Source organism: Streptomyces sp. NPDC005402 (assembly GCF_040606575.1).
GTDB lineage: Bacteria > Actinomycetota > Actinomycetes > Streptomycetales > Streptomycetaceae > Streptomyces.
This window is the reverse complement of the sequence record NZ_JBEXFB010000014.1, coordinates 1-55,552: the sequence shown is the minus strand read 5'-3', so window position 1 is coordinate 55,552 and position 55,552 is coordinate 1. Positions and strand designations below refer to the sequence as shown.

General features: G+C 71.4%; 52 protein-coding genes and 4 tRNA genes (1 of these 56 cut by a window edge). 26 read left to right on the top strand and 30 right to left on the bottom strand.

The genetic code is table 11. The features are described from left to right. Nucleotides 1-532, top strand: the 3' portion of a protein-coding gene (locus tag ABZT02_RS26210; protein WP_356021352.1) for a triphosphoribosyl-dephospho-CoA synthase. It extends 302 nt beyond the left edge of the window; the window shows 532 of its 834 coding nt (coding positions 303-834); its start codon lies off the left edge, out of view; the stop codon is at nt 530-532. A gap of 41 nt (nt 533-573) precedes the next feature. On the opposite strand, the gene ABZT02_RS26205 is transcribed toward ABZT02_RS26210, so the two are convergent. From ABZT02_RS26205 to ABZT02_RS26190, 4 genes are all read right to left on the bottom strand, one after another. Continuing rightward, the gene (locus ABZT02_RS26205) at nt 574-1,851 is read right to left on the bottom strand and encodes an MFS transporter (RefSeq protein ID WP_356021350.1); all 1,278 of its coding nucleotides are present in this window, start codon (nt 1,849-1,851) and stop codon (nt 574-576) included. Between the two features lie 10 nt (nt 1,852-1,861). Next, a complete protein-coding gene (locus tag ABZT02_RS26200; protein WP_356021348.1) occupies nt 1,862-3,244 on the bottom strand; it encodes a PLP-dependent aminotransferase family protein in 1,383 nt (460 codons plus the stop codon). Between the two features lie 20 nt (nt 3,245-3,264). Beyond that, nucleotides 3,265-4,731, bottom strand: a complete 1,467-nt coding sequence (locus ABZT02_RS26195) for an aminopeptidase P family protein (RefSeq protein ID WP_356021345.1) — start codon at nt 4,729-4,731, stop codon at nt 3,265-3,267. A gap of 83 nt (nt 4,732-4,814) precedes the next feature. Next, a complete protein-coding gene (locus tag ABZT02_RS26190; protein ID WP_356021343.1) occupies nt 4,815-6,326 on the bottom strand; it encodes a PP2C family protein-serine/threonine phosphatase in 1,512 nt (503 codons plus the stop codon). A 453-nt stretch (nt 6,327-6,779) separates the two neighbouring features. Here ABZT02_RS26190 and ABZT02_RS26185 point away from each other — a divergent pair, with 453 nt between their 5' ends. Together ABZT02_RS26185 and ABZT02_RS26180 are read left to right on the top strand one after the other, a co-directional pair. Next, nucleotides 6,780-7,445 carry a bifunctional DNA primase/polymerase gene (locus tag ABZT02_RS26185; RefSeq protein WP_356021340.1) on the top strand — a complete coding sequence of 222 codons (666 nt, stop codon included), beginning with the start codon at nt 6,780-6,782 and terminating at the stop codon, nt 7,443-7,445. Nucleotides 7,446-7,500: 55 nt separating this feature from the next. After that, nucleotides 7,501-8,124, top strand: coding sequence for a hypothetical protein (locus tag ABZT02_RS26180; RefSeq protein WP_356021338.1), 624 nt, complete (start codon nt 7,501-7,503; stop codon nt 8,122-8,124). A gap of 245 nt (nt 8,125-8,369) precedes the next feature. Here ABZT02_RS26180 and ABZT02_RS26175 read toward each other — a convergent pair whose 3' ends face one another. The 3 genes from ABZT02_RS26175 to ABZT02_RS26165 all read right to left on the bottom strand — a co-directional run bounded on the left by ABZT02_RS26175 (nt 8,370) and on the right by ABZT02_RS26165 (nt 11,004). Then, a complete protein-coding gene (locus ABZT02_RS26175; protein WP_356021336.1) occupies nt 8,370-9,359 on the bottom strand; it encodes a DUF5926 family protein in 990 nt (329 codons plus the stop codon). A gap of 123 nt (nt 9,360-9,482) precedes the next feature. Beyond that, nucleotides 9,483-10,118: an ATP-binding protein gene (locus ABZT02_RS26170; protein ID WP_356021334.1), complete on the bottom strand. Its 636-nt coding sequence runs from the start codon at nt 10,116-10,118 to the stop codon at nt 9,483-9,485. Nucleotides 10,119-10,176: 58 nt separating this feature from the next. Beyond that, on the bottom strand, nt 10,177-11,004 hold the full coding sequence (locus ABZT02_RS26165; RefSeq protein WP_356021331.1) for a glycerophosphodiester phosphodiesterase: 828 nt from the start codon (nt 11,002-11,004) through the stop codon (nt 10,177-10,179). Nucleotides 11,005-11,262: 258 nt separating this feature from the next. On the opposite strand from ABZT02_RS26165, the gene ABZT02_RS26160 reads away from it, so the two are divergent. Then, a complete protein-coding gene (locus ABZT02_RS26160) occupies nt 11,263-12,741 on the top strand; it encodes a trypsin-like peptidase domain-containing protein (RefSeq protein WP_356021328.1) in 1,479 nt (492 codons plus the stop codon). 62 nt (nt 12,742-12,803) lie between these two features. Next, nucleotides 12,804-12,888 (top strand) — tRNA-Ser (locus tag ABZT02_RS26155). Between the two features lie 342 nt (nt 12,889-13,230). On the opposite strand, the gene ABZT02_RS26150 is transcribed toward ABZT02_RS26155, so the two are convergent. The 4 genes from ABZT02_RS26150 to ABZT02_RS26135 all read right to left on the bottom strand — a co-directional run bounded on the left by ABZT02_RS26150 (nt 13,231) and on the right by ABZT02_RS26135 (nt 15,814). Beyond that, the gene (locus ABZT02_RS26150) at nt 13,231-13,461 is read right to left on the bottom strand and encodes a chaplin family protein (protein WP_356021325.1); all 231 of its coding nucleotides are present in this window, start codon (nt 13,459-13,461) and stop codon (nt 13,231-13,233) included. A 374-nt stretch (nt 13,462-13,835) separates the two neighbouring features. Next, on the bottom strand, nt 13,836-14,177 hold the full coding sequence (locus ABZT02_RS26145) for a hypothetical protein (RefSeq protein ID WP_356021323.1): 342 nt from the start codon (nt 14,175-14,177) through the stop codon (nt 13,836-13,838). Nucleotides 14,178-14,447: 270 nt separating this feature from the next. Further along, nucleotides 14,448-14,879: a hypothetical protein gene (locus tag ABZT02_RS26140; protein WP_356021320.1), complete on the bottom strand. Its 432-nt coding sequence runs from the start codon at nt 14,877-14,879 to the stop codon at nt 14,448-14,450. Nucleotides 14,880-14,941: 62 nt separating this feature from the next. Beyond that, nucleotides 14,942-15,814 carry a bifunctional DNA primase/polymerase gene (locus tag ABZT02_RS26135; protein WP_356021318.1) on the bottom strand — a complete coding sequence of 291 codons (873 nt, stop codon included), beginning with the start codon at nt 15,812-15,814 and terminating at the stop codon, nt 14,942-14,944. A 353-nt stretch (nt 15,815-16,167) separates the two neighbouring features. Here ABZT02_RS26135 and ABZT02_RS26130 point away from each other — a divergent pair, with 353 nt between their 5' ends. The 6 genes from ABZT02_RS26130 to ABZT02_RS26105 all read left to right on the top strand — a co-directional run bounded on the left by ABZT02_RS26130 (nt 16,168) and on the right by ABZT02_RS26105 (nt 22,582). Then, nucleotides 16,168-16,482, top strand: coding sequence for a hypothetical protein (locus ABZT02_RS26130; RefSeq protein WP_356021316.1), 315 nt, complete (start codon nt 16,168-16,170; stop codon nt 16,480-16,482). Nucleotides 16,483-17,537: 1,055 nt separating this feature from the next. After that, a complete protein-coding gene (locus ABZT02_RS26125; RefSeq protein WP_356021662.1) occupies nt 17,538-18,428 on the top strand; it encodes a bifunctional MaoC family dehydratase N-terminal/OB-fold nucleic acid binding domain-containing protein in 891 nt (296 codons plus the stop codon). Further along, on the top strand, nt 18,425-18,814 hold the full coding sequence (locus tag ABZT02_RS26120; RefSeq protein ID WP_356021314.1) for a MaoC family dehydratase: 390 nt from the start codon (nt 18,425-18,427) through the stop codon (nt 18,812-18,814). The genes ABZT02_RS26125 and ABZT02_RS26120 overlap by 4 nt, the downstream gene beginning before the upstream one ends. Then, nucleotides 18,811-19,977 (top strand): lipid-transfer protein, encoded by a 1,167-nt coding sequence (locus ABZT02_RS26115; RefSeq protein ID WP_356021312.1) that lies wholly within the window; start codon nt 18,811-18,813, stop codon nt 19,975-19,977. Before ABZT02_RS26120 ends, ABZT02_RS26115 begins: the two co-directional genes overlap by 4 nt. 147 nt (nt 19,978-20,124) lie before the next feature. After that, complete coding sequence (locus ABZT02_RS26110; protein WP_356021310.1) at nt 20,125-20,682, top strand: SigE family RNA polymerase sigma factor; 558 nt, start codon at nt 20,125-20,127, stop codon at nt 20,680-20,682. Nucleotides 20,683-20,902: 220 nt separating this feature from the next. Then, a complete protein-coding gene (locus ABZT02_RS26105; protein WP_356021308.1) occupies nt 20,903-22,582 on the top strand; it encodes a long-chain fatty acid--CoA ligase in 1,680 nt (559 codons plus the stop codon). Between the two features lie 162 nt (nt 22,583-22,744). Here the strand turns inward: ABZT02_RS26105 and ABZT02_RS26100 are convergent, their stop codons facing one another. Then, on the bottom strand, nt 22,745-23,938 hold the full coding sequence (locus ABZT02_RS26100; RefSeq protein WP_356021306.1) for an MFS transporter: 1,194 nt from the start codon (nt 23,936-23,938) through the stop codon (nt 22,745-22,747). Nucleotides 23,939-24,072: 134 nt separating this feature from the next. On the opposite strand from ABZT02_RS26100, the gene ABZT02_RS26095 reads away from it, so the two are divergent. Then, entirely contained in the window at nt 24,073-24,660 is a 588-nt protein-coding gene (locus ABZT02_RS26095) for a TetR family transcriptional regulator (RefSeq protein ID WP_356021304.1), read from the top strand. 93 nt (nt 24,661-24,753) lie between these two features. On the opposite strand, the gene ABZT02_RS26090 is transcribed toward ABZT02_RS26095, so the two are convergent. Both ABZT02_RS26090 and ABZT02_RS26085 read right to left on the bottom strand, forming a co-directional pair. Then, nucleotides 24,754-29,442, bottom strand: a complete 4,689-nt coding sequence (locus ABZT02_RS26090; RefSeq protein WP_356021301.1) for a PAS domain-containing protein — start codon at nt 29,440-29,442, stop codon at nt 24,754-24,756. 170 nt (nt 29,443-29,612) lie between these two features. Continuing rightward, a complete protein-coding gene (locus ABZT02_RS26085) occupies nt 29,613-30,041 on the bottom strand; it encodes an SSI family serine proteinase inhibitor (protein WP_356021299.1) in 429 nt (142 codons plus the stop codon). 153 nt (nt 30,042-30,194) lie between these two features. Between ABZT02_RS26085 and ABZT02_RS26080 the strand changes: the two genes are divergently transcribed. Together ABZT02_RS26080 and ABZT02_RS26075 are read left to right on the top strand one after the other, a co-directional pair. Continuing rightward, nucleotides 30,195-30,285 (top strand) — tRNA-Ser (locus ABZT02_RS26080). A 189-nt stretch (nt 30,286-30,474) separates the two neighbouring features. Further along, nucleotides 30,475-30,547, top strand: a tRNA-Arg gene (locus ABZT02_RS26075). Nucleotides 30,548-30,644: 97 nt separating this feature from the next. Here the strand turns inward: ABZT02_RS26075 and ABZT02_RS26070 are convergent. Continuing rightward, nucleotides 30,645-30,830: a hypothetical protein gene (locus ABZT02_RS26070; protein WP_356021297.1), complete on the bottom strand. Its 186-nt coding sequence runs from the start codon at nt 30,828-30,830 to the stop codon at nt 30,645-30,647. A gap of 197 nt (nt 30,831-31,027) precedes the next feature. On the opposite strand from ABZT02_RS26070, the gene ABZT02_RS26065 reads away from it, so the two are divergent. After that, nucleotides 31,028-31,513, top strand: coding sequence for an NUDIX domain-containing protein (locus tag ABZT02_RS26065; protein ID WP_356021293.1), 486 nt, complete (start codon nt 31,028-31,030; stop codon nt 31,511-31,513). Nucleotides 31,514-31,830: 317 nt separating this feature from the next. Here the strand turns inward: ABZT02_RS26065 and ABZT02_RS26060 are convergent, their stop codons facing one another. Beyond that, entirely contained in the window at nt 31,831-32,373 is a 543-nt protein-coding gene (locus ABZT02_RS26060; protein WP_356021291.1) for a GtrA family protein, read from the bottom strand. A 174-nt stretch (nt 32,374-32,547) separates the two neighbouring features. Then, a complete protein-coding gene (locus tag ABZT02_RS26055; RefSeq protein WP_356021289.1) occupies nt 32,548-33,036 on the bottom strand; it encodes a MarR family transcriptional regulator in 489 nt (162 codons plus the stop codon). A gap of 80 nt (nt 33,037-33,116) precedes the next feature. On the opposite strand from ABZT02_RS26055, the gene ABZT02_RS26050 reads away from it, so the two are divergent. The 9 genes from ABZT02_RS26050 (at nt 33,117) to ABZT02_RS26010 (ending at nt 44,032) form a co-directional block, all read left to right on the top strand. Then, nucleotides 33,117-33,524, top strand: coding sequence for an HGxxPAAW family protein (locus tag ABZT02_RS26050; protein WP_356021287.1), 408 nt, complete (start codon nt 33,117-33,119; stop codon nt 33,522-33,524). 243 nt (nt 33,525-33,767) lie between these two features. Then, nucleotides 33,768-34,643: a DUF2797 domain-containing protein gene (locus ABZT02_RS26045; protein WP_356021285.1), complete on the top strand. Its 876-nt coding sequence runs from the start codon at nt 33,768-33,770 to the stop codon at nt 34,641-34,643. Nucleotides 34,644-34,690: 47 nt separating this feature from the next. After that, complete coding sequence (locus ABZT02_RS26040; RefSeq protein ID WP_356021660.1) at nt 34,691-35,182, top strand: hypothetical protein; 492 nt, start codon at nt 34,691-34,693, stop codon at nt 35,180-35,182. A 157-nt stretch (nt 35,183-35,339) separates the two neighbouring features. Further along, nucleotides 35,340-36,077 (top strand): response regulator transcription factor, encoded by a 738-nt coding sequence (locus ABZT02_RS26035; RefSeq protein WP_356021283.1) that lies wholly within the window; start codon nt 35,340-35,342, stop codon nt 36,075-36,077. Next, the gene (locus tag ABZT02_RS26030) at nt 36,077-37,735 is read left to right on the top strand and encodes a HAMP domain-containing sensor histidine kinase (protein WP_356021280.1); all 1,659 of its coding nucleotides are present in this window, start codon (nt 36,077-36,079) and stop codon (nt 37,733-37,735) included. Before ABZT02_RS26035 ends, ABZT02_RS26030 begins: the two co-directional genes overlap by 1 nt. Nucleotides 37,736-37,749: 14 nt before the next feature. Next, nucleotides 37,750-39,300, top strand: coding sequence for a bifunctional glycosyltransferase family 2/GtrA family protein (locus tag ABZT02_RS26025; RefSeq protein ID WP_356021278.1), 1,551 nt, complete (start codon nt 37,750-37,752; stop codon nt 39,298-39,300). Continuing rightward, the gene (locus ABZT02_RS26020) at nt 39,300-41,534 is read left to right on the top strand and encodes a glycosyltransferase family 39 protein (protein ID WP_356021276.1); all 2,235 of its coding nucleotides are present in this window, start codon (nt 39,300-39,302) and stop codon (nt 41,532-41,534) included. The genes ABZT02_RS26025 and ABZT02_RS26020 overlap by 1 nt, the downstream gene beginning before the upstream one ends. Before the next feature lie 104 nt (nt 41,535-41,638). Next, complete coding sequence (locus tag ABZT02_RS26015; protein WP_356021274.1) at nt 41,639-43,162, top strand: MFS transporter; 1,524 nt, start codon at nt 41,639-41,641, stop codon at nt 43,160-43,162. Nucleotides 43,163-43,276: 114 nt separating this feature from the next. Continuing rightward, nucleotides 43,277-44,032 carry a TetR/AcrR family transcriptional regulator gene (locus ABZT02_RS26010; protein WP_356021271.1) on the top strand — a complete coding sequence of 252 codons (756 nt, stop codon included), beginning with the start codon at nt 43,277-43,279 and terminating at the stop codon, nt 44,030-44,032. Nucleotides 44,033-44,169: 137 nt separating this feature from the next. Here the strand turns inward: ABZT02_RS26010 and ABZT02_RS26005 are convergent, their stop codons facing one another. The 5 genes from ABZT02_RS26005 to ABZT02_RS25985 form a co-directional block, all read right to left on the bottom strand. Further along, nucleotides 44,170-44,646, bottom strand: coding sequence for a PPOX class F420-dependent oxidoreductase (locus ABZT02_RS26005; protein ID WP_356021269.1), 477 nt, complete (start codon nt 44,644-44,646; stop codon nt 44,170-44,172). A gap of 4 nt (nt 44,647-44,650) precedes the next feature. Next, a complete protein-coding gene (locus tag ABZT02_RS26000) occupies nt 44,651-45,250 on the bottom strand; it encodes a class I SAM-dependent methyltransferase (RefSeq protein ID WP_356021267.1) in 600 nt (199 codons plus the stop codon). 35 nt (nt 45,251-45,285) lie between these two features. Then, nucleotides 45,286-46,107 (bottom strand): YceI family protein, encoded by an 822-nt coding sequence (locus ABZT02_RS25995; protein ID WP_356021265.1) that lies wholly within the window; start codon nt 46,105-46,107, stop codon nt 45,286-45,288. A gap of 90 nt (nt 46,108-46,197) precedes the next feature. Further along, the gene (locus ABZT02_RS25990) at nt 46,198-48,744 is read right to left on the bottom strand and encodes an MFS transporter (protein WP_356021263.1); all 2,547 of its coding nucleotides are present in this window, start codon (nt 48,742-48,744) and stop codon (nt 46,198-46,200) included. 13 nt (nt 48,745-48,757) lie between these two features. Next, entirely contained in the window at nt 48,758-49,264 is a 507-nt protein-coding gene (locus ABZT02_RS25985) for a MarR family transcriptional regulator (protein WP_356021261.1), read from the bottom strand. 195 nt (nt 49,265-49,459) lie between these two features. Between ABZT02_RS25985 and ABZT02_RS25980 the strand changes: the two genes are divergently transcribed. Next, nucleotides 49,460-49,663 (top strand): hypothetical protein, encoded by a 204-nt coding sequence (locus tag ABZT02_RS25980; protein WP_356021258.1) that lies wholly within the window; start codon nt 49,460-49,462, stop codon nt 49,661-49,663. Between the two features lie 475 nt (nt 49,664-50,138). Here ABZT02_RS25980 and ABZT02_RS25975 read toward each other — a convergent pair whose 3' ends face one another. From ABZT02_RS25975 to ABZT02_RS25940, 8 genes are all read right to left on the bottom strand, one after another. Continuing rightward, complete coding sequence (locus ABZT02_RS25975; RefSeq protein WP_356021256.1) at nt 50,139-51,032, bottom strand: RNA polymerase sigma factor SigF; 894 nt, start codon at nt 51,030-51,032, stop codon at nt 50,139-50,141. Nucleotides 51,033-51,359: 327 nt separating this feature from the next. Further along, complete coding sequence (locus tag ABZT02_RS25970) at nt 51,360-52,226, bottom strand: RNA polymerase sigma factor SigF (protein WP_356021253.1); 867 nt, start codon at nt 52,224-52,226, stop codon at nt 51,360-51,362. Nucleotides 52,227-52,360: 134 nt separating this feature from the next. Beyond that, nucleotides 52,361-52,654 (bottom strand): Dabb family protein, encoded by a 294-nt coding sequence (locus tag ABZT02_RS25965; RefSeq protein ID WP_356021251.1) that lies wholly within the window; start codon nt 52,652-52,654, stop codon nt 52,361-52,363. Between the two features lie 19 nt (nt 52,655-52,673). Next, nucleotides 52,674-52,850, bottom strand: a complete 177-nt coding sequence (locus ABZT02_RS25960) for a hypothetical protein (protein WP_356021249.1) — start codon at nt 52,848-52,850, stop codon at nt 52,674-52,676. A gap of 107 nt (nt 52,851-52,957) precedes the next feature. Beyond that, nucleotides 52,958-53,042 (bottom strand) — tRNA-Ser (locus ABZT02_RS25955). Nucleotides 53,043-53,087: 45 nt separating this feature from the next. Then, entirely contained in the window at nt 53,088-53,513 is a 426-nt protein-coding gene (gene tadA, locus ABZT02_RS25950; RefSeq protein WP_356021247.1) for a tRNA adenosine(34) deaminase TadA, read from the bottom strand. Nucleotides 53,514-53,572: 59 nt separating this feature from the next. Further along, complete coding sequence (locus tag ABZT02_RS25945; protein ID WP_356021658.1) at nt 53,573-54,112, bottom strand: hypothetical protein; 540 nt, start codon at nt 54,110-54,112, stop codon at nt 53,573-53,575. Nucleotides 54,113-54,421: 309 nt separating this feature from the next. Beyond that, entirely contained in the window at nt 54,422-54,604 is a 183-nt protein-coding gene (locus ABZT02_RS25940) for a hypothetical protein (RefSeq protein ID WP_007383124.1), read from the bottom strand. Nucleotides 54,605-54,699: 95 nt separating this feature from the next. Between ABZT02_RS25940 and upp the strand changes: the two genes are divergently transcribed. Further along, nucleotides 54,700-55,335, top strand: a complete 636-nt coding sequence (upp, locus tag ABZT02_RS25935) for a uracil phosphoribosyltransferase (RefSeq protein ID WP_356021244.1) — start codon at nt 54,700-54,702, stop codon at nt 55,333-55,335. Nucleotides 55,336-55,552 lie beyond the last annotated feature (217 nt).

Sequence of the window (55,552 nt, the reverse complement as noted above, 5' to 3'; positions counted from 1 at the left end):
GTGGACCTTGGGTCTGCTGGTCGCGGCGGCCGCGCTGCAACCGGGCGCGCGGTCGAAGGACGTGACGGCGGGCGCCAAGAAGATCGCCGCGCACAGCGACAGACGGGCCCCGCGCCGGGCCTCCCGGGGCTCCTCGGTGTCCGCGAAGTACGGCGCCGCGGGGGCCCGGGGCGAGGCGCGGGCCGGATTCCCGCACGTACGGCGGGCGTTGGACGCGCTGGCGACCTCCCGCAAGGCGGGTGCCGACGAGTCCGAGGCCCGCCTGGACGCCCTTCTCACCGTGATGTCCACCCTCCAGGACACCGAACTCCTCTACACGGCGGGCCCGTTGGGCCTCCGCCACGTCCAGGCGGGCGCCCGCGGCGTCCTGGAGGCGGGCGGCACGACGACCGACGCGGGCCGTGAGGCCCTGTTAGCCCTCGACGCGGACCTCCACGCGCGTGCGTGGAGCCCTCGCGGCAGCGCGGGACTGCTCGCGGGGGCACTGTTCGTGGACGTGCTTCCGGTCAAGACCGACCCAAGGACGCCCTGACATCGGTCGGTTGGAGCACCGGTCAGTAGGGCGAGCACCGGTCAGTCGGCGAGCGCGGGCGCCTCGACGTCCCTCCCCGGAGCGCGCCTCCCCGGGGCGTCCCTCCCCGCGGCGCCCGTCTCCGAGACACGGCCCGCGGCCCGCCGGGTCGCCGGTCCCATCGCGTACGACGCCACGAGCGTCGCTCCGCCGAGCAGCAGCCACCCCGGCGTGCCCCACTCGATCAGCAGCGTCGTCAGCACCAGCGGGCCCAGTGTCCGGGCCACCGTCACCCCGGTTCCGAAGAACCCCTGGTACTCGCCGACCCGATCGGCCGGAGCCAGGTCGAAGGAGAGCTGCCAGGACCCGGCCGACTGCCCCATCTCGGCGACCACCTGAAGCACTGCCCCGACGACCAGGGCCCCCACGGCCACCCAGGGCGAGGCCCCCGCGGACAGCGCGAACACCGCGCAGGCCGCCAGCATGACCCACCCCGACCGCCGCACCACGCGTGTGGCCGACGCGAGCCCGCTCACCCCGCGGGCCATCCGCACCTGGAACACCATCACCGCCCCGGTGTTGAGCACGAACAGCGCGGAGACCAGCCAGGTCGGAGCCGCGGTCCGCTCGGCGATCCACAGCGGAATCCCCAGGCTCAGCAGGGGCATCCGCAGCAGCAGGACGGTGTTCAGCAGGGTGATCACGGCGTACGGCCGGTCGCGCAGCACTCCGGAGCCGTGACGCTTCTCCACCGCCATGCCAGGCGCCACCGACGGCAGCCGCAGCAACAGCCCCGCACACACCAGGAAGCTCACCGCGTCCACCGCGAACACCCCGAGATACGCCGCCCGCGTCCCGGCGTGCAGCGCCAGTCCGCCGAGCCCCGCGCCGACGGCCAGCCCGGCGTTGAGCGTCGCCTGGAGGTGGGCCAGCAGCCCGGTCCGCTCCCCGGCGGACACCAGCCCCGCGAGCAGCGCCTGCCGGGCCGCGGCGAGCCCCGACTGCGCGGAGGCGTAGGCGCAGGCCGCCAGGACGAACGGCACGAAGTCCCGCACCACCAGGAAGGACGCCACGGCCAGCCCCGTGGCCAGCGCCAGCAGCACCGCCGTACCGCGCGCCCCGCGCCGGTCCGCGAGCCGCCCGAGCGGCACTCCCACCACTGACCCGACCGCCCAACCGACGGTCAGACCGAGCCCCACGCGCGCGGGGTCGAGCCCGACGACGTGCGTGAAGTACAGCGCCGACGTCACGTAATAGGCGCCGTCCCCGACGGAGTTGCTCAACTGGGCGAGCGCCAGGACGCGTTGCGGCCCCGCGGGCGGGACGAGTGAGTTCGTCATGCGAACGACACTAGAAGCGCGGTGGACCGCTGGGCAGGCCCAATAGAGGCCCCTGTGAGTGGCCCAATTCCAGAACCCGGACCAGAGCCTCCAGCGCCCCGGGATACGCCCCCTCCCGAGGAGTCCCGTATCCCACGACGAGCCCCTCGCGGGAGCCCGCCGCATGCCAGTGCACCCGGAGCGACCCCACCGCGAGCCCCTCGTCCGCGGCCCGTTCCAGCACTGCCGTCTCGTCCCCGACCTCGACCAGCGCGTGCAGCCCGGCCGCGATCCCCCGGACCCGCCACCGCGCCCCCAGCCGCTCCACGAGCCGGTCCCTGCGCCGCCGGTACCTGAGCCGGCACGCGCGCACGTGACGGTCGTAGGCGTGAGTGCGGATCAGCTCGGCGAGGGCGAGCTGTCCGATGGCCTCGGTGCTGTGGTCGCTGTGCAGCTTGGCGTCGGCGACGGGTCCGACGAGCTGCGGCGGCAGCACCATCCAGCCGAGCCGGAGCGCGGGCCCGAGCGTCTTGGACGCCGTGCCCAGGTAGACGACCTGCCCCGGAGCCATCCCCTGGAGCGCCCCGACGGGCTGCCGGTCGTAGCGGAACTCCCCGTCGTAGTCGTCCTCGACGACCAGCGCCCCACGCGCGCGTGCCCAGTCGGTCAGCGCACGCCGTCGCGAGGGATGCAGCGTCACGCCCGTCGGATACTGGTGGGCCGGAGTGACGACGACGGCCGCGGGATCCCCGAGACCGTCGACCTCGACGCCCCGCTCGTCGACCGGCACCGGCACCACCCGCCCACCGGCCCGCCGGACGACCTCCCGGTGGAAGGGCAGCCCGGGGTCCTCCATGGCGACGGTTGCGCCCTCCAGAACCCGCGTGAGCAGCGCGAGCCCCTGCACCGCCCCGGACGTGACGACGATCCGCTCGGGGGAGGCGACGACCCCACGGGCCCGCCCGAGATACTCCGCCAGCGCGACCCGCAGTTCGATACGCCCCAGGGGATCGCCGTAGTCGTACGCGGAGACCGGCGCGGTGGCGACGGCCCGCCGCACGGCCTTGAGCCAGGCGGCGGCGGGAAAGGCGCCGACGTCCGGACTCCCGGGCCGCAGATCGAAAAGCGGTGCACGCGCGCGTGCACCGCTCCGCGACGGTTCGGCTTCGGCGGCGGGCAGAGGAGCGACGACCGTCCCCGATCCCTGCCGAGCGGTCAGATACCCCTCGGCGACCAACTGGTCGTAGGCCGCCTTCACGGTCCCCCGGGACACCCCCAGCTCCTCGGCGAGGCGCCGGGTGGCGGGGAGCCGGGCGCCGGGAGCGAGCCGCCCCTCCCGCACGGCGTCGCGCAGGGCCCGCTCAAGCCCGGCACGACGCCCGTCGACGGGGTCGGCCTCCAGATGCAGGTCCACCGAACCCCCCGACCGGTGACTCAGCCCTTGAGGCCGGCCATCCACGCCTCGACCTCGTCGGACCGCCGGGGAAGCCCGTCCGACAGATTCCGGTTCCCGTCAGCCGTCACCAGGATGTCGTCCTCGATCCGCACCCCGATACCCCGGTACTCCTCGGGCACGGTCAGATCGTCGGCCTGGAAGTACAGCCCGGGCTCGACGGTCAGCACCATCCCCGCCTCCAGGACCCCGTCCACATACGACTCCACCCGCGCGGCGGCACAGTCGTGGACGTCCATGCCCAGCATGTGCCCGGTCCCGTGCAGTGTCCACCGCCGCTGGAGCCCCAGCTCCAGCACCCGCTCCACCGGCCCCTCGACCAGCCCCCACTCCACGATCCGCTCGGCCAGCACCCGCTGGGCCGCGTCATGGAAGTCCCGGTACTTGGCACCCGGCTGCACGGCCGCGATCCCGGCCTCCTGGGCGTCGTACACGGCGTCGTAGATCTTCTTCTGGATCTCGCTGAAGCGGCCGTTGATCGGCAGCGTCCGCGTGACGTCGGCGGTGTAGTACGTGTGCGTCTCGACACCGGCGTCGAGGAGCAGCAGATCACCCGACCGCACGGCCCCGTCGTTGCGTACCCAGTGCAGCGTGCACGCGTGCGGTCCCGCCGCGGCGATCGTGCCGTAGCCGACGTCGTTGCCCTCGACGCGCGCGCGGAGGAAGAAGGTGCCCTCGATGTACCGCTCGGAGGTGGCCTCGGCCTTGTCGAGGACCTTCACCACGTCCTCGAAGCCCCGCACCGTCGAGTCGACGGCCTTCTGGAGCTCCCCGATCTCGAACTCGTCCTTGACGAGCCGTGCCTCGGACAGGAAGACCCGCAGCTCCTCGTCCCGCTCGAAGGTGACCTTGTCGTTCAGCGCGGCCTCGATGCCGGCGTCGTAGCCCCGTACGACCCGCACCGGACCGGTGGCCTCGCGCAGCGCGTCCGCCAGCTCACGCACGTCGGAGACGGGGACGCCGTACAGCTTCTCGGACTCGGACAGCGAGTGCCGCCGCCCGACCCACAGCTCACCCTGCCCCGACAGCCAGAACTCACCGTTCTCGCGGTCGGAACGCGGCAGCAGGTACAGCGTGGCGGTGTGACCGTCCGGCACGGGCTCCAGGACGAGTACGCCGTCCTCGGTCTGGTTGCCGGTGAGGTACGCGTACTCGACGGAGGCCCGGAAGGGGTACTCGGTGTCGTTGGAGCGGGTCTTCAGGTTGCCCGCGGGAATCACCAGGCGCTCGCCGGGGAAGCGCGCGGAGAGCGCCGCGCGGCGGGCCGCGGTCTCGGCGGCCTGCGCGATCGGCTGCAGATCGTGCAGCTCGGTGTCGGCCCAGCCGGACTTCATGCTCTCGGCCAGCTCGTCGGAGACGCCCGGGTACAAACCGTTCTTCCGCTTCTTGATCGGCTCTTCGGACTCATCTTCCGGGGTCGCCGGGGTGAGCTCTTCGGCCACGGTCATCCTCCTACGAAACGGCACTGGACCCCGTCCATCGTACGGTCGTACGGAAGGGGGCCCAGGGCCGAAAGACCTGTTACCGCGTGCTACTCGAAGTGAGCGGCCAGTAGTACGACATCCTCCTCGGAGTCCGCCTCACCCAGCGCGTCCGGCAGCACGGTCCGCAGCACGTGGTCGGCGACGGCGCCGGGGTCACCGCGCAGCGCCTTCGGCACCCCGGCCGCCGCCGCGTGCAGGCGCGCGAAGGCACGGTCGGTGGGGTCGCCGGTGCGGTGCAGCAGCCCGTCGGTGTACAGCAGAACCGTCTCTCCCGGCTCGGCGCTCAGCTCCACGCTCGGCGCCTCCCAGCAGGCGAGCATGCCGAGCGGCGCGGACACGGACGTCTCCACGAACTCGGTGCGCCGCTCGCCGATCAGCAGCGGCGGGCAGTGCCCGGCACCGGCCAGCGTGATCTTGCGCAGCGCGGGCTCGCAGAAGGCGAACAGGGCGGTGGCGGAACGGGCCGGCTCGGTCAGCCGGAGCAGCAGCTCCAGGTCGGACAGGACCGCGACCGGGTCCTCGCCCTCCATCACGGCGTACGCCCTCAGGGAGGCTCTGAGGCGGCCCATCGCCGCGATCGCGCTCGGGCCGCTGCCGGTCACCGAACCGACCGCCAGGCCCAGCGCCCCGTCCGGCAGCGGCAGCGCGTCGTACCAGTCACCGCCGCCGCGCGGGCCGGTGCGGTGCCGGGCGGCGAGCCGGACGCCGGCGACGCGGGGGAGCCGGGACGGCAGCAGCTCCTCGGCCATCGTCGCCAGGCACGCGCGGGTGCGCTCGACCTCGATGAGCCGGGCCAGGTGCTCGGTGGCGTAGCGGACGTACAGACCGACGAGGTGGCGCTGGCGCTCGGACGGTTCGGCGGGCTCGTCGTAGAGCCACACGGCGGCACCGAGGCGGCCGGCGTCGTCGCTGGACAGAGGGAGGGCGTAGCAGGCCGCGTAACCGAGGCGGGCGGCCACCTCGCGGTGGCGCGGGTCCAGGCCGTCCTCGGCGAGCAGGTCGGGCTGGGCGATCTCGCCGTCGCCGCCCGGCAGACCGTCGAGAATGCGGCCGTACGACATGGCGCTGCGCGGCACGGTCTCGATGTGCCCGAGGTCGGCGCGGGCCAGTCCGAGGCCGATGGTGGTGTCGGGGCCGAGACGGTCGTCCGGTTCGAGGACGACGAGTCCGCGCCGGGCTCCCACGAGGGCGGCTCCGGCGTGCAGGAGTTCCTGGAGGGCCTCGGACAGCGCGTCCGTGCGGGCGAGGCGTTCGGTGAGTTCGTGCAGGGTGGTCAGGTCGGAGACCCAGCCGGCGAGCCGGTCCTGGAGCAGGGCGCCGGGTGCGTTCGGCGCGGGGACCGAAGAGGCGCCCGGGGCGGCAGGCGCGGGCGCGACAGTGTGTGCGGGTGCGGGAACCGTTGAATCGATTCCAGCCACTTTCGGAGGGTGAGGGGCGTTCATGGCGTCCGGCTTTCCGACCGGTGCGTATTGCTCAAAAGCATCGCAAACCCCCATGTCATTCTGCGCCGCTAGCAGTGTCTCCACATGTACACGCACTCGTGAGGGGATGTCCAGCATTGTCCTGCCGGGATTCCTGGTGTCCGTGGGTAACGGGTGGAGGGTGGGCTGGTGGGCAAAGTTGGCTAAAAACTGCCTCGGGTTAAGGTGTATTGAGGTCGACTGGCCTTGCTCCACAGAGCGTCACAACGGTCGTGATGGGTACGTACTCGGTAAGGACCAGGGGTGGTTGGACTGTCACCCGGAACCTGGCGACCGACCCGGGCGTCTTAGCCACCGACGATCGAGCCCCATCCTCCCGTGGCGGAGGCGGAGAGAAATACGCGGGACGGCAAAACGCCAGACTTCGCCACCCCCCGCCACGCCCACGTTTTTGATAGACGCAGTATGGGGTTCCCCTTGTCTCGGACAAGGGTGTGATGCGCCAACAGGTACGCACAGTGAAGTGATCGACACATGGTGTGATGTGGTCCACGGTGTTGCCAGCGGTGCAACGGAAAGGAACGAGCGCTCATGCGCGAGATCCTCGGAAGGCGACGCAGGCTCCTGTCCCAGCGCAGCGACGGAAGGCCTGAATTGTTCAGCGCGGCCCTGACCTTCGCGACGGAATGGCAGTGGCCCGTACTCCCGGGTGTGGCACCGGACCCGGAGGGCCGGGCGCGTTGCGGATGCCCCGACCCGGAGTGCACGGTCCCCGGCGCCCATCCCTTCGACCCGGGCCTGCTCGCGGCCACCACGGACGAGCGCATGGTGCGCTGGTGGTGGACCAACCGCCCGGCCGCGCCGATCATCCTGGCCACCGGCGGCAGCGCCCCCTGCGCGGTCAGCCTGCCGGCCCTCCCGGCCGCCCGCGCCCTGGCCGCGCTCGACCGCGAGGGCATGCGCCTCGGCCCGGTGGTCGCCTCGCCGACCCGCTGGGCGATCCTCGTGAAGCCGTACTCCCTGGAGCAGCTGGGCGAACTGCTGTACGCCCAGGACCACGTCCCCGGCTCCCTCCGCTTCCACGGCGAGGGCGGCTATCTCGCCCTGCCCCCGTCCGAGACCGGGCACGGTGACATCACCTGGGAGCGGGCTCCGCTTCCCGGCTCCGCCTCCCCCTGGGTCCCCGACGTCGAGGCCGTGGTGGACGCCGTGGTCGAGGCCCTCACTCGTACGGGTGTGAGCGCGCCCGAGTTGTAAGGGTGTCGGGCGCGGGCGGGCCAGGTGCCCGCGCCCGGTCGTTATCGTCCGCTTCATGAACCTTCGTCTGCTTGCCCTGTCGGGTGCCGTGGTGTGCGCGGTCGCGCTGCCCCTGGCCGTGGCCTCCGCGGGACAGGTGGGCGACCGAGGCCGTACGGTCGTACGCGATCTCGTGCGTGTTCCCGGACCGCCTTCCGCTGTACGCCCTTCCGCGGCGTCTTCTGCTGTACGTCCTTCCGCAGGGTCTTCTGCCGTACGGCCGTCCGCGGCCGATGACTACAAGGCGCCCCTCGCCGCCTCCGGCCGCTCTCCCCTGCTGCTCGGCGTGGGCCTGGCCACCGCCGCGCGCTGCGGTCCCGAACTGACCTCCCCCGACGGCGTCGAGGCACAGACCTGTGTGCTCACGCAGGGCGAGGAGACCTGGGCGCGGACCTACTACCGCAACGCGACCGGCGCCGCGCTGGACGCCGCGCTCAGCTTCATGGAACCCGGCGGACGTACGGTGCAGCTGCACTGCGCGGTGGGCGCCGGGGACGAGCCGGACAGCTGTGAGACGCCCCGGGAGCCCACCCAGGCGGCGCCGGCCGACTACACGGCGGTCGCGGAGTTCGCCCGGCGGGGCAGCGGACCACTGCTGCTGCGGGTCGGGAGCAACTCCGGGGAAACGGTGGGCAGTTGACGCTCGGCGGCGTTCCGTAAAGCTGCCCCGGGCACAGAAAGACCCGGTTGCTGGCGACGGGGGATGCACCAGCAACCGGGCTAATGGAACCGTAACAAGAGATCGGCCGTTCGCAAATTCGACCGTGCCGTTCCCTGGCTTATTCGGACACCGATTCTCCTTCTCCTGGGGGGAGTTGTGGGCGGAGCCGGTGGTTCCGTGAAGGATCGGTGCGGCTGACCGGTCGGTCAGCCGCACCGGTTTCGTCAACTCAGCGTGACCTGGCGGTTGGTGAGGCCGCCACGGGCACGGCGTTCGTCGGCGGTCAGCGGTGCGTCCGTGGCCAGAGCGCCCGCGAGCCGCTCGGCGAACTCGGCCGCCGGCTTCTCGACGTCCTCCGCGGTGACCCCGCTCGGCAGGTCCCAGACCGGCACGGTGAGGCCGTGGGCGCGGAAGGAACCGACGAGCCGGGTGCCCTCGCCGAGGCTCGACCTCCCCACCGCGTGCAGTCGCGCGAGCGCGTCCAGAAGTTGCTCCTCGGGGTGCGGCATCACCCAGCGCAGGTGGTTCTTGTCCGGCGTCTCGCACCAGTAGGCGGCGTCGACACCGGTCAGCCGGACGGTCGGGATGGCCGCGGCGTTGGCCCGCTCCAGGGAGGCGGTCACCTCCGGCGTGGCGTTCTCCGCGTCCGGCACCCAGAACTCGAAGCCCTCGTGCACAACTGGCTCGAACGCGCCTTCGGGATCGAGCAGATCCTGCAGCCGCGGACCGTCGGCGGGAGCGCGCCGGCCCTCGACCGGGGTGCCCGGAGCCGCCGTGAGCGCGCGCTGCAGGGTGTCGGCGAGATCGCGGCTGATGTCGCCCGACGCCGTGTCGTTCTGCAGGCCGAGCAGTACCGAGCCGTCGTCGCGGCGCAGGGCGGGCCAGGCCATCGGCAGGACCGTGGCCAGCGTGACCGACGGGACACCCTCGGGGAGACCGCTCTTGAGGGTCAGCTCGACCGTGGCCGCGGGGACCAGCTCGCGCAGCGCCACCCAGTCGCCCTCGCCCGCGAGGCCCTCGAACGGGCGGTGCACCAGCTCGGTCGCGGCCTGCGCTGCGGCCCGGCCGTGGCAGGCCTTGTAGCGGCGGCCGCTTCCGCACGGGCAGGGTTCGCGGGCACCGACGACCGGAATCCGACCATCAGCGCCTACGGCGCGGGCACCATCCGTGTGCTGCGGGCGCTTGGCCTTCGTCTGCGGTCGCTTCTTGGCCATCGTGGCTGTCTCCCGGTTACGGCTCGTCTCGTACGGGCGCGAGCCTAGCCGCTCGCGACTTGGCCGACGGGAGCCTGTGGACAACCCATCGCGGTGTCCCGCACGGATGCGGTCCAGGTCGCCTCAGCCGAGATCGTCGAACGCGTCCGAGAAGTCCAGGTCGGGTATCGCGACCGACGGGGCCACGACACGCGTCGCGAAGTCGTCGCGGCGGCGGCCGGCGTCCGGATCGTGAACGTCCGCGTGGACGATCACCCAGACCGTGACCTCGCCCCGGGCGTCGTCCCTGACACCCCAGTCGTCGGCCAGCGCGGTGATGATGTTGAGCCCACGGCCGCCGTGCGCGGTGACCGAGGGCGTGGCCGGAGCCGGGCGGGTGGGCCCACCGCCGTCCGTCACCTCGACCGTGAGCCTGCCGCCCGCGTCCACCCGCCAGGCGGCACGGACGTCACCGTCCCCGGCCAGGGCGTCGCCCAGTGGCCGGCCGTGTTTGCACGCGTTGCTCAAGAGTTCGGAAAGGATCAGTACGGCGTCGTCGATGACCGATTCCGCCACGCCACCCCTGCGCAACTGCACGCGCATACGGTGTCTCGCTTCCCCCACGCCCGCAGGGCCATGGGGTACGGCCATGCTCGACGACGTGGGCACCTCCTGTGCCACCACCAACGCCACCCCCGAGACCTCCTTCGCCCCACGCCACGGTGTGGATGCCCCATTGGCCTGTACCGGAAACCGGCCAGTCACATTCCGCCGACGCATTCGTCGCGCTCGAACACGCACCGAACGCGCCGGGGCACACCCTGTGACGCAGGGGACGTCAGCGGCCCAGTCGGTCGAGCACCGCGCGCGGGCGGTTGGTGATGATGGCGTCGACGCCCAGCTCGACGCAGAGGTCCACGTCCTCGGGTTCGTTCACGGTCCACACGTGCACCTGGTGGCCCGCCCGCTTCAGGCGCTCGATGTAGCCGGGGTGGTTGCGCACGATCCGCATCGAAGGGCCCGCGATCCGCACCCCCGCGGGCAGCCGGCCGTCCCGCAGCCGGGGCGAGACGAACTGGAGCAGATAGACCGTCGGCAGGGTCGGCGAGGCGGCACGCACGCGATGCAGCGACCGGGCCGAGAAACTCATGACCCTGATCGGGGACTCGGCGGCCGAGGCGGGGGTGTCCAGGCCGAACCGCTTCAGGAGCAGCAGCAGCCGCTCCTCGACCTGGCCCGCCCAGCGCGTCGGGTGCTTGGTCTCGATGGCCATCTCCACCCGCCGCCCCGCGTCGGAGACGAGTTCGAGCAGCCTCTCCAGGGTGAGGACGGAGGTGTCCTCCCGGTCCTCGGGCCGGTACACCCAGTCCGGTTCCTCGTCGCGGGTGCGCCAGAACTCCCGCGTCCTGCGCGAGCCGAAGTCCAGGGCGGCGAGGTCGGCGAGCTCCAAAGCGGAGACCGCCCCGCGCCCGTTGGACGTACGGTTGACCCGGCGGTCGTGGACGCACACCAGATGACCGTCGGCCGTGAGGCGGACATCGCATTCGAGGGCGTCCGCGCCGTCCTCGATCGCCTTCCGGTACGCGGCGAGAGTGTGCTCGGGAGCGTCTTCCGAGGCTCCGCGATGGGCGACGACTTGAGTCAGCTGCTGCCGTGCGTGGGTCACCGCGTCATGGTGCCACCGCTCGGGGGTACGTGTGCGAACGGAGGCATATGGATTGCGCCTCATTTGTCTTACATGACCTATATAAAGAGCAGCCACGGACCCACAGGCACCGCTTATGGTGCCCTGACGGCCCGTGGGAAAAGCTGACGGCATACAAAAGGACATGCACAGCTGACGCACGCCGGCACGAAAGCGGCACCGGCCGAGCGTGACCTTGTGCGACCGACAACCGACAGCCGTGGACCTAGGAGAGAAGCTGTGAGCACCGAGAACGAGGGCACCGCGGTACCCCCGGCCCCGTCTGCACCTCCCGTGCCGGTGGACGCTCCCGCGGCTTCGGCACCTCAGGCCCCCGACGCGGGCGCCCCCACCACCCCGATCCCGCCGCACCCCTCCGGTGGCGCCCAGGGCCCGGAACTCGTACACGCGGGACCGGCTCCGGCGTATGCCTCGGCGCAGGGGCAGCAGCACGCCGGCGCGGGCGGTCCGGAGGGCGCCTGGCCGCCGCCGCAGGCTCCGCAGGTTCCGGGCACCCCGTCGTACGCCGACGGCGGTGCGGGCGGCGCCGGTACGACGGGTGTCTGGGGCGCGGGCTACCAGCAGCCCGCGCCGAAGCCGAAGAACGGCCGCGGCGGCCTCGTCGCCGCGATCCTGGTGGCCGCGCTGGTCGCCGGCGGCCTCGGCGGTGGTCTCGGCTACACCCTGGCGAAGAACAACGACAACGGCTCCTCGACCACCCTCTCCGCCTCCGACAGCGGCGGCAGCGTCAAGCGTGACGCCGGCACCGTCGCGGGCGTGGCGCAGAGGGCCCTGCCCAGCACGGTCACCATCGAGGCCGAGTCCACCAGCGGCGAGGGCGGCACCGGAACCGGCTTCGTCTTCGACGCCCAGGGCCACATCGTCACCAACAACCACGTGGTCGCCGAGGCGGTCGACGGCGGCAAGCTGACCGCCACCTTCCCGAGCGGCAAGAAGTACGACGCCGAGGTGGTCGGCCACGCGCAGGGCTACGACGTGGCGGTCATCAAGCTCAAGAACGCGCCGAGCGACCTCAAGCCGCTCACCCTCGGCAACTCCGACCAGGTGGCGGTCGGCGACTCCACGATCGCGATCGGCGCCCCCTTCGGCCTGTCGAACACCGTCACGACGGGCATCATCAGCGCGAAGAACCGCCCGGTGGCGTCGAGCGACGGCAGCGGCAGCAACGCCTCCTACATGAGCGCGCTGCAGACGGACGCGTCGATCAACCCGGGCAACTCGGGAGGCCCTCTCCTCGACGCGCAGGGCAATGTGATCGGCATCAACTCCGCGATCCAATCCACCAGCAGCGGCGGCCTCGGCGGCACCAGCCAGTCCGGCTCGATCGGCCTCGGCTTCGCCATCCCGATCAACCAGGCCAAGTACGTCGCCCAGCAGCTGATCAAGACCGGCAAGCCGGTCTACGCCAAGATCGGCGCGTCCGTCTCCCTGGACGACTCCACGGGCGGCGCGAAGATCACCCCCGAGGGCGCCGCCGGCTCCGCTCCGGTCGAGGCGGGCGGCCCCGCCGCCAAGGCCGGCCTCAAGCCCGGCGACGTCATCACCAAGCTGGACGACCACGTCATCGACTCCGGCCCCACCCTGATCGGCGAGATCTGGACCCACCAGCCCGGCGACAAGGTCAAGATCACCTACGAGCGCGACGGCAAGACCCACACGGTCGATCTCACCCTGGGCTCCCGCACCGGCGACAGCTGACCCCCACGCCCCCGTCCTGACCCGTTACTCTGGTCCCCGCGCCACGGTCACCGGCGGCGCGGGGTGGGTTGCCCGAGCGGCCTAAGGGAACGGTCTTGAAAACCGTCGTGGCGCGAGTCACCGTGGGTTCAAATCCCACACCCACCGCTTCGCAGGTCAGAAGCTTGCAGGTCAGTAAAGGGTGCCACTCTCCGGAGCGGCACCCTTCTGCATACACCCTGTCTCGCCCTGGCTCGCCCGTATCTCACCCTTTGACCAGTGCGTATGGGCCATCTGCGGGCCAGGATCAGGCTCATGCCCGGCATGAAGAACTGTTTCCTGTGTTCAACGACGTGACGGGCTGACGAGCGTCTGTCGTGTGCCGTCCTCTGGAGAGCGCCTGGCGAGACGAGCCTATTCGCCTCGTGCGGGGCCGTCGAACTCTCCGGCTTTCCCGCTCCTTAGCCACTCGGCCATTTGGCGTCGGTGTCCGATCCTATGACGCGCCCATCAGAAGTGGAATTGCGAGAGCCACGTCGTGATGCTGACGTTGCCCGTGTTGCCCTTGACCTGACCGTTGACGCAGGTCTGACCATGGGCCGGGTTACCGCTGCTGCCGATGTTCACGGAGTTGCCGCAGACGTTCGTAGCGGCTTCCGCAGTCCCGCCGGTCGCGGCGAGTCCGCCGAACGCCAGTAGACCGCTCACGCCTGCGACCGCGGCCATGCGCTTGAGCTTCATGTTGCCCTCCTGCGGGGTTAGTTGACTACCCGCCCACTGGTTGAGCGTGGCGGCGAGCTCACAGCTTTGCGCTACCGGCGCCGCTTCTTCCCGCGCTGCCTCCGCACGTCCCTGTCACCATCGGAGCCCAAGATTGGCTAACGAGTTTGGCTGCTATCAGCAACGCGACAGGCATTGCATACGCCACGATTAGCGCGGTTATTTCGTTTGCAACGCATTTCTCCTCTTTGATTCGCCCTCCCATCTCAGGAGAGACGAACCGCTCGCTTCGCGCCACGAAGCGAACTCACCGCCACTTGGTTGGCGATACCGCCCTTGAGGATGCGGGGCGGGAGGGTGGTTCGACCCCTACTTCGACGATACGACCCGATGAATCAGGATAAAAGGGGTCTACTCGACGATCGGCTGAGGGTTGTCACTCCGTCCGGCCGCCACGGGCTGGTCACCCCTCGTCCAGCGCGGGCAATCAGGCGGTCGGACTGCTGCTGGCCGCCCTTGAGGATCTTCGCGTAGAACCGGTACAGCACGGCAATGCTGTGGCCGGCGCGTGCGGCGACCTCCTCGGGATCCACCCCCGATTTGATGCAGTTCGACTCCTTGAGCGCGATGATCTCCCCAGACCGCATAGCCGCGTAGTAGAGGCATCCGAAGAACGCATGCAGGTGCTGGCCGCGGGCGCCGGAGTCGCGGACGGCACCGAGCAGGGCCCGCGCCACGTCGGGGCCGGCACGTATCGGAAGTCGATCTCGTCATCAGTTTCGGGGGGAGTCCAGTCCACACGGGGCAGGGGAGTCGCCGCGAGCAGCCCCTGCTCCTCGACCGTGTAGCGGAGCACGTTGCTCAGCACCATGTGCTTGCGCCGGGCGGTGTTTACTCGAACAGCGCCCATGTCAGGTCGAATTGCCGGCGCACCAGTTCGCGTCGTGCATCGGTCACCGGGTGACCCTGGCACGACCGCCCTTCCGCGGGAAACGTGTCTTCGCGGTCTACAGCTCGTAGTCCCGCGCCAGTTGCTCCCAGGCGATCTCCCGCAGCCCCTCCTGCGCGTCGCATTCCGACGGCACGCGCGCGTGGGGCTGGAACCAGATGATCGTGAGGTGGCTGCCGTAGAGGATGGGATCGCGGGACGGGGTCAGGGCCGTGGAGCGGAAGACGCCGACGCAGGCCACCGCCGGCAGCATCTCGACGGGGCCGAAGGCGCCCGGGTAGTGCTCCGGGTACTCGTGCGGGGGCGGTAGCAGGTGCACGGGGGCGGTCGGGTAGTCGTGTCGGGCCGATCGCAGCAGGTCTTTGATCCTCAGCTCGTTGACCGGTCTGCACGGGTAGCCGTCCAGCATCCCGCCGTACGTCGACGTAAGGCGCAGCTCCCCGAGGTCGACCCTGCGGCCGGAGGTCAGGACGAGCCGGGACAGGGTCATGATCGGCACTCTGTGGCGCTCCCGTGGTTCTGGTGGTGCTGGTGGTTCCGTTGGGCTGTTTTCTATGGCCGGCGGCCCGTCATCCGCGCCGCCGACGCGATCGTCGCCCGGGCCTCGCGCTCCGTGAGGCCCGTGTTGAGGGCCGCGTCCACCAGGGGCGCGACCAGTGCCGGGCCGATGCCGTTCTCGTAGGCGCGGCAGGCTGCCCAGAAGAGGCGGGTGTTGCGCTGCCCGTCGTGGGCGGCAAGGACGAACTGGACCAGGCCCTGGCCCTGGTCGCCGGCCGAGGGGTGGGTCGCGGGGTGGGTGGGGCGTGGTGGCGGCAGGAGCAGGCGGAGCAGGGCCGGCGGGCAGACCGCGGGGGCGAGGTGGGCGGTGCCCGGGGCCGTCGAGTAGGTGCCGTGGTCGGTGCGGGAGCCGGGGCCGACGAGGTAGCCGCCGGCGCCGCGGATGTCGATGCCGGGGGCCAGTCGACCGGCCGAGTTGGGGACGGCGGCGTCGGGTGGGCCGGTCAGCCAGAGGTGGCGGCCGCCGCTCGGGGTCAGGACGACGACCGTGTCGGGGATCGTGAACAGGTGCCGCAGGGCCAGTTCGCGCAGGGCCGCCGAGGAGTCCGTGCCCGACTTGGTGTCCAGGTCGACGCCGATCAGATGGTGGGGCGGCAGGCCGCACGCGATGCCGTAACCCGTGGCCCAGGGGGCGGCCGCGAAGAGCTCGCGGATGCGGGCGGGGTCGGTCGAGGCGTCGTAGACCCCGTGGCCGAACGTGCCGCACTCGCCGTGGCAGCGGGTGGCCAGGGAGTCGTCGTCGCGGTGGGGGGAGCGCAGGGCGGGGAGCTTGGTGCGGGACAGGGGGATGACGGCCAGTCCGCGTTCGGCGGCTGACAGGGCGTGTGCGAGGGCCAGCGTCGTGGCCTGCCGGTCTGTGGTGGCCATGACTCCATGTTCGTACGCATGTTCGAAAAAGGGAAGGGGTGGCGGGTGTGGCGCGCCGAGGTCGTGGGATTGGCCGGAAAGGTGCGGGAACGCTTCGCCTGTTGTCGCGCTTGATGAGCAAGAGTCCGTATCGCCCCGACTTGATAGCTGAAGTCACGAAAGGGGTTTATCGACTTGCCCTCACGCTTCAGGGGGAATAACCGCTTCCGCTCTGGCTCGCCGGGGATTCGGTGGGCAACTCTGGTTGCGCGACGTCGTGCACAGCACCGGGGTGGTCGGCCAACTGCCCTGGAAGAAGCCTCACTTGACGTACTACGGCTACCGGCAACAGGCCGGGTTCTGGAGGAAACACCATGGCAAGCATCCGTACCGCCCGCGTCATCGCCGCCGTCTCCGCCCTCCCGCTCGCCGCCGCACTCTTCACCGGCATCGCGGCGGCGGACAACGGCGGCTTCGCGGATGACGGATCGAACGCGGGTGTCGCGAGCGTCGTGGGCAGCGGTGTCGGACACGACAACAACGGCAACTCGTCCACCACACAGCAGAACGCCGTCGGCTCCGGGGCGTCGAACCAGAGCAACGCGGCACAGGTCAACGGCTCCGCGTTCACGGCCGTCAACCAGGGCAACAACAACACGTCCGTCCACTTCACCCCACTGTGGTGGTGATCCGCGAGGGCTGACCGGCCCTGGCTGGGGGGCGGGGGGCTTCATGGGGTGGGACACGTCCGCGCGGCGGTGCTTCGGCGCCGCCGCGCAGGCGTGTTCGCGTGCGCGGGACGCCGCTTTCGTGGGCGTGGCGTCGGCCTTGACACCGCAGTGGATCTGACGGACAGTCAGGAAATCTTGTGGACAAGGAGGTTGCCGTGATGGGCGACGATCCGGACGACCTACCGGCCCGATCTCCGGCCTACGATCCGGACGGCTCTGCGGCCAGGCCGAAGCCCTACGGTGCGGACGACGCGGCGGGTCGGCCGGAACCCCGCGATCCGGACACCCCGGCGGCACGACCGCAGGGCCTTGACGTCCCGGACGCTCCGGCGGCGCGACCCCAGGGCCCGGAGGCGGTCCACCCGGCGTCCGGGCCGGAGATCCGCGGCGCGGGCGACCTGAGGACCGGGTCGGAGGTTTCCGATGCGGACGGCCCGAGGCCCGGGTCGGAGATCCGCCGTCCGGATGCCTCGGCCGCCCGGTCGCAGGCCCCCGACGCGAACGACCTGACACCCCGGCCGGAGGCCCGCTACCCGGGCGCCCCGCCAGCCCAGTCGCCACCCCACCACCCGGACACCCCGGCGGCGCGACCCCAGGGCCCGGAGGCGGTCGACTCGGCGTCCGGGCCGGAGATCCGCGGCGCGGGCGACCTGAGGACCGGGTCAGAGATCCGCGACTCGGGCGATCTGAGGCCCGGGTCCGAGATCCGCCGTCCGGGTGCGTCGGCCGCCCGGTCGCAGGTCCCCGGCGCGGACGATGTGACGCCCCGGCCGGAGGCCCGCCGCCCCGCCACCCCGGCAGCCCCGTCGCCACCCCGCCCCTCGGGCGCCTCGGCCGCCCGCTCGCAGGTCCCCGGCGCGGACGACCTGACGCCCCGGCCGAAGGCCCGCCATCCCGACGACCCAGCCACCCCGTCGCCACCCCGCCCCCCAGGCGCTCCGGCCGCCCCGTCGCAGGCCCCCGGCGTAGATGACCAAACACCCCGGCCGGAGGCCCGCCACCCCGCGGACGACCTGCTGACCCGCCTCAAGGGCTACGAAGGGCACCCCGCCGCCGTCTCCGCCACCGGCAAGGACCCGGTCAACCTCCCCATGATCCGCCACTGGTGCGAGGCCCTGGGTGACGCCCACCCCGCCTACACCGGCCCCGACGCCGTCGCCCCGCCCACCATGCTCCAGGCCTGGACGATGGGCGGTCTCACCGGGCACACCGGCCGTGCCCAGGCGTACGACGAACTCCTCGCCCTCCTCGACGCGTCGGGCTGCACCTCAGTCGTCGCCACCGACTGCGAGCAGGAGTATCTGCGGCCGCTGCGCCCCGGTGACGAGGTCACCTTCGACACGGTCATCGAGTCGGTCTCCGCCCGCAAGACCACCCGGCTCGGCACCGGCCACTTCGTCACGACCCGTACCGATGTCCGGGTGGGCGGGACGCTGGTCGGTACCCACCGATTCCGCATCCTCAAGTACGCGCCCGTACAAGCGAAGAAGGCCCCACCCCGACCCCGCCCCGTCGTCAACCGTGACAACGCCGGCTTCTGGGAGGGCGTCGAAGAGCACAGGCTCCTCATCCAGCGCTGTACGGCCTGCGCGACCCTCCGCTTCCCCTGGCTGCCGGGCTGCGCCCACTGCGGCGGCCCGGACTGGGACACCGTGGAGGCGAGCGGAGAGGGGACCGTGTACTCGTACGTCGTCATGCACCACCCGCCCTTCCCGGCCTTCGACCCTCCCTACGCCGTCGTGCTCGTCGAACTCGCCGAGGGCGTGCGGATGATCAGCAACGTGGTCGGGACGCCGTACGACAAGGTGCGGATCGGGATGCCGGTGCGGCTCGTCTTCCGGTCGTACGACGGTGATCTCACCCTTCCCGTCTTCCGTGCCGTCGCCGAGGAGGCCGCCGTATGAGAGCGGGCGACGAGCTGCCGCCCCTGGAGATCCCGGTCACCCGGACGCTGATCGTCGCGGGCGCGATCGCCTCCCGGGACTACCAGGACGTGCACCACGACCCGGAGTCGGCCCGGCAGAAGGGCTCCCCGGACATCTTCATGAACATCCTGACGACGAACGGCCTGGTGGGGCGCTACATCACCGACCACTTCGGACCGCGGACCGTACTGAAGAAGGTGGCCATCAGGCTGGGCGCGCCCAACTACCCCGGCGACACCATGGTGTTGAACGGGACCGTAGAGACCGTCGAAGGCGCCACCGCGACCGTCCGGATCGTCGGATCCAACGGCATCGGCAACCACGTGACGGGGACGGTCACCTTCTCCCTCGGGGACGCCGAATGAGCACACGCGCGCGTGACCGGCTCGGCGGACAGGCCGCGATCGTCGGCATCGGGGCCACGGAGTTCTCCAAGGACTCCGGCCGCAGCGAGCTGCGCCTGGCCGCAGAGGCGGTCCGCGCGGCGCTCGACGACGCCGGGCTCACGGCGGCCGACGTGGACGGCATGGTCACCTTCACCATGGACACCAGCCCGGAGATCACCGTCGCCCAGGCCTGCGGGATCGGTGAGCTGTCCTTCTTCTCCCGCGTCCACTACGGCGGCGGCGCGGCCTGCGCGACCGTCCAGCAGGCGGCGCTCGCCATCGCGGCGGGCGTGGCCGAGGTCGTGGTCTGCTACCGCGCCTTCAACGAGCGCTCGGGGCGCAGATTCGGCTCGGGAGTGCAGCACCGCGAACCCTCCGCCGAAGGAGCCGCCCTCGGTTGGTCCCTCCCCTTCGGCCTGCTCACCCCGGCCTCCTGGGTGGCGATGGCGGCCCAGCGCTATCTGCACACCCATGGCCTCACCCCGGAGGCCTTCGGCCATGTGGCGGTGACCGACCGCGCGTACGCGGCCACCAACCCGGCCGCCTGGTTCCACGGCCGCCCCATCACCCTCGCCGACCACGCGGCCTCCCGCTGGATCGTCGAACCGCTCCGACTCCTGGACTGCTGCCAGGAGACCGACGGCGGCCAGGCGATCGTCGTCACCTCCCTCGCACGCGCGCGTGACCTCCCCCACCGGCCCGCCGTCATCGCGGCCGCCGCCCAGGGCGCGGGCCGTGCCCAGGAACAGATGACCAGCTTCTACCGCGACGACCTCACCGGCCTCCCCGAGATGAACGTCGTCGCCCGCCAGTTGTGGCGGACCTCGGGTCTGACCCCCCAGGACGTCGACGTGGCGATCCTGTACGACCACTTCACCCCGTTCGTCCTGATGCAGCTGGAGGAGTTCGGCTTCTGCGGCAAGGGAGAGGCGGCGGACTTCGTCCGTGAGGCCCGGCTCCCCCTCAACACCCACGGCGGCCAGCTGGGCGAGGCCTACCTCCACGGTATGAACGGCGTCGCGGAAGCCGTACGCCAGTTGCGGGGGACGGCCGTGAACCAGATACCGCGGGCGGGGCGCGTGCTGGTGACGGCGGGGACGGGAGTTCCCACCTCTGGGCTGGTGCTCACCGCGGACGGGTGACCCCGCAGGGGTAAACCCGCAGTAGACGTGCCCCCCTCGTCCACCTTCAGGAGGTGCAGTCAGCACCACCTCTACAACCTGAGGGGGAGTCCTCTTCGGGACCTGTGGCCGATGAGCGGGGGGTGGTCGCGAATCTAGCGTGGACCCATGACCACACCCGTCTGCACCAGTGCTTCGAAGGCCGCCGTCCCGGCGACGCAGACCCTCGCGTACCCCTCGTTCGCCTCGTACGTGAAGGCCCGCCAGCCGGTGCTGCTGCGTACCGCCCGGTCGCTGACCGCGAACCCGAGCGACGCGGAGGACCTGCTGCAGACCGCCCTGACCAAGACCTACGTCGCCTGGGAGCGCATCGAGGACCACCGGGCCCTCGACGGCTATGTGCGCCGCGCCCTGCTGAACACACGTACCTCGCAGTGGCGCAAGCGCAAGGTCGACGAGTTCGCGACCGACGAGATCCCCGAGCCCGACCCCGTGCCCGGCGACGACGACCCCGCCGAGCAGCAGGCGCTGCACGACGCGATGTGGCGGGCGATCATGAAGCTGCCGGCGCGGCAGCGGGCGATGGTCGTCCTCAGGTACTACGAGGACCTCAGCGAGGTGCAGACGGCCGAGGTGCTCGAGGTCTCCGTCGGGACCGTGAAGTCGGCGGTGTCCCGGGCGCTGGGCAAGCTCCGCGAGGATCCCGAGCTGGTGCTCGCGCGGTAGGGAAGCGTTACTCCGAGCTGGTGCTCGTCCACTGGGGAGCCCGTTCGTGGCAGTCGGTCGTCCTCGGGGGAACTGTTCGTGGCGTCGGTCGTCCACGGGGGAACCGTTCGTGACGGTCGGCCGTTGTGAGGGCATCGTGACGTGATCGATCGCCCGGCTCTAGTGACATACCGCGCGGTATGTGCGCAGAATCGGCGCAGCCCTTACTACCGCGTAGGCAATGTCGCCCCGGGAGGACGCCGTGCTGAGCACGATGCAGGACGTACCGCTGCTGATCTCCAGGATCCTGACCCACGGGTCGTCGATCCACGGCACCTCACAGGTGACCACCTGGACCGGCGAGCCGGAGCCGCACCGCCGCTCCTTCGCCGAGGTCGGCGCCCGCGCCGCCCAACTGGCGCACGCCCTGCGCGAGGACCTCCAGGTCACCGGGGACGAGCGCGTGGCGACCCTGATGTGGAACAACGCCGAGCATGTCGAGGCCTACTTCGCCATCCCCTCCATGGGCGCGGTCCTGCACACCCTCAACCTCCGCCTCCCCGCCGACCAGCTGGCCTTCATCGTGGGCCACGCGGCCGACCGCGTCATCATCGCCAACGGCTCGCTGCTCCCCCTGCTCGCCCCACTGCTCCCGCACCTCAAGACGGTCGAGCACGTGGTGGTCTCAGGCCCCGGCGACCGCACGGCCCTCGAAGGCTCCCACGCGCGCGTGCACGAGTACGAGGACCTGATCGCCGGCAAGCCCACCACCTACGACTGGCCCGAGCTGGACGAGCGCCGGGCCGCCTCCATGTGCTACACCTCCGGCACCACGGGCGACCCCAAGGGCGTGGTCTACAGCCACCGTTCGATCTATCTGCACTCCATGCAGGTCAACATGGCCCAGTCGATGGGCCTGACCGACCAGGACACCTCGTTGGTGGTCGTCCCGCAGTTCCACGTCAACGCCTGGGGCCTGCCGCACGCCACCTTCATGACCGGCGTCAACATGCTGATGCCGGACCGCTTCCTGCAACCCGCGCCCCTCGCCGAGATGATCGAGCAGGAGAGGCCGACCCACGCGGCGGCCGTTCCCACCATCTGGCAGGGCCTGCTCGGCGAGCTCACCGCCAAGCCCCGTGACGTCTCCTCCCTCACCCAGGTCACCATCGGCGGCTCGGCCTGTCCGCCTTCCCTGATGGAGGCCTTCGACAAGCTGGGCATGCGGGTCTGCCACGCCTGGGGCATGACGGAGACCTCCCCGCTCGGCACCGTCGCCCGCCCGCCGGCCCATGTGGTGGGCACGCCCGAGGAGTTCGCGTACCGCCTCACCCAGGGCCGCTTCCCGAGCGGCGTCGAGGCCCGCCTCACCGGCCCCGGCGGCGAGCGCCTCCCCTGGGACGGCGAGTCCGCGGGCGAGCTGGAGGTCCGCGGCCCCTGGATCGCCGGCGCCTACTACAACGGGCCCGACGCCGAACCCCTGCGCCCCGCCGACAAGTTCAGCGAGGACGGCTGGCTGAAGACGGGTGACGTCGGCACGATCTCCGCCGACGGCTTCCTCACCCTCACCGACCGGGCCAAGGACGTCATCAAGTCCGGCGGCGAGTGGATCTCCTCGGTCGAGCTGGAGAATGCCCTGATGTCCCACCCGGACGTCACCGAGGCGGCCGTCGTCGCCGTCCCCGACGACAAGTGGGGCGAGCGTCCCCTTGCCACCGTCGTCCTCAAGGAGGGCTCCACCGCCGACTTCGAGTCCCTGCGCGCCTTCCTCGCGAGCGACGTCTGCAGGATCGCCAAGTGGCAGCTCCCGGAGCGCTGGTCGATCATCGAGACGGTCCCGAAGACGAGCGTCGGCAAGTTCGACAAGAAGGTACTTCGCAGGAAGTACGCGGAGGGCGAGCTGGACGTCACCCAGCTCTGAGACGGGTGAGGGGTACGGCGATCAGGGCGCCCGGGCCGGGACCGAAGCCCTGATCGCCGTACCGGAGCCGTCACCGCGGTACCGGAGCCGTCACCGCGGTACCGGAGTCGTCACCGCCGTACCGCAGGCGTCGCCGTCACCGCCGTACCGCAGGCGTCGCCGTCACCGCCGTACCGCAGTAGCAATCCACCCCAGCCCCAGCCAGACCCCCGCCACCGCGCACACCCCGCCCCAGCCCCACCAGCCGAAGGCCGACGCGGCGAGCGCGGAGGCCGTCGCGCCGCCGGCGAAACCGGCCACGACGTACGCCGTGTTGGCGGTGGCCGGGGTCGAGGTCGTCGTCAGGGCGAGGGTCTGGTTGGCGACGTGGGAGGCGACCAAAGCCGCGTGGACGGCGATCGCCGCGACGAACAGCGCCCACAGCACATGCCCGCCGAGCCAGAACAGCGGCACGGACACGGCGGCGAGCAGATACGCCGACCGTACGACCTTGGCGGCACCGAAGCGGTCCACGAACCCGCCGGCCAGCGGCGCCACGACGCTCGCGGCCAGCCCGAAGAGGCCGAAGAGCCCGGCGGTCGCGGTCGACAGGCCGTAGGACGAGCCGGTGAGCAGGAGGGCCAGCGAGGTCCACAGCGCGCTCCAGGCGCCGTACATCCCCGCCTGCCGCACGCACGCGCGCCACAGGTCGGGCGAGTGGCGCACGACGGACGGCAGGGCGGTGAGGCCCGAGAAGAGCGGGCCGGAGCGGCGAGCCCGCTCCGCCGGCAGGGCGTACGCCGTCGCGAGCCCGAGGACGGCCGTCAGAACGGCCGCGCCCACGAACACCACCCGCCAGCCGAAGGCCTGTCCGACCAGCCCGCCGAGCACCCGGGCCGCGACGATCCCGGTGAACAGGCCCGCGATGACGGCCGCGACATGGCGGGCCCGGCGGTCGGCGGGGGCGCGCTGGGCGACCAGCGGAACCAGCAGCTGGGGGACGACGGTGGCCGCGGAGGCGACCAGGACGGCGGCCGCGAGGGCGGTGGTGCCGTTGGCGAGTGCGGCGGCGGTCAGGGCCGCGGTGGTCACGAGGGAGAGGGCGGCGACCAGGCGGCGCCGGTTCACGCTGTCGCCGAGCGGGGCGAAGACGAGCAGTCCGAAGGCGTAGCCGAACTGCGCGACCGAGGCGACCCAGGCCACGGCGGAGGGCGTCGAGCCGTAGTCGCGGGCGATGAGGGGGAGCAGCGGGGCCGCGAGGTAGACGTTGGCGGCCGTGACGGCGGTGCAGACGGCGATGAGGACGAGCAGGAGCGGGTTCGCGCGCCGGGCGGGGGCCTGCGTGGACCGTCCGGTGGTGACGGTTGCTGTCGGCATGACCGGGGATCCTTCGAGTCAGGTCTAACAACTAACTGGTTGGTTGGTCGATCGGCTCAACAGTCTGGAAGACTCTCCCATTCCCTGTCAACCAAATAGTTGGTTACTTGTTCGGCGGCCTCTACCCTGGCCCCATGGCAGCAGCAAGGGACCCCGAGGCCACGAAAGTCCGGATCTTCGAGGCGGCGGTCGCCGAGTTCGCCCGCCACGGCATCGCGGGCGCACGCATCGACCGCATCGCGACCGAGGCCAAGGCCAACAAGCAGCTGATCTACGCCTACTTCGGCAACAAGGCGGAGCTGTTCACGCAGGTCCTGGGCAAGGCCATGCTCGATCTCGCGGTCGCCGTCCCGGTGGACCCGGACGACATCGAGAGCTGGATCGACCGCCTCATGGACTACCACGAGGCCCATCCCGAGGTGCTGCGCCTGCTCTTCTGGGAGGGCCTGGAGTACGGCTCCGGCACCGAGCTGCCCGACGAGGCCCAGCGCCAGGAGCACTACCGTCGCAAGGTCGCGACCCTCCGGGACGGCCAGGCCCGCGGTGTGGTCACCGACGCGATCCCCCCGCGCGACCTGCTGTTCCTGCTGATCGCCGTGGCCAACTGGGCCGCGGTGGTCCCGCAGATGAAGCGGATCCTGGTGGGCGGGGAGCCCACGGACCGGGAACGGCTACGGGCGTCGGTGCGGGAGGCGGCCAGAAGGCTGGTAGCGCCCCGATAGGGGCGCGGGCTGTACCCCCCGGTCGCTGCGGATCAGTTGCTGCGGATTGGTGCCGATCAGTTGGTGCCGATCCGCGTCGGCAGATGGTGCCGATCAGTTGGTGCCGATCCGCGCCAGCAGATCCACGATCCGTGACTGAACCTCGGGGCTGGTCGACCGCTCGGCGAGGAACAGGACCGTCTCCCCGGAAGCCAGCCGAGGCAGATCCGCCTGATCCACAGCGGCCGTGTACACGACCAACGGCGTTCGGTTCAGCTGCCCGTTCGCCCGCAACCAGTCCACGATTCCGGCCCTGCGCCGATGCACCTGCAGGAGGTCCATCACGACCAGGTTCGGCCTGAGCTGTCCGGCCAACGTCACCGCGTCCGCGTCACTGGCCGCGCGAGCGACCTGCATCCCGCGCCGCTCCAGCGTCGCGGTCAGCGCCAGCGCGATCTCCGCGTGCTCCTCGATCAGCAGCACGCGCGGCGGGTGCTGCTCGCTGTCCCGCGGCGCCAGCGCCTTCAGCAGTACGGCGGGATCGGCGCCGTACGCCGCCTCCCGCGAGGCCTGCCCGAGCCCGGCGGTCACCATGATCGGCACCTCGGACGCCACCGCCGCCTGACGCAGCGACTGGAGCGCGGTCCGCGTGATGGGGCCGGTCAGCGGGTCCACGAACAGCGCGGCGGGGAAGGCCGCGATCTGCGCGTCGACCTCCTCGCGCGACTGCACGATGACCGGCCGGTACCCACGGTCGCTCAGCGCCTGCTGGGTCGTCACGTCCGGCGCGGGCCACACCAGCAGCCGTCGCGGGTTGTCCAGCGGCTCCGGGGGCAGTTCGTCGTCCATCGGCTGCGGCCGCGGGGTGTCCGGGATCTCGACGGCCCCACCGGGACCGTCCAGCGGCTCGGGCCCCTCGGCGGCGTTCTCGTCCGGGGCCCCTATGGCGTACGACCGCCCGGCCGCCTCGGTGGCGTGCGCGAGCCGCGACTGCCCGGCCAACGACGGCTGCGGCTGCGGTGCCTGCGCCGGTACGGCCTGCTCGGCCGCCGGATGCGAACGCGCCCCCTGCTCCGGTGCCGCGGCGGCGGGATCGGGCCGGGTACCGAGCTTGCGCCGCCGCCCCGAGCCGCCCGGCTGGTGCGGCGGAGGCGTGGCGACCCCCGGCTGTTGCACCTGGGCCGCCTGCCGGGTGAACGGCACCCCCTGACCGAGGGTCCGCACGCTGATCGCCCGGCCCTGGGTGGAGTTCGGGTCGACGGGCGCGGCCGGAGCCGCCGCGGCTTCGGCGGGCAGCGGCTGCGCGCCCCGGACCTGCGCCTGTACCGCCTCCGCCGACAGCGGCGTACCGGGCGGCGGAGTGGTCTGACCGGCTCCGGCGGCCTGCGCGGACTGGGGCGCGGACTGGGATGCGGGCTGGTTCTGGGGTACGGCGGTGGCGGCGCCGTTCGCCGGTACGGGGGTGCCGGCGCCGGGGGTGTCCTGGGAGGTGGGCCACGGCTGGGGGGCGGGCGCGCCCTGTGCGGGTGCCTGCGCCGGTGCCTGGGGCTGCGGCTGAGGGGCCTCGGCGGGAAGGGGCTGGGCCGGGGCCACGTGGGCGAGGCCGGGCTGGGCCGGGGCCGCCTGGAGAGGCGAGGCGGGGGCGGGTGCGGTCTGCGGGATCAGGCCGGCCTGTCCGGTCGCGTTCTGCACGGCGACGCCCGGGAACTGGGCCGGCGGCACCATGCCGGGGACCTGCTGGGCAGGGGCCGTAGGAACTCCCGCGGGCACGGGCCGGCCGGGGGCGGCTGCCTGGACACCTTGTCCGGCCTGCGCGGGAACCCCCTGCGCGGGCGTACCGGCCGACGCCTCCGCGGGCTGGGCGACGGCCCGTCGACGGCGGCCCGTCGGCGCGGTGGTGGGGTGAGGCTGCGGCGGGGTGTGGTCGTCGGCCTGGTCGTGTGGCACGGCGTCGTGTCGGCCGTCGCCACCGTGGGCGTCGGCGGGGAGGGGCTGGAGGAGGCCATTGGCGGGGACGGGAACGGGTGTGCTGGGGATGGGGGCGGGAGCGGCCGGCGGAATCGGGGCCTGCAGCTGACCCGGAACTGGGATCAGACCGGGCACCTGCGGCTGCCCGGGGAGCGGCCCTTGAGGCTGGCCTGCGACCTGGCCCGGGTGGTGCCCCGGGGTCTGCCCCGGCAACTGTCCTTGACCGGGAATCTGGCCCTGACCGGGCACCGGGACCTGCCCTGGGAGCTGCCCCGGGCCCGCGACCTGGCCCGGGACGTGTCCCTGAGCCTGGCCCGGAATCTGCCCCGGCGCCACGGCCTGTCCCTGTCCCTGTCCGTGTCCGTGTCCGTGAGCCTGCACTTGTTGCTGGGCCTGCGCCTGTCCCTGGGCCGGCACCTGTGCCGGACCCGCCGCGTCCGTGCCGTCGGCCGGTCGGTCCGCGTCGGCGGGCGGGAGGGCGAAGACCGAGCGGGGGGCCGCCTCCTGCGCGGCCGCGCGCTCCGACGCGGCCGCGAGGGCGCGCCGTCGCCGTCCGTCCTGCTGCGGTGTGCCGTCGCCGGTAGAGCCCTGCCCGGCGAGCTGGAGCTCGCCCTGCGGCCGGCCCGATTCGGCCGAGCCGCCCGCGGGCAACGCCGCCGCCGGCAGCGCGTGCTGTTCGCCACCGTCGCGCCGGGCCTGGCGCCCGGCCGGCACGGGCACGCCCTGCGGCGGCACGGTCCCGCCGAGACCGGTGCCCACGGCCGCGGACCCGGCGCCGTGCTCGCCGGCCATCACCACGGCGCCCTCGGACACACCTGCTTCGCCGCCCTCGGCGCCCTCGGTACCTTCGGCGGGCCGTCCACGGCGCCGCCCGGTACCGCCGGAACCGTCCCCGTCATCGCCGGATGCCTGCGCGGGTACGGGCACGGGCTGCTCCTGCTCGCCCGCCGCCCGCCGCCTGCGCCGCCCGGTGGGCGCCACGGACTCGTCGGTCCCGGCCGGAACGTCGGCGTCCAGGAAGGAGTCGGTGGAGGAACGCCGGGCCCGTCGCCGCCCGCCGCCCTCGGCATGGGCGGCCTCGACGGAGGCGCCCTCCACGGAGGCGCTCTCCATGGGGGAGGCCACCACGGGGGCGGCCTCCAGCGCGGCCGGACCGGGAGCCGCGACGGCCCCCGCCCCACCGCCGATGGGCACTTCGAGGACGTACGCGCTGCCGCTCATGCCGGGGACTTCGTGCGTCTGGAGCACACCGCCGTGGGCGCGCACGATCCCGCGCACGATCGGCTCGTGCACCGGGTCTCCCCCGGCGTACGGCCCGCGCACCTCGATCCGTACGCCCTCGCCGCGCTGCGCGGCCGCCACCACGACCGTGTTGTCCATGTAACCGCCCGCGGACACGGGAGAGTTCCCGGTCGCGTCGACCCCGGCCACATCCGCGATGAGATGCGCGAGCGCGGTCGCGAGGCGCTGGGCGTCGACCTCGGCCTCGATGGGCGGCGCGTGCACGGCGAACTGGACGCGGCCCGGCCCGATGAGCTCGACCGCGCCGTCCACACCGGCGGCCACGACCGCGTCGAGCATGACGTTCGTGCGGACGATGTCGTCGGTGCCCGTGTCGAGGCGCTGGTAGTTGAGGACGTTGTCGATGAGGTTGGTGATGCGGGAGTAGCCGGCCGAGAGGTGGTGCAGGACCTGGTTGGCCTCGGGCCACAGCTGTCCGGCGTCGTCGGCGGCGAGTGCGGACAGTTCGCGGCGCAGTTCGTCGAGGGGCCCGCGCAGCGAGCGCCCGAGCAGGGTGAGCAGCTGGTCGTGCCGGCCGGCCAGGGCCTCGTACCGGTCCTTCTCGCGCTCCCCGAGTGCGGCGTACCGCTCCTCGCCGGCGGCGAGTTCCTCGTCGTGCCGCTCCTGGAGCTCCTCCAGCTCGGCGATGTGCTTCTGGCGCAGCGCCGTCAGCTCGGAGGCGTGCTCCTCCTCCAGCCGCTCCAGCTCCTCCGCGTGGGCCTGGTCGGCGGCGGACTTCTCGTCGGCGAGGGTGTCGTAGGGCCGCCGGTCGGTGAAGGTGAGCACGGCGCCGACGAGCTGGTCGCCGTCGCGTACGGGCGCTGTCGTCAGGTCGACCGGGACCTTCTCGCCCTTCTTCGACCACAGCACCTGTCCGCGCACCCGGTGCTTGCGCCCGGAGCGCAGGGTGTCGGCGAGCGGGGACTCCTCGTACACGAAGGGGGTGCCGTCGGCGCGGGAGTGCAGGATGAGGTCGTGCAGCTCGCGTCCGCCGAGGTCGCTGGCCCGGTAACCCAGTATCTGGGCGGCGGCCGGATTGACGAGCACGATCCGTCCGTCGGTGTCGGTGCCCACGACACCCTCGGACGCGGCCCGCAGGATCATCTCGGTCTGCCGCTGCGAACGGGCCAGTTCGGCCTCGGTGTCGACGGTCCCCGTCAGATCCCGTACGACGAGCATGAGCAGCTCGTCGCCGCTGTAGCCGTAACCGTCGTAGGCCTGCTGGCCGTTCTCCAGGTTGGCGCTGGTGACCTCGACGGGGAACTCGGTCCCGTCGGTCCTGCGCGCCACCATCCGGGTCGGCTTGGTCCGCCCGCGCGGGTCCATGTGGTCGGGCCGCCGCATGGAGCCGGGAATGAGCCGCGAGTCGAACTCGGGCAGCAGATCGAGCAGCCCCCGTCCGACGAGGGCGGTGCCCGGCGCCTCGAACGCCTCCAGCGCGATGGTGTTGGCGTTGACGACGGTCCCATTGGCGTTGACCAGCACCAACGCGTCGGGAAGCGCGTCGAGTATGGCTGCGAGGCGAGCAGCGCCTCGGGATGGCCTGCTGCTCACGAGACGCTTCCTCCCTGTTACCGCACCTTGCCGACCGTTCGGGCCATCTTGCCAAGGGGCCCGCGACGTGTCACGCGAGGGAGTCTAAGCGCAGCGGTTGTGCGGGGGTGCCGGATGAGAGGGAGGTCGCACGACGAAGTGAAGTAGAACGTGTGACCGCCTCCGGGGGGCTAGGCGCCCGTGCCGGGGAGGAGCGGCACGAACCGGTCCCAGCGGGCGGTCTCGCACCCGTTGCTCCGGTCGAACCGGGCGTCCACCGGGCGCCCGGCCCAGGTCCCCGTGACATGGGCGGTGGCGGGACCGCCGTAGAGCATCGTGCAGACGCTGCCCTCGGGGACGGGGGCGAAGGTGTCGCGCCCCCACTGGGTGTTCCCGTCCAGGCCGGCGCACGCCCCCACGGGGTCGGGATGGGTACCGCGCGCGGGGTGACAGTCGACCTCGAAGGTCCCGTCGGCACCGCTGCCCGCGTCCCGGACGGTGACGATGAGGTGGTCGCCGTTCTCGGCGTACGCCGCCGCGGGGGTGGGGGCGAGGGCGGCGAGGAAGAGCGGGAGCGGACCCAGCCGTGCGAGCCGGCCGAGCCGGATGACGTATGACATGCCCTGACTAACGGCGGACGGCGCCGTACGTTGCGCGGAAGCACTTTGCCCTGCGCCCCGCCCGCCTAGTACCGTGGGAGTCGATTGGTGGCACGACCTCCGGCTGTGTCATCATCTGCACGCACCACTCGCGCTCGCGCGGGCGGCTGTGCTGGAGGCGTCGCCTAGTCCGGTCTATGGCGCCGCACTGCTAATGCGGTTTGGGACTTAAATCCCATCGAGGGTTCAAATCCCTCCGCCTCCGCGCAAGATCACCGAAGCCCCGGTCCGAGTGACCGGGGCTTCGTCGTTCCCCAACTCGCTCATATGTACGTTTCCGCAGGTCACAAGGGGTATGGCCAACGGATTTCACATGCGAGCGGCAGTCATGTAATGTTCTTCCTGTCGCCGCGAGCGGCCCGGAAGGGCAAGGAACGGCGAGAAAACAGAACAAGCACTCGTAGCTTAACGGATAGAGCATCTGACTACGGATCAGAAGGTTGCAGGTTCGAATCCTGCCGAGTGCACACAGGTCAAAGCCCCCTCGGGATCATCCCGGAGGGGGCTTTTTCGTGCTGCGGGCATCAGTTCTTGTGCTCCCCCGGCTGAGGGCGTCGCACCGGGTCACGTGGTGCTCATGGCCAGGCCGTGGAAGGCCTGGGTGGTGCGGGGGTGGGCGAGTTCGTCGAGCAGGTGGCGCCAATCGGGGTCCGTCGGGGTGGGGTGGGCCAGGTCCCAGGCGGTGAGGAGCGGGGCCAGTTCGCTCTCGGGGGAGGACTTGACCGGCGGGGCGGACAGCGGCTGGCTCATGGGAGGTCCTTCCGGAGGAGGCGGTGAACTCGGGGGCGGGGGCCGGTGGTCCGAGATCCGATGCCTCTACGATGCCGTCGATCCCGGGGCCGCGACATGGAGCCGTCCGCCCGATCCGAGGTGGGGGCAGCTGTACCCCCGGAGGGCTGTCAGCCTCCGTCGCGGCGTTGTCGTACCCCTCTGCGATCGTGACCGGCATGGGTGAACTGGTCGATCGGGTGGACGTGGAGGACCGGGTCGTCGGGGTGGTGGACCGGGCGGAGGCCATCGAGAAGGGGTGGCTGCACCGGATCGCGACCACGGTCTGCCGTGATCCGGACGGGCGGATTCTCGTGCATCGGCGGCCGGAGAACGTCTCCCGCTTCCCCGGGCAGTACAACTGGCTGGTGGGCGGGGCCGCGGAGGTCGGGGAGTGGTACGAGGATGCGGCGGCCCGTGAACTCGGCGAGGAGCTGGGGGTGTTCGAGGCGCCGCGCTTTGTCTTCAAGTTCCTGTGCCGCGGCGAGATCAGCCCCTATTGGCTCGGGGTGCACGAGGTCGTCGTGTCCACTGCGCTCGTGCCCGATCCGGCGGAGATCGCTTGGTACGGGTGGTTCGGGGAGGGCGAGTTGCTGGAGGCGGTCGGGCGGAGGGCGTTCGTGTCCGACGCGGTGGAGGCCCTACGGCGTTATAGGGCGGCCTGAACGGCGGGAGCTGCGGCTGCGCGTCGCGGCGTCCAGGTGGTGCGCGTAGTGCCGTCGCGCGCTCTGGTCCCCCAGCCGGCGGCGACGGCCACGGCTCACCCGCGCACCCGCCACCATGCGCTGACCCTGCCGGGCCTCGGCGGTCGTCGTGGCTCCCCGAACGTATCCCCGGTCCGGTTCCATCATGGTTTCCGAAGGGTCCGTCCGTACGCCGGTGCAGGCCCCTCGGTCCATGTGCACGACGCCCCTTCCAGGGTGCTGACAGGGTGAACTCGCGTTCGGGGCGCCGATCCGTGCCGGCGTGCGGCCCCGGGCGGTCAGCAGGCCGTGCCCACCGCGGTCCGCGGCAGCGTCGGACGGGGCAGGGTAATGGTTCGGGCCGGGCGCCGGTCCTTGTGGCTGCCGGCGAAGACGAACAGGCGCAGGACCAGGAAGCGTCCGATGCCGGCCAGGGCGGAGGCGCTGAGGTAGACGACCTGTTCCGTGAGCATGCTCGGCGAGGACTGGACGGTGTGCAGGAGGAACACGGCGGCGCAGGTGACGGCGTAGGCGGCGGCCGCCGAGCCGGAGGACTGGAGGTGCCGGCGCCAGCCGGGGCGGCGGCCGGTGCCGAAGGTGAACAGGGCGTGGAGTTCGGTGCACAGCAGCGTGGAGGCCACGGTGATCACCGCGTTCGCCATCGCCCACGGCATCGTCATCGCCACCAGCGGTACGGCGAAGCTGGAGAGGACCCCGATCCCACCGCCGCATACGACGAAACGCACGAAGGAGGCGAAGGGGCCGGGGGCCGCCGGGGCGGGCAGGGAGGACAGGGAGGGCGTGGACGGGGACTTCGTCAGGTCGGCCGTCTGCGGCTCCATGGGGTTTCCTCCGGTTCGGCGCTCGCGCTCGTCGCGCTCGATCTGCTTGATCCGGGTGGATCAGCCGAGATCAACGATGCCGTCGCGAGCCCGCCGAAACGATGGAGCACCCTCCCGAACCGGAGGTAGGGCTGGCTCCACCCCCGGGGTGGGGGCGGCCCCGCTGCCCGCCCGCTATTCGCCCTTCGCGTCCTTCGCCCGCAGCTCCTCGATATAGGCGAGCGCGAGGTTCGTGGAACGGCTGAACCAGTCGTGGAGTACGGCGATCTCGTCGGCGGAGTAGCCCGCGAAGACGGTGTCGAGGCGGTCGTAGTACGGCTGGTAGAGGGCGACGACCTTGGCCACGGCGTCGGGGAGCGCGGCGACCCGGACGCGGCGGCGGTCGGTGGGGTCGGGGACGCGGGTGACGTAACCGCCGCGTTCGAGGCGGTTGAGGATGCCGGTGACCGCGCCGGTCGTCACATGGGCGTGCTCGGCGAGGTCGCCCGCGGTGAGGAGGTCCTCGCCGGCCTTGAGGACGCAGGCGAAGCACAGCAGGTCGGTGACGTTCAGGCCCAGCCGCTGGGCCATCTCCTGCTGGCCGAGGTGGGCAGTGGCGATGAAGAAGTCCATCGCCTCCAGTGCCTGGGCCGGAGTGGCGGAGGGGCGGGGCTCGGTGTGCATCGGATTCCTATTCCCTTAGTGTGTGAGAGGTTTCTACGCTAAATTTCTTAGGAGGTGAGAGAACGGGTTGAGGAGGATCTGTGAGTGCACATCAGTATGACGAGGGGCACACGATCGCGGGGTGGACCGGAGTCGCCGTCGCCGCCGTGGGGACGTCCGTGCTGGGGCTGGGCGTGTGCGCGGTGTCCGGCGCGCTGATCGCCGTGGGTCTCGCGATCACCGTGGCGAGCGCCCTCGTGACCTGGACCCTGCATCTGGCCGGCTGGGGCAAGCCGCCGGGACGCCGGCCGCGCGAGCAGTGGGGGATGCGGGTGCGGGACACGGGCGCACGGCAGGGGCACCCGGGGTGTGTCGGGTGCCGGATGGCGGGACGGGGAGGCCCGCGGACCAGGGTGGTCGAGGCGAGGGCCGCGGAGACGGCGGAACCGGTGCCCATGGAGTCGGTGGAGTCGGTAAAGCCGGTGGAGCCGGTGGAGCCGGTGGGCTGACCGGCCTCAGCGCTTTGACCGGCCGTTCGTGTGCGTCCCCGATCGTCTTCGTACATCTCCCGGTGGTCCTCGTGCGGTCCTCGTACGGCCGCGGGCGGTCTTCGTGCGTCCCCGGGGCGGTCTTCGTGCGTCCCCGGCCGTCTCCCTACGGCCCCGGTCGGCCTCGTAGCTGTCGTAGGCCCCCGGCTGGTTCTCGTACGGCCCCCGCCCCGTTGTCAGTGGCGCCCCCTACCCTCGTGAGGGATGGCACAGGCATGGAAGTGCTCGGGGTTGTCGTGGTCGGTGGACGGGCCCGTGCTGCGGTGGGACGGCGGGCGGCGCAGTGCGCTGACCTGGGGAAAGCGGGTGGCCTTCGGGGTCGCGGAGGGGGGTGTGCGGACCTGTGTGGGAGCGCGCGGGCACGCGTGTCCGGCGCGGGCCGCGGTGTCGGGGCGGAGCACGGGGGCGCGGTGCGAGGAGTGCGCGCGGCTGGATCGGGCGCACTCCGTGGCCGCCGACACCCTCGCGGATGACCCCCGCCCGTATCGGGTGTATCTGGCGTGGTTCGGGCCCGGCATGGTCAAGGTCGGCATCACGGCGCACGAGCGGGGTTCCGCGCGCCTGTTGGAGCAGGGTGCCGTCTGCTTCAGCTGGCTCGGCACGGGTCCGCTCATGGCCGCGCGGCGCACCGAGGAACTGCTGCGGGCGGCGCTCTCGGTGCCGGACCGCATTTCGTACGGCGTCAAGCGGGCCGTACGGTCCGCCCTGCCGGTGTCGGCCGGCGAGCGGGCCGCGGAGCTCGCCGGACTGCACGCGCGGGCGGTGGCGCTGGGTGGCTGGCCGGACTCCCTGGAGCGCGCGCCGTACGAACCGGTCGACCATGTCGAGGTCTTCGGGCTCGCCGGCCTGCCCGCCGCCGTGGGTGAGGTGAGCGAGCTCGTCGCGGGCGGGTCGGTGGGTGGGCGCCTTCTCGCGGCCGCAGGGCCCGACCTGCACCTGGAGACGGAGCGCGGGGGAGTCGTCGTACTGGACACCCGGCTGATGGCGGGGTGGGGGCTGGTCCCGGCCGAGGGGGCACACATCACCGTGCCGATGAGAGAGTTCAAGGAGGTGTCGGGGGTCCAGGACGGGTTGTTCTGACGTGGACGTGGACGTGGACCTGGACGTGGATGAGGGGGATGGCCGGGATGGATGTCACCGTGCAGTGGATACGCACGTCGTGGACGAAGCGGTCCCGTGGCGGCGAGGCGGCGACCAGGAGGAACGCGGCTCCGGTCGGTTTCGTGCTGCCGTCGTCCGCGGTGGGGCGGGACGGAGAGCCGTTCGTCCACGCGGTCCGGATGGACGAGCAGGACGACTTCGCACCGCACGATCACCAGGGCGACCACCTCAGAGGCGTCGACGTCCAACTCCGTGAGGCGGACGGGCGCTTGCGGGTCCTGCCCAGGGTGGGTCCGATGTTCGGCGTGCCGCCCCGGCCGCGTCGGCGCCCCGGCGTGCGGCTGGAGCCCGGGCAGTGGGTGCGGTGGCAGCTCAACTACCGCTTCAGCAGTGCCGCCGGGGTGCGGGACTGGTCGTACTGGCTGGACACCTTCAACATCGCCTACGGCCCGGTCGACGCCGAAATGTTCCTCGGGGCGCCGACGGTTCACGTGGACGAGCAGGGGCCGGTCCGGTAGCGCGGGGGCAGGGAGGCAGGCACCTCTCCGATCCCCCCGTCCGTCCTGTCGAACAAGGGATTCCCCAGGGGTTCCCTGAGAGCCGCCTGTGCGTTTCTCAGGGAAATCACAGATAGCCGAAAGGGTGTTCTCAGGGGGCCCCGACATGGTGTTCACCATGACCACGACCTCGCCCCAGGGGCGCACCGAACTGCTGAGGCCGGACGGGAGCCCCGTCCGAGTGCTTGTGGTGGACGACGAGCTGTCGATCACCGAGCTGCTGTCCATGGCCCTGCGCTATGAGGGATGGCAGATTCGCAGCGCGGGAGACGGCCAGGGTGCCGTGCAGACCGCGCGGGAGTTCCGGCCCGACGCCGTCGTTCTCGACATGATGCTTCCCGACATGGACGGACTGGCCGTCCTCGGGCGGCTTCGGCGTGAGCTGCCGGACGTGCCGGTGCTGTTCCTGACCGCGAAGGACGCGGTCGAGGACCGTATCGCCGGGCTCACCGCCGGTGGCGACGACTACGTCACCAAGCCGTTCAGCCTCGAAGAGGTCGTGGCCCGGCTGCGCGGCCTCATCCGCCGCTCCGGCGCGGCCGACCGCCGTTCCGACTCCGTGCTGGTCGTCGGTGACCTGACCCTCGACGAGGACAGCCACGAGGTGTCCCGGGCCGGGGAGAACATCCACCTCACCGCGACCGAGTTCGAACTCCTGCGGTTCCTGATGCGCAATCCGCGGCGTGTGCTCAGCAAGGCACAGATCCTCGACCGGGTGTGGTCGTACGACTTCGGCGGCCAGGCCAATGTCGTCGAGCTCTACATCTCCTACCTGCGGCGGAAGATCGACGCGGGACGTGAACCGATGATCCACACCCGGCGCGGCGCCGGCTACCTGATCAAGCCCGCCGCCTGATGAGTGGGCGACGACGGCCGCGGGCGCAGAAGCGAGCAGGGCGAGCAGGCAAGCCGCGCACGCTGCGGACGCGGCTCGTCGTCGCGTCGGTGGTGCTGATCGCCGTGGTCTGCTCGGTGATCGGCACCGTGACGACACTGGCGCTCCGGTCGCATCTGTACGACCAGCTGGACGGCAAGCTGCGTGAGACGGCCGGACGCGCGGTGGGCATCGGCAAGGGCAGGGACCAACCGCCTCCCGGCACCGGAGACGCCACGAAGATCCCGCCCGTCTCGAACACCGAGATCCCCGCGAGTGCCAAGGCGGCGAAGCTGGTCGGACAGGCGCCGACACAGCCCGACACCATCGCCGCGTACGTGCAGAACGGCAAAATCGTCAGTGCCGCCGTCGCCCAGCAGAAGAAGGACAGCAACGGCGTCTTCAAAGGCATGACCACGGGCAACCTCAACGCGGCGCAGAAGGCGGCCCTCGCCGCAGTGTCCAAGGACGAGAACGCCCACACCGTGGACATCCCCGGCCTCGGTGAGTACCGCGTCCAGTACGTCACGAACAGGGACAGCGGGGAGTCCTATTACGTCGCCCTCCCCACCGACGACGTCAACAGCACCATCAACACCCTGATCCTCGTGGAGATCAGCGTCACCGCCGCCGGCCTCGGCGCGGCCGTCATCGCCGGTTACGTCCTCGTCGGTCTCGCCACCCGCCCCCTGCGCAAGGTCGCCAACACCGCCACCCGGGTCTCCGAACTGCCTCTCCACACCGGTGAGGTCAACCTGAGCGAGCGGGTCCCCGAGTCGGAGTGCGACCCGCACACCGAGGTCGGCCAGGTCGGCTCCGCGCTGAACAGGATGCTGGACCACGTCCATGGCGCCCTGCACGCACGGCAGCAGAGCGAGATGCGGGTGCGTCAGTTCGTGGCCGACGCCAGTCACGAGCTCAGAACACCGCTCGCCTCCATCCGCGGGTACGCCGAGCTCACCCGACGCGGCAGAGAACAGGTCGGCCCCGACACCCGGCACGCTCTGGGCCGTATCGAGTCCGAGGCGGGCCGGATGACGCTGCTCGTGGAGGACCTCCTGCTGCTCGCGCGCCTGGACGCCGGGCGGCCGCTCCAGTTCGAGCAGACCGACCTCATCCCGCTCGTCGTGGACACCATCAGTGACGCCCGCGCGGCCGGCATGGACCACAACTGGCGCCTCGACCTGCCCGACGAACCCGCCCTGGTCTCCGGCGACGCGGCCCGCCTCCAGCAGGTGCTCATCAACCTGCTCGGCAACGCCCGCAAACACACCCCGGAGGGGACCACCGTCACCGCACGGGTGCAGCGGCGCGGTCCCTGGATGTGCGTGGACGTGGAGGACAACGGCCAGGGCATCCCGTCCGGGCTGCTCCCGCACGTCTTCGAACGGTTCGCGCGCGGTGACTCCTCGCGCTCCCGTGCCTCCGGCTCGACCGGGCTCGGCCTCGCCATCGTGCAGGCCGTCGCGACCGCGCACGGCGGCGCGGTGACCGTCGACAGCATGCCCGGGCGCACGGTGTTCACCGTGCACCTGCCCGCGGTCGGCCCCGTGGCCCCCCGTCCGGCGCCCGGAACGAACTGGCAATCGCACTCACAGGCACAGCACAGCGCCGCCATATGGGTGCAACAGGGGGCTTGACCAGAGTCGTTCCCATGCGAACCGACTCTTCTCCCGGCACCCTGCCGGCGCGGGAGCACCTCCCGGCCGGCGACGCCGGTACGCCTGTCCTGGACGTAGTGATCCCCGTCTACAACGAGGAGAAGGACCTCCAGCCGTGTGTGCTGAGACTGCACGAGCACCTCAAGCGCACGTTCCCGTACGCGTTCCGCATCACCATCGCGGACAACGCGTCGACGGACACCACTCCCCTGGTGTCGCGGGGGCTGGAGGCGGAGATACCGGAGGTCAGGGCCTTCCGGCTGGACCAGAAGGGCCGCGGCCGGGCGCTGCGGACCGTCTGGTCCGCCTCGGACGCCCCGGTCCTCGCCTACATGGACGTGGACCTGTCCACCGACCTCAACGCCCTGCTGCCGCTGGTGGCCCCGCTGATCTCGGGCCACTCCGACCTGGCGATCGGCTCCCGGCTCACCCGCAGCTCCCGGGTCGTGCGCGGCCCCAAGCGGGAGTTCATCAGCCGCGCCTACAACCTCATCCTGCGCGGCTCGCTCCAGGCCCGCTTCTCCGACGCGCAGTGCGGCTTCAAGGCCATCCGGCGTGACGTAGCGCAGGTCCTGCTGCCGCTCGTCGAGGACACCGGCTGGTTCTTCGACACCGAGATGCTGGTCATCGCCGAGCGCGCGGGACTCCGTATCCACGAAGTGCCCGTCGACTGGGTCGACGACCCCGACTCCACCGTCCACATCGTCAAGACGGCGACCGAGGACCTGAAGGGGGTGTGGCGGGTGGGCAAGGCCCTGGCGGGCGGATCGCTGCCGCTGGACCGGATCACCCGGCCGTTCGGCGACGACCCGCGCGACCGCGATATCCAGGACGTGCCGAAGGGGCTGGCCCGCCAGCTCGTCGGGTTCTGTGTCGTCGGCGGTCTGTCGACCCTCTTCTACCTGCTGCTCTACAGCGGCTTCCGCCAGTTCGGCGGCTCCCAGATCGCCAACGCGCTGGCCCTGCTGGTCTCCGCGGTCGCCAACACCGCCGCCAACCGGCGCCTGACCTTCGGGGTGCGCGGGCGGGGCGGCGCCGTCCGGCACCAGGCGCAGGGCCTGGTCGTCTTCGGTATCGGTCTCGCGCTGACCAGCGGCTCCCTCGCCGCGCTCAACGCGGCCAGCAGCGACCCCGCGCACTCCACCGAGCTGGCGGTGCTGATCGCCGCCAACCTCGCGGCGACCGTGCTGCGCTTCCTGCTCTTCCGGGCCTGGGTCTTCCCCGACCGCGGTGACGACCAGCCCCGGTCCACGGTGGTCACCACCCACGCCCCGTCCTCGCCGGCCTACGCCGCTCAGCAGGTCCCGCAGCAGCAGATCCCGCAGCAACTCCCGCAGCAGCCCTACGCGCCGCTGCCCCAGCGCCCGACGGTGAACCGGTACGCCACGACGCCGTACACCCCGCCGTCCCCGTACAGCCCGCCGTCCCCGTACGACACGACCGAGTTCCGCGCCGGTGAAGCCGCGGAGCAGCGCTCCTGGAAGGACGCCACCGTGCAGTTGCAGCCGGTGCGCCCGACCGACACCGACCCGAGGAACTCCTGATGACCACGCAGACCGACCACCCGACCCAGCAGGGTTCCGGGTGGGGTCCGGCGGCGACGGCCCCCGAGGCGCCGGTCGCTCCCCCGGCCCCCGAATCCGGTGAACCCCAGCAGCCCTTCGTGCGCAGACTGTGGCGCGGCCGCCCCGAGGACCCCCGCTGGGCGCGCCCGGCCTTCCTCGGCCTGCTGGCCGCGACCCTCCTGCTCTACCTGTACGACCTGAGCTCCTCCGGCTACGCCAACTCCTTCTACTCGGCGGCGGTCCAGGCCGGCAGCCAGTCCTGGAAGGCGTTCTTCTTCGGCTCGCTGGACGCGGGCAACGCCATCACCGTCGACAAGCCCCCGGCCTCGCTGTGGCCGATGGAGCTGTCGGTGCGGATCTTCGGCCTGAACTCCTGGGCGATCCTCGCCCCCGAGGTCCTCATGGGCGTCGGCACGGTCGCCGTCGTCTACGCCTCCGTGCGCCGCCGGTTCAGCCCCGCGGCCGGTCTGATCGCGGGCGCCGTGCTCGCGCTCACCCCCGTCGCGGCGCTGATGTTCCGGTTCAACAACCCCGACGCCATGCTGGCCCTCCTGATGGCCGTGGCCTGCTACTTGGTGGTCCGCGCCCTGGAGGACGGCCGGACGAAGTGGCTGCTGTGGGCCGGTGCCGCGATCGGCTTCGCGTTCCTCGCCAAGACCCTCCAGGCCTTCCTGATCCTGCCGCCGCTGGCGATCGTCTACGCCGTCTGCGCGCCGGTCTCCGTCAGGAAGCGGCTCGGTCAACTGGCCGTGGCCACCCTCGCGTTGGTCATCTCCGGCGGCTGGTGGGTCGCGATCGTCGAGCTGTGGCCGGCCTCTTCGCGCCCCTACATCGGCGGCTCCCAGAACAACTCCTTCCTTGAACTGACCTTCGGCTACAACGGCTTCGGCCGCCTCAGCGGCGACGAGACCGGCTCGGTCGGCGGCGGGGGTGGCGCAGGCGGTACCGGGCAGTGGGGCGCGACCGGCTGGGACCGGATGTTCAACTCCGAGATCGGTGGCCAGATCTCCTGGCTGCTGCCGGCCGCGCTGATCCTGCTGGTCGCCGGTCTGGTGGCTACCCGCAGGCTCAGCCGCACGTCGGTGACCCGCGGTTCGTTCCTGGTCTGGGGCGGCTCACTGCTGATGACCATGGTCGTCTTCAGCTACATGGCGGGCATCTTCCACCAGTACTACACAGTGGCCCTCGCCCCCTACCTGGCGGCCGTGATCGGCATGGGCGCGGGCATCCTGTGGGAGAAGCGCGCCGAACTGTGGGCGTCGATCACCCTCGCGGCCTCGGTCGTGGCGGCGGCGGCCTGGAGCTACGTCCTGCTCAACCGCACCTCCGACTACCTGCCCTGGCTGAAGTACCTGGTCCTGATCGGGGGCCTGGTCGCCGCGCTCGGCCTGATCTTCGCGGGCCGCGTCACCCGTCAACTCGCCCTCGCGGCGGCCTCCCTGGGCCTGGTGGCCTCCCTGGCGGGCCCGACGGCGTACACGATCAGCACCCTCCAGGAGGGCCACAGCGGTTCCATCGTGACGGCGGGCCCGGCGGGCGCGTCCATGATGGGCGGCGGCGGTCCGGGCGGTGGCGGCGGTGGCCGGGGCGGCTTCGGCGGCGCCATGCCCGGCCGGAACGGCCAGAACGGCCAGAACGGCCAGCAGGGTCAGCAGGGCCAGAACCAGCAGAACGGCAACGGCACCCCGCAGGGCGGCGGCACGGGCGGCTTCCCCGGCGGGGGCATGCCCGGCCAGAACCAGCAGAACGGCAACGGCGGCACCCAGGGTCAGCAGGGCGGCCCCGGCGGTCAGACGGCTGACGGCGGCGGCATGGCCGGGGGCGGCGGCGGTGGCGTCGGCGGTCTGCTGAACGGCGCGAGCGTCACCTCCGAGGCCAAGAAGCTGCTGGAGACCGACGCGTCGAAGTACACCTGGGCCGCGGCGGCCATCGGCGCCCAGAACGCGGCGAGTTACCAGCTCTCCACCGGCGACCCGGTGATGGCGATCGGCGGCTTCAACGGCACCGACCCGTCCCCGACACTGGCCCAGTTCAAGGAGTACGTGGCGGACGGGAGGATCCACTACTTCATCTCCAGCGGCTCAGGCGGCGGCATGGGCGGCAGCAGCAGTGGTACGTCCTCGCAGATCACCTCGTGGGTCGAGGCCAACTTCAAGAAGGTCACGGTCGGTTCGGCCACCTTCTACGACCTCACCCAGAAGACGAGCGGCTGACGGTTCTCCCACGAGAAGGGCGGTGACTCCGGTCGCCGCCCTTCTCGTCGTACGGCGGGAAAGTGTGTTGTACGCCGTATAAGAGTTGCTCTACGGTGTACAACATGACCGCTCCCGCCCCCGTCACCGTCTCCCAGGGCCATCCCCAGCGCTGGCTGATACTCGGCGTCATCTGTCTCGCGCAGCTCACCGTGCTGCTCGACAACACGATCCTGAACGTGGCGATCCCCTCGCTCACCCGCGAACTGGGCGCCGCCACCTCCGACATCCAGTGGATGATCAACGCGTACTCGCTGGTGCAGTCGGGGCTCCTGCTCACCGCGGGCAGCGCGGCCGACCGCTACGGCCGCAAGAAGATGCTGGCGGCGGGACTGGTGCTGTTCGGGGTCGGGTCGCTGGTCGCGGGTCTCGCCGACTCCACCGCCCAGCTGATCGCGGCACGGGCCGGGATGGGCGTGGGCGGCGCGCTGCTGATGACCACCACCCTCGCCGTGGCCATGCAGATCTTCGCGCCCGAGGAGCAGCCGAAGGCGATCGGCATCTGGGCGGCGGTGAACTCCCTGGGCTTCGCGACCGGGCCCCTCCTCGGCGGCTTCATGCTGAACCACTTCTGGTGGGGCGCGATCTTCCTGATCAACCTGCCGGTCGCCGCGCTCGCGCTGGTCGCGGTGGTCATCCTGGTCCCCGAGTCGAAGGCTGTGGCTTTCCGGGGGACCACCCCCGGACCTCCGGAGCGCGGCGACCGCCCCGATCTGCTCGGCGCCCTGCTGTCCACGATCGGCATGGCCTCCCTGGTCTTCGCGATCATCTCCGGCCCCGAGCACGGATGGACGTCCGGCCGGGTGCTGGCCCCGGCGGCCGTGGCGGTCGTGGTCCTCGCCGGGTTCGCGTTCTGGGAGAGCCGGATCCCCCATCCCATGCTCGACATGCACTTCTTCCGCGACCGCCGGTTCACGGGAGCGGTGGCGGGGGCGGTCCTGATCACCTTCGGCATGGGCGGATCGCTCTTCCTGCTCACCCAGCACATGCAGTTCGTCCTCGGCTACGGCCCCCTGGAGGCGGGGCTGCGGACGGCACCGCTCGCGCTGATGATCGTGGCCCTCAACTTCACCGGCGTGGCGGCGAAGTGGTCGGCGAGGCTCGGGACACCGCTCTCCATCGGCCTGGGCATGGCGGTGATGGCCGCGGGCCTCCTCTCCATCGCCACACTCACCGACCACGGGTATCCCGGCACGCTGCTGGGGCTGGTGCTGATCGGCGCGGGGGCGGCGGTCGCCAGTCCCGCGATGGCGCACGCGATCATGAGCGCGATCCCGCCGGAGAAGGCCGGGGTCGGCGCGGGGATCAACGGCACGGTGGCGGAGTTCGGGCAGGGGCTGGGGGTCGCGGTGCTGGGCGCGGTGCTCAACGCGCGGTTCGCCGCGGGGATTTCCGTGGCGGCGGTGTCCCTGCCGGGGGCCTTGGCGGAGGCGGGGTCGGCGTCGGAGAGGGGACGGATCACCGACGCGTTCGCCTCCGGCCTGGAGAGCAGTCAGATGGTGGGGGCGGTGGCCGTGTTGCTGGGCGGGGTGATTGCGGGGGTGTTGTTGCGGCGGGCTGAGCGAGGGGAAAGTCGCCTGAGGGGGTGAGGGCTTCTCGCCCGACGGCGGGTGCGGGTTCATCGTGGCCGGTCGCGCAGTTCCCGCGCCCCTATGGGGCCTAGCATCTTTGGTCAGTGAACGGATGTTTCGGGAAGGTGCGCAATGGCTGACGCAGGTCAGAAGGCCCCAGGTCGGACCAGTGTCTGGCTGGAAGGCAAGGTGCGCCGGGCTGGGCGTGGGCAGCCCTCGGGGCTGGACCGGGACCGGATCACCGAGGTCACCGTCCGTCTCCTGGACGCCGAGGGGCTGGCCAAGTTCTCGATGCGGCGGCTGGCCGCTGAGCTGAACGTGACCGCGATGTCCGTCTACTGGTACGTCGACACCAAGGACGACCTCCTCGAACTCGCCCTGGACGCGGTCTTCGGCGAGCCGGAACTGCCGGACCCCGACGCCGACGAGGACTGGCGGGACCAACTGCGCACGGTGGCCGGGGAGTACCGGAGACTCCTGGTCCGGCACCCCTGGGTCTCACCGCTGGCCGGCACCTTCCTCAACATCGGCCCCAACTCCCTGGCCCTGTCCCGGACCGTGCACCGGGTCGTCCGCAAGACCGGCCTGCCCGCACACGGCATCACCGGCGCGATCTCCGCCGTCTTCCAGTTCGTCTACGGCTTCGGCACCATCGAGGGCCACTTCATCACCCGCTCCGCTCAGGCCGGTATGACCCAGGAGGCCTACTTCCGCCACGCCATGACCACCGCCGGCCGGGCCCCCGGTGCCGCCGAGATGCTCAAGGAGAACGAGGAGATCATGACGGCGAGGGGCGGCGACACGGTGGAGGAGATGCGGGACAGGGACTTCGCGTTCGCCCTGGAGCTCCTGGTCAAGGGAATCGAGGCGATGGTCGAACCCACGTAGGGACGCCACCCCAGGGGCGCGGGCAACTGCGCGACCAGCCACAACGAACGGGCAGCCGCCGACGAACGGGCAGCCGCCGACGAACCGACAGCCGCCGACGAACCGGCAGCCGGCGACGAACGGGCAGCCCCCACCCTCTAGGCGTCCGGCGGCGAAGCCAACCTCGCCGGGAAACCACCGGTCGCCACCGGCCCCCACCGCACCGGAGTGACCCGGATGATCGACTTCCCCTGCCGCTCCATCGCCGAACGGTACTCGTCCCAGTCAGGATGCTCCCCGGAGATGTTCCGGAAGTACTCCACGAGCGGCTCCACGGACTCCGGCGAGTCGATGACCTCCGCGGTCCCGTCCACCTGGACCCACGGCCCGTCCCACTCGTCGCTCAGCACGATCACGCTGACCCGCGCATCCCGCTTCGCGTTCCGCGTCTTCGCCCGCTCGGGGTACGTCGACACGACGATCCGCCCCGAGTCGTCCACCCCGCAGGTCAACGGCGAGGCCTGCGGGGACCCGTCCGCCCGCCGCGTCAGCAGGATCGCCCGGTGCCGGGGCCGTACGAAGTCCAGCAGCTCCGCCAGGGAGACGGACTTGTTCGTCGCAATGTTCGGTGCCATGGAATCAGCCTAGTTGGAGCGCCACGGCGTGCCAGTGAACCGTGTCCCGGCCGAGCCGGTCCGCACCCTCGGCCACGGTCCGCAGCAACCTCAGCCCCGCCTCCACCCCATGCCGGACGACCTCTTCCGGAGGGATGTCGAACATGAGCCGGTCCGCGGGCGGCTTCCCGCGCCGCAGGGTGATCAGCAGGAGCCCGCCGGGCGCGAGCAGCTCGGCCAGGCGCCCCATCGCGACGGACCGCTCCTCCGGCCGCAGATGCATCCACACCGCGGACAGCAGCACGACGTCGTACGGCCCCCGCACGCCCGGTATCTCCGGCAACGCGCCCGCCCGCCAGGTCACTCCACTGCCGGGATGCAGCCGCTCGGCCACTCGGCGCAACTCCGCCACCGGCTCCACCGCGTCGACGGTGTACCCGCGCGCGGCCAGCGCCGCCGCGTCCCGCCCGGTCCCGGCGCCGACGTCCAGCACCCGCGCGGGCGCCTCCGGCAGCAGATCCAGCAGCGCCCCGTGCACGGCCTCGAACGAGACGCTCTCGTACATCCTCCCCAGCCGCTCCGCCGACTCGGCGTAGTAGCCCTGCACCCCCGTGGTCCGCTCCATACCCCGAACCGTACGACCCGCCACTGACAACGCCCTCAGGCCTGCGGCAGCGAATCCCCCTGCACCGCCTGGACGTCGAGCTCGACCTTCAGCGTCGTACCGATCGCGGCGATCCCCGCCTGCACGACCTGGTTGTAGTTCATGGCGAAGTCCTCCCGCCGCAGCTGGGTCGTCGCCCGGAAGGCCGCGCGGGTCCCACCCCAGGGATCGGCGCCCGTGCCCAGATAGGCGAGGTCCAGGTCCACCGGCCGTACGACACCCCGCATCGTCAGCTCCCCACGGACCGTCCAGCGATCCGTGCCGGCCACCGTCAGCCCCGTCGACCGGTAGGTGATCTCGGGGTACCGCTCCACGTCCAGGAAGTCCGCCGACCTCAGGTGCTCGTCCCGCATCGCGTTCCCCGTGTCGATGGAGGCGGCCCGGATCACCGCCTCCACCCGGGACTTGGTCACGTCGTCCGGGGCGACCTCGATGGCCGCCGTGAAGTCGGTGAAACGGCCGTGCACGCTGGAGATGCCCAGGTGCTGGGCGACCGCGCCCACACTCGAGTGCGCCGGGTCGACGGTCCAGGGCCCCGGCGGCGGGAGTTCCGCCCCGCCGATGCGGGCCAGCGTGACCGTGCCGACCTCGGCCCGGCCGCTGGCGGTGACGATCGCGCTGGAGGCGGCGGGCGCGTAGCCGACGGCCGTGACGATGACGGTGTACGGTCCCGGCTCCAGCGGATCGGCGTCCCGTACGGCGCCCTCCGCGTCCGCCTCCGCGCGCAGCACCTGCGTGCCGGTCATGTCGGTCACCGTGACGACCGCGTGCGACACGGCCCAGCCGTCCCGGGTCCGGATCCTCGCGCTCAGTCCCATTTCACGTAACTCCTCGAAGAAGACCGGCCCGTGGCGGGGCGCGCACCTCCGCTCGGAGCGCGCTCCCTGCCACGGGCCGGAGCGGGTGAACTACTCGCCGGGGTGGGCGAGTTCGATGTCGTGGCCGTCGACGCCGGGGCCGTTCACCGTCAGGGCCGTCGCCTGCGGCGGGTAGCCCGTCGCGATGACCGTGTACTCGCCGCCGTCCAGGTCGGTGAAGGCGTACGCCCCATCCGTCCCGGTGGTGGCGGTGCCGACCACGTTGCCGGCCGCGTCCACGAGGGTGACCCGCGCGTCGGCCAGCGGACCGTGCGGCGCCCGGACGACACCCTGGAGGCGGGCGCCCGAGTCGAGGTCGACCTCGATCCGGGTGACGCCGGTGCCGCCGACCTCGACGGGCAGGGCGCGCGGCCGGAACCCGGCGGCGTTGACCGCGACGGTCACCGCACCCGGCACCAGCTCGCCGAAGGCGAACTCGCCCTGCTCACCGGTGGTTCCGGTGGCCAGCAGATCGCCCCGCACATCGGTGACGATCACCATGGCGTCCTTGACGGGCTCCCCGTTCTGCGCGGCCCGCACGAGCCCGTTCAGCCCGCTGGTGCCGCTGAGGAGGACGTCGTAGGCGACCGGCTCGCCGTTCACCAGCACCGTGGAGGCCTGCGGCTGGAAGCCGTCCGCGGAGGCGATCAGGACGTACGACCCGACGCTCGGCGCCTCGACGGCGTAGGAACCGTCGGCCTGGGTGACCGACCGGCCCAGCTGCCGTCCCGCGAGCGAGATCAGGGTGACCGCGGCCTGCGGGACCGGCTCGCTCTCGTTGCCGCGGACGAAGCCGCGGACCGGGATGCCGCCGGAGCCCTCCCCGGACGCCTCCGGACGGGCGAGCGTGGCCACGGCGGACAACCGCTGCGTGCCGTCGGGGGAGGTCTCGGTGTCGGAGGTGGTCGTGGCCCAGCTCGGGGTGTGCCCGGCAGCCGGAGCCTCAGACGTTTCCGCGGGTGCCTCGGCCGTTTCCGCGGGCGCCTCGGCCGGCGACTCGTCCGCCGCGGCCTGTGCCAGCGCGCCCTTGGTCCGCAGCGGGACCTCCTTGATGAACAGGGTGATCAGGAACGCGACGGCCGCGAGGACACCGGCGATCAGGAACACGTCGGCGATGCCGTGGCCGTAGGCGCTCTCCATGAGGGTGCGCACCGGGACCGGCAGCTTGTTCATGTCCGGGATGCTGTCGGTGGAGGAGCCGGAACCGGACAGCGCGGCCTGGTACTTGGGGTCGAGGGCGGCGACGCCGTCCGAGACGTAGTGCGTGATCCGGTGAGCCATGACCGCGCCGAGCGCGGAGACGCCGACCGCACCACCGAGGGAACGGAAGAAGGTCACCGTGGAGCTGGCGGCGCCGAGGTCACTCGGTTCGACCTGGTTCTGCGTGCACAGCACCAGGTTCTGCATCATCATGCCGATGCCCAGACCCAGCAGGGCCATGAAGATCGACATCTTCCAGTACGCCGTGTCGTACCGGATGGTCCCGAGCAGGCCGAGGCCCGCCGTCACCAGCACGCCACCGCTGACCAGCCACGCCTTCCAGCGTCCGGTGCGGGTGATGAACTGCCCCGAGACGGTCGAGGAGATGAACAGTCCGCCGATCATCGGGATGGTCATCACACCCGACATCGTCGGGGACTTGTCGCGGGCCAGCTGGAAGTACTGGCTGAAGAAGACCGTGCCGGTGAACATCGCGACACCGACGAACAGCGAGGCCAGCGACGCGAGCGTGATGGTGCGGTTCCTGAAGAGGCGCAGCGGGATGATCGGCTCGGTCGCCTTGGACTCGATCAGCACGAACAGCAGACCGAGCACGATCGAACCGCCGACCATCGTGTACGTCTGCCACGACACCCAGTCGTACTTGTCACCGGCGAAGGTGACCCAGACGAGCAGCAGCGAGACGGCGGCGGCGACGAAGGTGGCGCCGGCCCAGTCGACCTTGACGTCCCGCTTCACGGTGGGCAGGTGCAGGGTCTTCTGCAGCACGATCAGCGCGATGACGGCGAAGGGGACGCCGACGTAGAAGCACCAGCGCCAGCCGAGCCACGAGGTGTCGGTGATGACACCGCCGAGCAGCGGGCCGCCGACGGTGGCCACGGCGAAGGTCGCGCCGAGGTAGCCGGAGTAACGGCCGCGCTCACGCGGGGAGATCATCGCCGCCATGACGATCTGCGCGAGGGCGGACAGACCGCCGACGCCGACGCCCTGGACGACACGGCAGGCGATGAGCATGCCGGAGTTGTGCGACAGACCTGCCGCCGCGGAGCCCAGGACGTAGATGACCAGGGCTATCTGGACGAGCGCCTTCTTGCTGTACAGGTCCGCGAGCTTGCCCCACAGGGGAGTGGTCGCCGTCATCGCCAGCAGCGAGGCGGTGACGACCCAGGTGTAGGCGGACTGGCCGCCGCCGAGGTCGCTGATGATGTGCGGGAGCGCGTTGGTGACGATCGTGGACGACAGGATCGCCACGAACATGCCGAGCAGCAGGCCGGAGATGGCCTCCATGATCTGCCGGTGCGTCATCGGGGCGTACTCGGCGGAGCCTCCCCCGTGCTTGGCGTGAGCCCGCACACCGGTCGGTGTGGTCGTAGCCATGTGCTTCCTTCTCTTACTGGGTGATCGCGGGTGTACGGGTGGTCTGTTCGAGTACGAGGGGTGCGGGCGGCCGGGGCTCGGGGCCGTGGGCGCGGGTGTCGTCGAAGCTCGCCCGCAGGCGGGCCATCAGCGCGGTCAGCTGGGCCACTTCGGCGTCGCTCCAGTCGCTCATCCGCTCGGCGAGCATCTGGCAGGTCCGCCGGGACAGCTGGTCGAGGAGCGACCGGCCGGCCGGGGTCAGACGCAGGATGCGGGAGCGCTTGTCCGCCGGGTCGGGGGAGCGCTCGATCCAGCCGCGCTCGGCGACGTGCGCGACGTGGCGGCTGGTGACCGACATGTCCACGGCGAGCAGCTCGGAGAGCTTGCTCATGCGCATGTCCCCGTAGCGCCCGAGCAGGGTCAGCACGGCGGCGGAACCGGAGGGGCACTCGGACGGCATCATCCGCCCTATCTCCCTCTTCACGGCTCCGAAGGCGCTGAACTGGCGGATCAGCTCCTCGTATCGCGTCTGCTCGGCCATCACACCTCCCGTATTCGTTGCTTAGGGCAACCATAGGCGTGCTTGGTTGCTACAGGCAAATAAAAACGGGTGGGTGCGTCATAAAAACTTGGCAAAGGCAAGTATTGCGAACGTAAACCTGCATGTGGGCGCCTGTGCTACCCCTGTGAGCCCCGCACTTGGGCCCGGCAGCCGGATTCGCTAGGGTCTCTGGGCATGGCTGAGAACCAGGTCCCCCAGGGTAACCACGACCCCGCCGGCAGCACCCAGATGTTCCGCGCGTTCGTCGACGAGGGCCCGCAGGGCCGACAGCAGACCGCGCCCGCCGCCACCTCCGGCGGCCCGCGCATCGGCCTCATCATCGGCGTGGTGGTCGCCGTGGCGATCGTCGCGGCGGTGGCTTGGCTGGCGCTGAAGTAACGCCCGCGGGTGCGGTGAGCGCAGATGCGTCGGGGCCGGGGCCGGGACGGCCCGGCCCCTGGCCGCCGTACAGGTCTGCCGTTCCGGTAGCCCTGCGCGCCGCCCAGCCCCAACGGACCGACGGCGTCGCAGGATGGCGCAGACCGCCCGCAACCCCCTAGGGGCGCGGGGAACTGCGCGACCGCCCCAACGGACCCGCCGCCAGACGACGTCCCAGGGTGGCGACCGCCCGTCATGGCGCAGGCCGCCTGCAACCCCCTAGGGGCGCGGGGAACTGCGCGCCCAGCCCCAACGGGCCGGTGCGCGCCCTCTGTGACCTAACCCGGCACGACCGTAGGCGCCCGGTTCAGGCACAGCGCAAGCTGCCCGCGGGGAACTGCGCGCCCAGCCCCAACGGACCGGTGCGCGCCCTGTGACCTGACCCGGCACGACCGTTAGGCGCCCGGTTCAAGCACAGCGCAGCGCCCCGCAGGGGTCAGTCCGAGATGAGCCCTTCCCGCAGCTGTGCCAGCGTGCGGGTCAGCAGGCGTGAGACGTGCATCTGGGAGATGCCGACCTCCTCGCCGATCTGTGACTGGGTCATGTTGGCGAAGAAGCGCAGCATGATGATCTGGCGCTCACGGGGCGGGAGTTTGGCCAGCAGCGGCTTCAGGGACTCCCGGTACTCGACGCCCTCCAGAGCCGTGTCCTCGTAGCCGAGGCGGTCCGCGAGGGAGCCCTCGCCGCCGTCGTCCTCGGGGGCCGGGGAGTCGAGCGAGGAGGCCGTGTACGCGTTGCCGACCGCGAGGCCGTCGACGACGTCCTCCTCGGACACGCCCAGCACGGAGGCGAGTTCGGCGACCGTCGGAGAGCGGTCCAGCTTCTGGGAGAGGTCGTCGCTGGCCTTGGTGAGGGCCAGCCGCAACTCCTGCAGGCGGCGCGGGACGCGCACCGACCACGACGTGTCGCGGAAGAACCGCTTGATCTCACCGACGACGGTCGGCATGGCGAACGTCGGGAACTCCACGCCGCGTTCGCAGTCGAAGCGGTCGATCGCCTTGATCAGGCCGATGGTGCCGACCTGGACGATGTCCTCCATCGGCTCGTTGCGCGAGCGGAAACGGGCCGCCGCGTAGCGCACCAGCGGGAGGTTGAGCTCGATGAGGGTGTCCCGGACGTACGCGCGCTCGGGGCTGTTCTCGTCGAGTGCGGCGAGCCGCAGGAAGAGGGAGCGGGACAGGGTGCGGGTGTCGATGGCTCCGGACACCGTCGGGGGAGCCGGGAGCGCCGGGGCCGGCGCGGCCTCGACGGCCGTGACGTCGTCGAGTGTGGGCTCAGCCTCGCTCTTGGTGAGCATAAGCACCTTCGAGCTGCCCTGATCTGCGGACATGCCACCCCCTTTGGGTCGCGGGACGGTCGCGGCGAACGCCCCGTGGTGGAACGTCAGCCTTCACCTGAATACCGGAGCCGAAGCCTCGGCAAACGCGCTTCCGGCAGAATGTCACATGTCGGCAACACGCTGTAGTGACATGTCGACATGTGAGACCCGAATACGCCCTGGATAAAGGGGGTCTGACGGTCTTTCGGCCCAGAAGTGCCGGGAACGGCGCCGGTGAGCGATTCGCTCGCGCCGGTTACCTCTCGATACTGCTTGCGAACTGCGGTGTTCCGGAACGTGCGACCGTGCGCCCCTTATGCATCCGCTATCCGCCGAAGGCTATGCGTCGATCCGATTGGCGGATCGCAGCCGCTGGAAGCTACGCGCGAGTAGCCTCGAAACGTGCATCTGTGAGACGCCGAGTTCCGCGCTGATTTGCGACTGGGTGAGATTGCTGTAGTAGCGCAGAAGAAGGATTCTTTGCTCCCGCTCGGGGAGTTGGACCAGTAGATGGCGGACCAGGTCGCGGTGTTCCACGCCGTCCAGCGCCGGGTCCTCGTAGCCGAGCCGGTCGAGCAGGCCGGGCAGTCCGTCACCCTCCTGGGCCGCCTCGAGCGAGGTGGCGTGGTACGACCGCCCGGCCTCGATGCAGGACAGCACCTCGTCCTCGGTGATGCGCAGCCGCTCGGCGATCTCGGCGGTCGTCGGGGTGCGTCCGAAGGCGGTCGTCAGGTCCTCCGTCGCACCGTTGACCTGCACCCACAGCTCGTGCAGCCGGCGCGGTACGTGGACGGTGCGGACGTTGTCGCGGAAGTACCGCTTGATCTCGCCGACGACGGTCGGCATCGCGAAGGTCGGGAACTGCACGCCCCGGTCGGGGTCGAAGCGGTCGATGGCGTTGATGAGCCCGATGGTGCCGACCTGGATCACGTCCTCCATCGGCTCGCTGCGGGAGCGGAAGCGGGCGGCCGCGTAGCGCACGAGCGGGAGGTTGGCCTCGATGAGCGCCGTCCGCACCCGGTTGTGCTCCGGCGTGCCCGGCTGGAGCTCCTTCAACTGGCCGAAGAGCACCTGGGTGAGCGCCCGGGTGTCGGCGCCGCGACTGCGTGGGGCGGCCTCTTGGGGGACCTCCTGGGGAGGCGCGGTACTGGCCGCCACGGTCAACGCCACCTCTTCGTTGGTCAACTCTCCGTCAAAAGCGGTCATAGCATCACAAGACATGTGCACTGTGTGCAAGCACCGTATAACGTTGGGTTAGGCCGTGTTGAGGGGCAATGTGGGGTGAAAGACGCAGAAAAGCCTCCCGGCGTTCCCGGCAGGAGGCTTCGGAGCGCTCGGGCTCAGTACGCGTAGTCCGCGATCACCCAGGTGGCGAACTCCTTCCACAGCGCCACGCCCGCCTGGTGCTCCGGGTGCTCGACGTACGTCCGCAACGCGGCCGCGTCCTCGAATCCGGAGTTGATGGCGAAGTCGTAGGCGATGGGGCGGTCGCTGAGGTTCCAGCCCAGCTCCCAGAAGCGGATCTCGGGGATCTTCCCGTCCAGCGCGCGGAAGGCCTCGACGCCCGCGAGGACGCGCGGGTCGTCGCGCTGGACACCCTCGTCGAGCTTGAAGAGGACGAGATGGCGGATCATGGGCGCTCCCTCGGGTCTGTCAGTGGGCCCCGTCGGCCAGCCAGGTGAAGAAGTCGCCCACGGCCTTGGCGGCGTCCGATATGCCCTGGAACCCTATCTCCACGTAGCCGGCGGCCGTTTTCGGGTCCGTGATGATCACGTACAGCACGAAGACCACGAGCAAATAGACGGCGATCTTCTTTCCGTTCACCGCCACCGCGGCCTCCCCCGCTTCTGGTGCCTCTGTTCCTTCTGGGGCGCGAGTGTAACCGGGTGATCCAGTACGCACGAAGGGCCCCGTCTCTCGACGAGGCCCTTCTCAAGCGGTAGCGGAGGGATTTGAACCCTCGGTGACTTGCGCCACACTCGCTTTCGAGGCGAGCTCCTTCGGCCGCTCGGACACGCTACCGAGGGAGACCTTACAGCAAGGTGGGGCGTGCCTTGAAATCGGTATTCAGCGGTCCCGGAAGAACTCCGTGAGGAGTCCGGCGCACTCCTCCGCGAGGACGCCGCCGACCACTTCGGGGCGGTGGTTGAGGCGCCGGTCGCGGACGACGTCCCAGAGCGAACCGGCCGCGCCGGCCTTCTCGTCCCGGGCGCCGTAGACGACCCGGTCCACCCGGGACTGGACGATCGCGCCCGCGCACATCGTGCAGGGCTCCAGTGTGACGACGAGCGTGCAGCCGGTCAGCCGCCACTCGCCGAGCTCCGCCGCCGCCCGCCTGATCGCGAGGACCTCCGCGTGCGCGGTCGGGTCGCCGCCCGCCTCGCGTTCGTTGTGGCCGGCCGCGAGCACGGTCGTACCGTCCGGGGACAGTACGACGGCGCCCACCGGCACGTCGGCGCCCGCCCTGCCGGCCTCTTCCAGGGCGAGCCGCATCGCGGCCCGCCAGCGGTCGCGTACCGGGTCGGGGGTGCCCTCGTTCTCGGTCCCTGCGGTCAGCGGACGGTCTCCAGTACCTCCGAGGCGCCCAGGGCGTCGGCGATCTCGGTGAGGGCGTCCTCCGACAGGGCCTTCAGCTCCTTCTCGCTGACGCCCAGGTCGTCGAGGACCTGCGGGTCGCCGACCGGGCCGTGCGGCACGGCCTCTCCGGAGCCGCCCGCCTCGGCGGTGCCGTCGTCGTCCGCCTCCTCGTCCTCACCGTCCTCGGTGCCGTCGAGGTCGAGGGCGTCGAGGTCGGGGTCGTCGTCAGGCTCCCTTCCGAGCAGTTCGGCGGTGAGCAGGATCTCGCCGTACGAGCTGCGGGCGGCGGCGGCGGCGTCCGAGACGTAGATACGAGGGTCTTCCTCGCCGTCGATGCGGACGACGCCGAACCAGGCGTCCTCCTGCTCGATCAGCACGAGCACCGTGTCGTCCTCGGCCGCGGCTTCCCGGGCGAGGTCGGCCAGATCCGACAGCGTCTCCACATTGTCGAGGAGCTCTGTGTCGCTCGCTTCCCACCCGTCTTCGGTGCGCGCGAGCAGTGCGGCGAAGTACACCGTGACTCTCCCACTGGTCATAGGCGTGCCGGTTGGGGGTCCCCCCGGCGGAGGTTCGGGCGGGGAAGCTCGGCTCCGAGCCCCACCCACTCGGAATCGTGGCAGAAACAAGGCGTTCAGGGGACGTCTTCGGCACCCTGTGTCCGGTGGTTTTGATCGCACGTGCGTCGGCACGTCGGTGAAGACTCACCGGCGCACTCGTCGCCGCCACGAGCGGGATCGTACGCGGCTTTCCCAAGGACCCACGCACGGCCACCTGTTCGGCGCACCTCCAGTGCGCCGCCAGGCGTCCGGGCCACGTGATCTTCCTTACCAGCGGAACGTCCGCATGCGCATCGCGTGCCGCAGACGGGCCACCTTCGCGCGGCGTGGCTGCACCCGGTCGCGCAGTTCCCGGGCTTCGGCGAGATCGCGCAGGAACTGCGCGCGCCGGCGCCGGCGCTCGGCGTCGGTCTCCTGTGACGACGGTTCGTGCTCAGGCAGGTCAGGCATCGGTTCACCACCCCAGTCCGTCCCTCCCACTTTCCCCCGGTCGGGCGGTTTGACGCCAGCGCGAGGGGTTCGATGGACCCGGCTACTGTGTGGACATGCGTCTCCACGTCGTCGACCACCCTCTGGTCGCCCACAAACTCACCACGCTGCGCGACCAGCGCACCGACTCCGCGACCTTCCGTCGTCTCGCCGACGAGCTGGTCACCCTGCTCGCCTACGAAGCCACGCGCGACGTGCGCACCGAGGCGGTCGACATCCGTACCCCGGTCGCCCCCACGACCGGTGTGAAGCTGTCGTATCCCCGCCCGCTGGTGGTGCCGATCCTCCGTGCCGGGCTCGGCATGCTGGACGGCATGGTCCGGCTGCTGCCGTCCGCCGAGGTGGGGTTCCTCGGCATGATCCGCGACGAGGAGACGCTGCAGGCCACCACGTACGCCGCGCGCATGCCGGAGGACCTCTCCGGGCGGCAGGTGTACGTCCTCGACCCGATGCTCGCGACCGGCGGCACCCTGGTGGCGGCGATCCGTGAGCTGATCAGGCGCGGCGCGGACGACGTGACGGCGGTGGTCCTGCTGGCCGCGCCGGAGGGCGTGGAGATCATGGAGCGCGAGCTGGCGGGCACACCGGTCACGGTGGTCACGGCGGCGGTCGACGACCACCTCAACGAACACGGGTACATCGTGCCGGGTCTGGGTGACGCGGGGGACCGCCTGTACGGCGCGGCCGAGTAGTCACGTATTGCCTGCGGGGTGGGTGGGGGCGGGCGTATTTGCGCAGTTCCCCGCGCCCCTGGTGCCTGCGGCGGCCTGGTTCGGCTTCGGTGGGGGCTTGTGCAGCGCGTTGGGTTCGGTGGGTGGGTCGGGGCCGGGGTGGGGGGTGTCCGTCCTCGGTCCGGCGGCTCGGCTGCTTCAGAGGGGCTCGGTGACGGACGCCGGCCGCTGCGGGCGG

Excerpts from the sequence above, each read along its gene's own strand:
- ABZT02_RS26205 (WP_356021350.1), bottom strand. The coding sequence starts at position 1,851 with ATGACGAACTCACTCGTCCCGCCCGCGGGGCCGCAACGCGTCCTGGCG.
- ABZT02_RS26195 (WP_356021345.1), bottom strand. The coding sequence starts at position 4,731 with ATGACCGTGGCCGAAGAGCTCACCCCGGCGACCCCGGAAGATGAGTCC.
- ABZT02_RS26190 (WP_356021343.1), bottom strand. The coding sequence starts at position 6,326 with ATGCTGGACATCCCCTCACGAGTGCGTGTACATGTGGAGACACTGCTA.
- ABZT02_RS26185 (WP_356021340.1), top strand. The coding sequence starts at position 6,780 with ATGCGCGAGATCCTCGGAAGGCGACGCAGGCTCCTGTCCCAGCGCAGC.
- ABZT02_RS26180 (WP_356021338.1), top strand. The coding sequence starts at position 7,501 with ATGAACCTTCGTCTGCTTGCCCTGTCGGGTGCCGTGGTGTGCGCGGTC.
- ABZT02_RS26175 (WP_356021336.1), bottom strand. The coding sequence starts at position 9,359 with ATGGCCAAGAAGCGACCGCAGACGAAGGCCAAGCGCCCGCAGCACACG.
- ABZT02_RS26170 (WP_356021334.1), bottom strand. The coding sequence starts at position 10,118 with ATGCGTCGGCGGAATGTGACTGGCCGGTTTCCGGTACAGGCCAATGGG.
- ABZT02_RS26150 (WP_356021325.1), bottom strand. The coding sequence starts at position 13,461 with ATGAAGCTCAAGCGCATGGCCGCGGTCGCAGGCGTGAGCGGTCTACTG.
- ABZT02_RS26140 (WP_356021320.1), bottom strand. The coding sequence starts at position 14,879 with ATGACCCTGTCCCGGCTCGTCCTGACCTCCGGCCGCAGGGTCGACCTC.
- ABZT02_RS26135 (WP_356021318.1), bottom strand. The coding sequence starts at position 15,814 with ATGGCCACCACAGACCGGCAGGCCACGACGCTGGCCCTCGCACACGCC.
- ABZT02_RS26130 (WP_356021316.1), top strand. The coding sequence starts at position 16,168 with ATGGCAAGCATCCGTACCGCCCGCGTCATCGCCGCCGTCTCCGCCCTC.
- ABZT02_RS26120 (WP_356021314.1), top strand. The coding sequence starts at position 18,425 with ATGAGAGCGGGCGACGAGCTGCCGCCCCTGGAGATCCCGGTCACCCGG.
- ABZT02_RS26115 (WP_356021312.1), top strand. The coding sequence starts at position 18,811 with ATGAGCACACGCGCGCGTGACCGGCTCGGCGGACAGGCCGCGATCGTC.
- ABZT02_RS26110 (WP_356021310.1), top strand. The coding sequence starts at position 20,125 with ATGACCACACCCGTCTGCACCAGTGCTTCGAAGGCCGCCGTCCCGGCG.
- ABZT02_RS26105 (WP_356021308.1), top strand. The coding sequence starts at position 20,903 with ATGTCGCCCCGGGAGGACGCCGTGCTGAGCACGATGCAGGACGTACCG.
- ABZT02_RS26100 (WP_356021306.1), bottom strand. The coding sequence starts at position 23,938 with ATGCCGACAGCAACCGTCACCACCGGACGGTCCACGCAGGCCCCCGCC.
- ABZT02_RS26095 (WP_356021304.1), top strand. The coding sequence starts at position 24,073 with ATGGCAGCAGCAAGGGACCCCGAGGCCACGAAAGTCCGGATCTTCGAG.
- ABZT02_RS26085 (WP_356021299.1), bottom strand. The coding sequence starts at position 30,041 with ATGTCATACGTCATCCGGCTCGGCCGGCTCGCACGGCTGGGTCCGCTC.
- ABZT02_RS26070 (WP_356021297.1), bottom strand. The coding sequence starts at position 30,830 with ATGAGCCAGCCGCTGTCCGCCCCGCCGGTCAAGTCCTCCCCCGAGAGC.
- ABZT02_RS26065 (WP_356021293.1), top strand. The coding sequence starts at position 31,028 with ATGGGTGAACTGGTCGATCGGGTGGACGTGGAGGACCGGGTCGTCGGG.
- ABZT02_RS26060 (WP_356021291.1), bottom strand. The coding sequence starts at position 32,373 with ATGGAGCCGCAGACGGCCGACCTGACGAAGTCCCCGTCCACGCCCTCC.
- ABZT02_RS26055 (WP_356021289.1), bottom strand. The coding sequence starts at position 33,036 with ATGCACACCGAGCCCCGCCCCTCCGCCACTCCGGCCCAGGCACTGGAG.
- ABZT02_RS26045 (WP_356021285.1), top strand. The coding sequence starts at position 33,768 with ATGGCACAGGCATGGAAGTGCTCGGGGTTGTCGTGGTCGGTGGACGGG.
- ABZT02_RS26040 (WP_356021660.1), top strand. The coding sequence starts at position 34,691 with ATGGATGTCACCGTGCAGTGGATACGCACGTCGTGGACGAAGCGGTCC.
- ABZT02_RS26035 (WP_356021283.1), top strand. The coding sequence starts at position 35,340 with ATGACCACGACCTCGCCCCAGGGGCGCACCGAACTGCTGAGGCCGGAC.
- ABZT02_RS26030 (WP_356021280.1), top strand. The coding sequence starts at position 36,077 with ATGAGTGGGCGACGACGGCCGCGGGCGCAGAAGCGAGCAGGGCGAGCA.
- ABZT02_RS26025 (WP_356021278.1), top strand. The coding sequence starts at position 37,750 with ATGCGAACCGACTCTTCTCCCGGCACCCTGCCGGCGCGGGAGCACCTC.
- ABZT02_RS26020 (WP_356021276.1), top strand. The coding sequence starts at position 39,300 with ATGACCACGCAGACCGACCACCCGACCCAGCAGGGTTCCGGGTGGGGT.
- ABZT02_RS26015 (WP_356021274.1), top strand. The coding sequence starts at position 41,639 with ATGACCGCTCCCGCCCCCGTCACCGTCTCCCAGGGCCATCCCCAGCGC.
- ABZT02_RS26010 (WP_356021271.1), top strand. The coding sequence starts at position 43,277 with ATGGCTGACGCAGGTCAGAAGGCCCCAGGTCGGACCAGTGTCTGGCTG.
- ABZT02_RS26005 (WP_356021269.1), bottom strand. The coding sequence starts at position 44,646 with ATGGCACCGAACATTGCGACGAACAAGTCCGTCTCCCTGGCGGAGCTG.
- ABZT02_RS26000 (WP_356021267.1), bottom strand. The coding sequence starts at position 45,250 with ATGGAGCGGACCACGGGGGTGCAGGGCTACTACGCCGAGTCGGCGGAG.
- ABZT02_RS25995 (WP_356021265.1), bottom strand. The coding sequence starts at position 46,107 with ATGGGACTGAGCGCGAGGATCCGGACCCGGGACGGCTGGGCCGTGTCG.
- ABZT02_RS25990 (WP_356021263.1), bottom strand. The coding sequence starts at position 48,744 with ATGGCTACGACCACACCGACCGGTGTGCGGGCTCACGCCAAGCACGGG.
- ABZT02_RS25985 (WP_356021261.1), bottom strand. The coding sequence starts at position 49,264 with ATGGCCGAGCAGACGCGATACGAGGAGCTGATCCGCCAGTTCAGCGCC.
- ABZT02_RS25980 (WP_356021258.1), top strand. The coding sequence starts at position 49,460 with ATGGCTGAGAACCAGGTCCCCCAGGGTAACCACGACCCCGCCGGCAGC.
- ABZT02_RS25975 (WP_356021256.1), bottom strand. The coding sequence starts at position 51,032 with ATGTCCGCAGATCAGGGCAGCTCGAAGGTGCTTATGCTCACCAAGAGC.
- ABZT02_RS25970 (WP_356021253.1), bottom strand. The coding sequence starts at position 52,226 with ATGACCGCTTTTGACGGAGAGTTGACCAACGAAGAGGTGGCGTTGACC.
- ABZT02_RS25965 (WP_356021251.1), bottom strand. The coding sequence starts at position 52,654 with ATGATCCGCCATCTCGTCCTCTTCAAGCTCGACGAGGGTGTCCAGCGC.
- tadA (WP_356021247.1), bottom strand. The coding sequence starts at position 53,513 with ATGCGGCTCGCCCTGGAAGAGGCCGGCAGGGCGGGCGCCGACGTGCCG.
- ABZT02_RS25940 (WP_007383124.1), bottom strand. The coding sequence starts at position 54,604 with ATGCCTGACCTGCCTGAGCACGAACCGTCGTCACAGGAGACCGACGCC.
- upp (WP_356021244.1), top strand. The coding sequence starts at position 54,700 with ATGCGTCTCCACGTCGTCGACCACCCTCTGGTCGCCCACAAACTCACC.